The following is a 55,763-nucleotide window of genomic DNA, read 5'->3' as shown; positions in this document are numbered from 1 at the left end:
CTCCACAAGACCGAGATCGGTGGTGTCGTCCTCGGCATCCGCACACAGGAGCAGCTCGACGCGGCTCTCGATCAGGTCGAGAAGGCCGGCGCCCGCTCGTACCTCGTGGAAGAGATGGCGGGGCCGGGCGTCGAGCTCATCGTCGGCGCGCGCAACGACCCGGCCTTCGGCCCTACCGTCGTCCTCGGCCTCGGCGGCACCACCGCGGAGGTGCTGGCCGACGTGACGATCCGCTCGGCTCCACTCAGCGCGAGCACCGCCGAGGCGATGCTCGACGACCTGGCCGGAGCCGCTCTGCTCCGCGGGCATCGCGGCGGCCCGAGCATCGACTCCGCCGGACTCGGACGCCTCCTCGTCGCCCTCGGCGGCATCATCGCCGCGGGACACGTGGACGAGATCGAGATCAACCCGCTCCGCCTCACCTCTGCTGGACTCGTCGCGCTCGACGCGGTGGTCCGCCCCCTCTCCCCTGCCGCTCACGACGAAGTGAGGTCCACACGATGACAACCGACCACGAGACCCCGGACGGCACGGTGCCCTGGCCCGACGACGTCGCGGCCCGGTACCGCGCAACAGGATGCTGGGAGGACAGACCGCTCGGCGAGTACGTCCTCGCCTCCGCCGACCTGCGACCGGACAAGGTCGCTCTCGTCAGCGGCGGACTCCGGATGACCTACGCGGAGCTGGTCGATCGGATGGACGCCGCCGCGGAGCGGCTGCTCGATCTCGGGCTGATGCCCGGAGAGCGGATCCTCGTGCAGCTGCCCAACGACTGGCCCTTCGTCGTGCTGACCCTCGCCTGCTTCCGCGCGGGGATCGCACCCGTCATGGCGCTGCCGGCGCACCGCCGGCACGAGCTCTCCTACCTCGCCTCCCACTCGGACTCCGCGGCGATCGTCGTCGCCGACGAGATCAAGGGCTTCGACCACGAGGCTCTGGCGCACGAGATCGCCGGCAGCGCACCCGCGGTCCGGCACGTCCTCGTCGCGGGCGAAGCAGGAGGATCCTCGATCGACCTGCTCGCTCTCCTCGCTCCTGGCGCGGCACCCGGAGCACGAGCCCGCCTGAACGATCGAGCACCCCACCCGGATGCTCCGGCCTGCTTCCTCCTCTCCGGCGGCACGACCGGCCTGCCAAAGCTGATCACGAGGACGCACAACGACTACGCCTGCAACATCCGCTCCTGCATCAGCGTCTCCGAGCTCGAGGAGGACTCCGTCTACCTGGGCACCCTTCCCGCGAGCCACAACTTCCCGCTGGCCTGCCCCGGAGTGCTCGGAACGCTGTTCGTCGGCGGCAGAGCGGTCATGCTGCCGAGCCCGGAGCCGGTCCGGGGGTTCGCGACCATCCGCGAGGAGGGCGTCACCATCGCCTCGGCCGTCCCCGCCGTCGCTCAGCGCTGGATCGACCACCGCAACGAGGTCGGCGGCGACGACCTGGCGACGCTCCGCGTGCTGCAGGTCGGCGGCTCGAGAATGCCCGACGAGTTCGCAGCACGCGTCGCTCCCGAGCTCGGAGCCACTCTCCAGCAGGTCTTCGGCATGGCCGAGGGGCTCATCAACATGACCAGGCTCGACGATCCGCTCGACGTGATCGTCTCCACCCAGGGACGACCCGTGTCCGAGTTCGACGAGATCCGCATCGTCGACCCCGACGGCCGCGACCTCCCCGACGGGATCCCCGGGCTCATCCTGACCCGCGGCCCCTACACGCCCCGCGGCTACTTCCGCGCCCCGGCGCACAACGCGACCGCTTTCGTCGACGGCTGGTACGGCTCCGGGGACATCGTCTCCCGACGCGCGGACGGCAACCTCGTCGTGCACGGCCGCGACAAAGACCTCATCAACCGCGGTGGCGAGAAGATCTCGGCCGAGGACGTCGAGAACGTCGTCTACCGCATGCTCGTCGTCGAACTGGTCGCGGCGGTCAGCATGCCCGACCCGATCCTCGGCGAACGGCTCTGCCTCTACGCCACGCTGCACGACGGGGCGGACCTGACTCTCGAACGAGTGCGCGAGTTCATGACCGAGCAGGGGATGGCCGCCTACAAGCTGCCGGAACGGCTCGAGATCCGCGACTCCCTCCCGCTGACCAAGGTGGGGAAGATCGACAAGAAGGCGCTCCGCGAGGACATCGCAGCCCGTTCCGAGGCGGTGCGATGAGTCGTCTACCATGACAACTCGACAGGAGGCGCGGATCAGCATGATGCAGCCGAGGAAGCCCCGGTCCCTCATCCTCGACCTGTTCGGCGACTACCTGCGCTACGTCGGCTGCGAGGTCCGCGCAGGAGACCTCGTCGCTCTTCTCGGAGTCCTCGGAGTGGAACCGGCCACCGCCCGCGTCACTCTCTCGAGACTGCGGCAGGAGGGGTGGTTCACGACCCGGAGGACGGGACGGGAGACCATCTACCGGCTCAGCGACGAGATGCTCGACGTCCTCGACCAGGGCCGCGAGAGGATCTTCGCCCCCTACGAGTCGACCTGGGACGGGTGGTGGACGCAGGTGATCGTGCAGTCCCCGGAGTCGGACCGCTCGACCCGCGATCAACTGCGCAAACGACTGAGCTGGATGGGCTTCGGCGCCCTCTCCCCCTCCACCTGGCTGTCGCCGCGCGATCTCCGCAGGGCCGTGCCGGCGCTCCAGGCCGAGTTCCCCGCCGCGAGCATCGACCTCATGGTCGCGCGCACCGACGATCCGGTCGAGGACGGGCGCCTGGCGCACCGATGCTGGGACCTGGAGACGCTCAACGCCGACTACTCGGTCTTCGTCGCCGAGCACTCCGCCCTCCGGAGCGAGACCGCGACCCTGGAAGGCGCCGAAGCCCTCGTGGTTCGCACGGAACTGGTGTCCACCTACCGCCACTTCCCCTTCCGCGACCCGTCGCTTCCCACGGCTCTCCGCCCCGCCGGATGGTTCGGCGCGCAGGCGCACGAGCTGTTCCTCGAACTGCACGACGCGCTCGCCCCTGCGGCGATGGAGTACGTGGCAGCCGTGATCGACATCGACACCATCGCCTTCCAGGACGCACCCGCTCTCGCACGAAACGTGTAACAGACAAACGCAAGGCTGCGTGTTAGCGTTACACCGCCGAGTCGCACTGCAGCGACAGGTTTCTGAGTCAATGACGACGGGAGATCCGATGCACAGCCAATTGATCATCGACAACGAGGGCCGCGACGCACGAGAGGGACGTACCTTCGAGCGTCGCAACCCGATCTCGGGAGACCTGGTCACCGAGGGTGCAGCAGCGAGCGTCGACGACGCAATCGACGCCGTCGAATCCGCCGCGAAGGCCTTCGACTCCTGGTCCACCACAGGCCCGAGCGAGCGCCGGGGCGTCATGCTGAAGGCCGCGGAGATCATCGAGCGCCGCACGCCCGAGTTCATCGAGACCATGACGTCCGAGGTCGGCGCCGCCCAGCTCTGGGCGGGCTTCAACGCGTTCCTCACCGCGCAGCTGTTCCGCGAGGCCGCGGCTCTCGCCACTCAGATCCAGGGCGAGACGCTGCCCACGGACAAGCCCGGAACCCTCTCCATGACCGTCCGCCAGGCCGCCGGCGTGGTGCTCAGCATGGCGCCGTGGAACGGAGCAGGCGTCCTCGCCGCCCGGGCCATCGCCTACCCCATCGTCTGTGGCAACACCGTCGTGTTCCGCGCCTCCGAGACCAGCCCGCGGACGCACCAGATCATCGCCGAGGTCATGCACGAGGCGGGCCTCCCCGCCGGCGTCCTCAACTTCCTCACCAGCACCCCCGAGGACTCCGACCGCGTCGTCGAAGCGATCATCGCCCACCCGGCCGTCCGCCGCGTCAACTTCACCGGCTCGACCGCCGTCGGCCGCATCATCGCCGAGAAGTCCGCGAAGCACCTCAAGCCCGCGCTGCTGGAGCTCGGGGGCAAGGCGCCCTTCGTCGTCCTCGACGACGCCGACATCGACGGCGCCGTCAACGCCGCCGTCTTCGGATCCTTCCTCTTCCAAGGGCAGATCTGCATGTCCACCGAGCGCTTCGTGGTCGACGAGTCCGTCGCCGACGAGTTCGTGAAGAAGTTCGCCGCCCGCGCCGCGACCCTCACCGCCGGAGATCCCGCGACGGACCCCGCCTGCGTCGTCGGCCCGATGGTGCGCGCCGAGTCCGGCACGCGCATCAACGGCCTGATCGACGACGCCGTCGAGAAGGGCGCCGAGCTCGTCGTCGGCGGCCAGGCCGACGGCGCCAGCATGCCGGCGACGATCCTCGACCGCGTGCGCCCGCACATGGCGATCTACGACCAGGAGACCTTCGGGCCGATCACGACCGTCGTCCGGGTCTCCGGCCTGGAGGAGGCCGTGCAGGTCGCCAACGACACCGAGTACGGACTCGCGGCGGCCGTGTTCGGCGCCGACAGCAGTCGCGCTCTCCAGGTGGCGATGCGCATCCAGGCAGGCCACGTCCACGTCAACGGCGCCACCGTGCAGAACGAGGCACAGGCCCCCTACGGCGGGGTCAAGGCCAGCGGCTACGGCCGATTCGACGGACGAGCGGTCATCAACGAGTTCACCGATCTGAAGTGGATCACCATCGAGCCCTCCGACCAGCAGTACCCGTTCTGAGCAGGAACCAGGAGCACTCGCACATCATGCAGATCACAGCAGCCGTCGCCCGCGAACCGCAGGCGCCACTCACCATCGAGACCCTCGAGCTCGACGAGCTCCACGCCGGCGAGGTGCTGGTGCGGATGGTCGCCACCGGCGTCTGCCACACCGACGCCATCGTCCGCGACCAGGTCTACCCGACTCCGCTTCCCGCCGTGCTCGGTCACGAGGGTGCGGGCGTCGTGGAACGGGTCGGCGCCGACGTCACCACAGTGAAGGCCGGCGATCACGTCCTGCTCGCCGCGGCTTACTGCGGGCACTGCGACCGATGCCGGGCCGGGCAGATGGCCTACTGCGACAACCTGTTCGCCGCGGACTTCGGCGGCCGCCGGACCGACGGCAGCACGTCGCTCAGCAAGGACGGCGAGACGATCTCGTCACACTTCTTCGGCCAGTCCTCGTTCGCCACCTACGCCAACGTCGTAGAGGAGAGCGTCGTCCGCATCGACGACGACATTCCCCTCGAGATCGTCGCGCCTCTGGGCTGCGGTATCCAGACCGGCGCCGGCACCATCCTCAACGAGCTGAAGCCCGGGCTGAACTCCACGCTGGTCGTCACCGGGACCGGCGCCGTCGGCTTCGGCGCCATCATGGCCGGCCGGGTCGCCGGCTGCTCGAAGGTGATCGCGGTCGACATCGTCCCCTCCCGCCTCGATCTCGCGCTGGAGATCGGTGCCACGCATGTCATCAACACGAAGGACAACGACCTGACGGAGGAGATCCTCCGCCTGACCGACGGCAAGGGGGCGGATTACGTCGTCGACACGACGGCGCGCCCCGAGGTGCTGCGCAAGTCGGCCGACGCCCTGGGCAACCGCGGCACGCTGGTGCTCGTCGGGGCGGCGAAGCCGGGCACCGAGGTCAGCTTCGAGGTCGGCCTGTCTCTGGTGAAGGGTTGGACCTTCAAGACGGTCGTCCAGGGCAGTTCGGTCCCGCAGGTCTTCATCCCGAAGCTGATCGAGCTGTGGCGTGAGGGCCGCTTCCCGATCGACCGCCTGATGCGCAACTACGCCCTCGACGACATCAACGCCGGGTTCGAGGACTCGCGCACGGGAGCAGTGATCAAGCCGGTCGTCGTCTTCTGAGTCGAGCCGGTACAAGAGGGGCCCTCCACCGGAGCGGCCCCTCTTGTGCGCTGGTCAGGAGCGCAGTGCCGCCACGACGCTCGCCGTGTCGGTGACGGTGGCGATGTTGGTGAGAGCGAAGTTCAGGGCCGCGTCCTGCCACTCCGGGCTGAGGCTGGACGTCGCGTCCGAGACGATCGTCACGTCGTAGCCGTGGTCCGCGGCGTCCCGCACCGTGTGCTCGACAGCCATGTTCGTCCACGCCCCCACGACGATCAGGTGGGTGATGCCGAGGTTGCGCAGCATCACGTCCAGCGGGGTGCCGTGGAACGCGCTCATGCGGATGCGGTCGAGGACGATCTCCTGCCCGACCGGTGCGAGCTCGTCGACGATGGCCGCTCCCCAGGAGCCGACCGCGAAGGACTCGGGACCGAGCATGCGGAAGATCGGTGCGTTCTCGCCGCCGACCGCCGCCGGGTACACCACGATCCGGTTGTGGAGCACGACGGTCCCCGCAGTGCGGGCGGCGGCGAGGATCTCGGCGACGTGGGCGACGACGTCCTGAGAGGCGGCGTGCGCGGCGGCGCCCGACGAGGCGAACGCTCCCTCCGCGTGGACGGTGTCGTTCTGCATGTCGACGACGACGACGGCCGTCGTGCTCGGGAAGGTCGGGGGGTTCTGCACGGGTTCGTCTCCTGGGTCGTCGGGGCGGCTCGTGGCCGCTCCGAGCATGAGTGTTGTGTAAGAAGATTACACGTCATAGACCCGGCACGGCGGGGGCCGGTACCGCCCGCCGCCCGCCGCCCCCCCGCCGCGCGGCCGCTCCGCCGCGTCCTACCCGCTCAGGTGACCGAGCTCTCCAGCACCTCGGCTTCGGGCTGCGCGGCCCGCGCCAGGCCGAACGCTCCGAGCAGCCGGGCGGTGTCGGCCATCTGCTCGTTCCAGACCGCTCGGACGATGTCGATGCGGTCGTCTGCCTCCTGGAGCTCCGCCAGGTACTCCTCGAGACCGGCACCCCGGGGGCCGGCCTGCTCGTGCAGCTCGATCATGCGCAGCGCGAGCTTCGTCTGCTCCCCGTACACCGGGATCTGCGGGCCGCGCGGAGCGGCGAGGCCGATGTAGTAGAGCTTCTCGAGTCCGACGGGGACGACGCCGCCGCCGTAGCGCAGCGGTGTTCCTCCACGGCGAGCGATGAGGCTCTCGTCGAGGAACGGCAGGCTCGCGTGGAACCCGGTCGCCCAGAGGATCGTGTCGTACTCGCGGGAGGTGCCGTCGCTGAAGTGCACGGTGCTGCCGTCGAAGCGGGTGATGCCCGGGACGACTCGGACCCTGCCGTGCTGGAGCCAGTAGAGGAGCAGGCTGTTCACCACGGTCCGGCCCTCGGCGAGGGTCTTGGCCTTCGGCTGGGGCAGGCCGGGGTAGGCGTCCCACTCCCCCAGGCTGACGCGGGCGAGCAGTCTCGAGATCAGGTCCTGCTCCTCGGGCGCGAAGCCCGCCATCCAGGCGACCTCCTGGCGGGGGACGCCGAAGTAGCTCTTGGGCTGGAAGTAGGTGCCCTGACGGATGACGATGTCGACGTCGTAGCGGTGCTGGGCCGCGTCGACGGCGAGGTCGCAGCCGGAGTTGCCGGCGCCGACCACGAGCACGCGGTCGCCGGAGATGTCGCCCGTGTTGCGGTACGACCCGGAGTGGATCTGGGTGCCGGTGAAGACGCCGGGCACGGCCGGGATCTTCTGATCCCACAGGTGGCCGTTCGCGACCAGGACCCCGTCGTACGAGTGCACCTCGCCGTTCTCGAGGGTCACGGTCCAGCCCGCGGAACCGAGCGGCCCCTCCGTCTCGATCGGCCGGACGGACGCGACCGGGGTCTCGAAGCGGATGACGTCGCCGAGGCCGTGGGCTTCGGCGTACGACTCGAGGTAGGCGCGGACCTGGTCGCGGCGGGGGAAGTGCGGGTAGTCGGCCGGCATCGGGAAGTCCTCGAAGTGCGTCATGTCGCGGGAGGTGATCAGATGCAGGGCGTCGTAGTCGGTGTTCCAGTGACCGCCGACGCGGTCGGTCTTCTCGTAGCAGTCGACGTCGTAGCCGGCGGCGCGGAGCTTCTGGAGGGCCGAGAGGCCGGCGGCGCCGGCGCCGATCACGCAGTAGCGGGACATGGAGGAGTTCCTTTCGAAGGAGGGTCGGAGGAGCGGATCAGGCGTGGCCGCGAGCGAGCTGGCGCTCGACGAGCATCGACAGCCAGGTCGCCGGAACGGCGATCGCCACGTAGATCAGGCCGGTGAGGGCGTAGGTGCCGAGGTACTCGAAGGTGGTGTTCGACACCTGGTAGGACTGGCTCATCAGCTCGTTCACCGAGATCGAGTACGCGAGGGACGTGCCCTGGAAGGACTGGATCGCCAGCCCCATCAGCGCCGGCACGGCGGAGCGCATGCCCTGCGGCAGCACCACGCGGGTGAAGGTGGTCATCGCGCTCAGCCCGAGCGCGGCGGACGCCTCCCGCTGCGAGAGGGGGACGGACTGCAGGCCCGCCCGGATGGTCTCGGACGAGTACGCGGCGACGGTGAAGGTGAGTGCGCAGGCGGCCGCGGTGAAGCTCTCGAGCAGGACGCCGATCGAGGGCAGCCCGTAGTAGGCGATGTAGAGGACGACCAGGGCGGGGATGCCCCTGCCGATCTCGATCAGGACGATCGTGGGCCAGCGCAGCCACGGCCGCAGCGAGGCCGCGCCGAGGGCGAAGAGGAGTCCGACGAGGTACCCGCCGACGACGGAGAGCGCGGTCAGCTGCAGGCTGACGACGAGGCCGTCGAGCAGCCTCGGGAGGTGGACGGCGAGATCCATCAGTACGACCTCCTGAGGCGCGTGTCGAGTCGGCGGGCGAGGATCGCGAGCGGGATGCTGACGGCGAGGTAGACGGCGGCAGCGAGGAAGAACGGGGTGAGTCCCGCGGTGTCGGGGTTCTGGCGGGCGACGGTCGTCGCGGCGAAGACGACCTCGGCGACCCCGATCGTGGAGGCGATCGAGGAGTCCTTCACCAGCGCGAGCAGATAGGAGGTGAGGGACGGGAGGGCCGTGCGGATCGCCTGCGGAGCGAGCACGCGCACGAAGGTCGTGCCGCGTCCGAGGCCGAGCGCTTGCGCGGCCTCCCCCTGACCTCTGGGCAGGGTCTGGAACGCGCCGCGATAGATCTCGGCCAGGTAGGCGGCCGAGATGATCCCGAGTCCGACGATCGCGGCGCTGAGCGAGTCGAAGCGCAGCGTGCCGAGCGAGACGCCGAAGTAGAGCAGGAAGAGCCAGACGATGGTCGGCACGCCCCGGATCAGGTCGACCAGCAGCCGGGTCGCGAGCCGCAGGGGCGCAATCCGCGACCGCAGGCCGAGCATGATCGGCACGCCCAGGAGGAGGCCGATCGCGAACGCCGCGGCGGTGACCAGGAGCGTCAGCGGCAGCCCGGCCAGCACGGCGAGGAGCAGCTCCATCAGCGGTCCAGCACGGCGCTGAGGAAGCGGCGAGTGCGCTCCTCCCGCGGGTCCGCCATCACGGCCTCCGGAGCGCCCTTCTCGATGATGCGGCCCTCGGCCATCACGACGAGGTGGTCGCCCACGTCGCGCGCGAACTGCATCTCGTGGGTGACGACGATCATCGTCATGCCGGTGTCGGCGAGCTCGCGCATCACCGCCAGCACCTCGACGCCGACCTCCGGGTCGAGTGCGCTGGTCGGCTCGTCGAAGAGCATCGCCTTCGGATCGAGCGCGAGCGCGCGCACGATCGCGATCCGCTGCTGCTGCCCTCCGGAGCACTTGCCGGGGTGCTGGTGCGCCTTGTCCTTCAGCCCCACACGCTCGAGGAGGGTCAGCGCGCGCGCCTCCGCCTCCTCGCGGCTGCGGCCGAGGATCTTCTCCTGCGGGAAGGCGATGTTGCGCAGCACGGTGAAGTGCGGGAAGAGGTTGAACGACTGGAACACCATGCCGACCTGGCGGCGTAGCGCGAGCAGGTCGCGCTCGGAGACCTTGCCGCCCGCCTCGACCGACTTGGAGCCGACCGCGATCGTGCCGGCGTCGGGGATCTCGAGCAGGTTGACGCAGCGCAGCAGCGTGCTCTTGCCCGAGCCCGAGGGCCCGATCAGCGCGGTCACGCTGCCGGGCGCGACGGTCATCGAGATGTCGTCGAGCACGAGGTGCTGGCCGAAGCTCTTCGAGATGCCGGTGAGCCGGACACCGGCGAGCGGCAGGTCGTTCGGCCTGGTGAGCAGGGGGACGTCCATGGGGACTCCTCGGGTCGGTTGGGAGTGGGTGGGGGCGCTGGGACGATCCAGCGCCCCGAGGGGTCTAGCGGAGGGAGGTCGCGGCGACGTCCGCCGGGATGAGGAGGGACTCGTCGAGGTCGTAGTCCGCCAGGAAGCCGGCGAGCGTGCCGTCCTCGCGGTACTGGTCGATCAGCGCGCTGAACGCGTCGGAGAGCGCGGTGTTCTCCTTGGCGATCGGGAACGCCGCGACGGGCGCGCTGGTGGTGATCGCGACCCGGTCGTCGGGCTGGGCCACCTCGACCTGGAAGTCGGTGTCCTTGTAGGCGTACTTCGCGACGCCGTAGCCGTCGAGGGCGGCCTGGATCCGTCCGCTCTGCAGGTCCTGCTTCATCTCGACGGTGCCGGGGTAGTTGGAGAAGCTGCTGCCGAGGATCGCGCTCATGTCCGCCTCCCAGGAGAACCCCGCGCCGCTGCCGACAGCACCGATCCCCTCCAGGCCCTCGACGGTGTCGATGCCGTCCTTCGAGATGATCGCCATGGAGTCGTAGTAGGTCGGGCTGGTGAAGCCGACCTGCTCGGCGCGGGCCTCGGTGACGTACCAGCCGCCGGTGATCATGTCGGTCTTCTTCTGCTCGCTGATCATCGGGATGCCGTTGGCGTACGTGATCGGGACGTAGGCGAGGTCGAGGCACTCGGCCGCGGCGAGCTTCTCGACGATCTCGATCTCGAGGCCGGAGGCGCTGCTGCCGGAGGTCTGGGTGTACGGCGGGTTCTCCGGGACGCCGACGGTGAGGGTCCCGGGCGTGTAGGTGGTGAGTCCGGAGTCGGCGGGAGTGCAGTCGTCGGCGACGGTGGTGGCGGCGGTGGACGCGGAGCAGCCCACCAGGGCGAGAGCGGCCGCACCGGCGAGCGCGGTGGTGGCGGCGATGCGGCGGGTCAGATTCGAGCGGAGCATGGTCGGGTCCGTTTCTTGGTGCTGTCGGGTGCGGTGGGGTGGACGTGCAGGCGGAGGTCGCGGGAAGGGCAGTGCGGTCGTCAGACCGCGGTGAGTCCGCCGTCGATGGGCCAGACGGCGCCCGTGACGAAGGACGCCGCGTCGGAGAGGAGGAAGGCGATGAGCGGTGAGATCTCGTCGGCGTGCGCGCGACGGCCGAGCGGGGCGGAGCTGCTGCTGCCGCCGGCCGGCTCGTCGTCGTTCATCGGTGTGGAGACCCCGCCCGGGCAGATCGCGTTGACCCGGACGAGCGGCGCGTACTCGGCCGCCGCGACGCGGGTGAGCCCGAGGAGGGCGGCCTTCGAGGAGCTGTACGCGCCGTAGCCGACCGAACCCGCGAGAGCGGCGGTGGACGAGACGGTGACGATCGATCCGCCGGCGCCCATCAGCGGCGCGAGGTGCTTGATGCCGAGGAACGGGCCGGTCGTGTTGATCCGGTGGTGGAGCTCCCAGCTCGCGAGGGTGGTCGCGCCGAGAGCGGAGTGGCGGAGGACCCCCGCGTTGTTCACCAGTCCGGCGACCGGGCCCAGCTCGGCCGCCAGGGCTGCCCAGGCGCTCTCGTCCGACACATCGAGGTGACGGTAGATCGCGTCACCGCCCTGATCCCGGATCGAGCCGGCGATGGCATCACCCGCCTCATCAAGGACGTCCGTCAGGACGACGCTGCGGCCGAGCCCGGCGAGGTGGCGGGCATGCGCCGCGCCCTGCCCGCGGGCGGCGCCGGTGATCACGATCGTCATCAGCGCATCACGTCTCCGCCGGAGAGCACGAGCGTCTCCCCCGTCAGGAACGCCGCGTGATCGCCCTGCGAGAGCAGCCACACCCACTCCGCGATCTCCTCCGGCTGGGCGACACGACCGAGCGGGATCGAGGAGGCGGCCGCCTCCATCCGACCGGTGGCCGCGTTGCCCGGGGTGGCGACCCAGCCCGGAGCGATCCCATTGACGCGGATGCCGGAGGGAGCGAGTTCGAGGGCGAGCTCCTTGGTCAGCATGACCACGGCCGCCTTCGACGCCCCATAGAGCAGCTGCCCCGGCGACACGGCGAAGGCGTCGACGGAGGCGAAGTTCACGACCGACGCGTTCGCGGCCATCCGGGGAACCGACTCAGCGATCACGTTGAGGACGCCGAGGACGTTGATGTCGAAGATGCGCCGGTAGGTCTCCTCCGAGAAGTCGGCGAGCGTGGACGGCGGGTAGATCCCGGCGATGTTCGCGACGGCGTCGATCCGCTCACCGCCCGGGAGCGCCTCCTGCAGGGCCGCTCGGACGGCGTCGCGCGAGCGGACGTCGGCGACGGCGGAGATCAGCCGGCCCGGGCCGTCGACGTCCTCGTCGATCGGCGCGACGTCGAGGGCGACGACCGTCCAGCCCTCGCGGAGGAAGACGTCGGCGGTGCTGCGGCCCATACCGCTCCCCGCGCCCGTGACGACGGCGATGCGATCTCTGCTGGTGCTCATTCTCGGCGGGCTCCTCGTCCTCGTGCGGCCGGTCTGGACGACCCGTCGCGGTGCAGGACCAGCAGACCAGCGGCACCGACCTAGGGCAATGCTGAATACGATGGGTCCACTCAAGGAGAAAACTAGAGAAAGGCCGTCCCGCGATGCCCTCCATGCCGACGCTGCGACAGCTCGACTACTTCGTCTGCGCCGCGCGCCTGGGCACCTTCGCCGCCGCAGCGAACGCTCGTCACATCGCCCAGCCGAGTCTCTCCGAGCAGATCGCCACCCTCGAGCGCACGCTCGACGTCGTCCTTTTCACCCGCACCTCGCGGAAGCTGCTCCTGACCGACTCGGGGAAGCAGCTGCTGCCTCTCGCCGAGCGCGTGCTGGCCGAGGCCGAGCGTTTCGTGGAGTCCGGCCGCGGCGTCCAGGCCCTGGAGGAGGGCACGGTCTCCTTCGGCACCTTCAACAGCGCTCACCTCTACCTGCTGACGGATCTGATCCGCGAGTTCCACGAGCTGCACCCGTCCGTGCGCATCCGCGTCGTCGGCCTGAACTCGGCCGAGGTCGCCGACGCCGTCCGCTCGGGCGAGCTCGAGGCCGGGATCGTGCAGCTGCCGGTCGACGACCGTGAACTCGACCTCACGCCGCCGGTCTTCACCGACTCCGTCGTCTACGTCTCCGTCGATCCCGGACGCACCAGCAGACCGGTCGGCATCCACGAGCTCGCCGACCGGCCGCTGATCCTCTCGGAGGCGCGCTGGTCGAAGGACGACCCCCTGCGCGTCTCCCTTCTCGCGCACGCGCAGCAGGCCGGAGTGACCCTCGATCCGATGATCGAGGTCGAGTTCCAGACGCACGCGCTCGAGCTCGCTGCCCAGGGAGTCGGGGACTCGCTCGTCTCCTATTTCGTCGGCCGGTCGCTCATCCAGTCGCGCGGACTGCACTGGGCCCTGCTGGAGCCGCCGATCGTCGAGCACTACGCCTTCGTCACCCGCCGGAACGCCTCCATCTCCCCGGCCACCCGCGAGTTCATGCGGCTGGCTCTGAAGGTCATCCAGCAGGTGTCCGCATGCCAGGACGGACCGATGGCCCGCGCAGACCGTCGAGATCGGAGAGGTGGGCGCCGAGCAGATTCCTGACACGGACAGCATCAAGGCGATCTCGGTCGCCGAGGGCTCAGGCTTGCAAATCTGACGGGAACATTCCTGCTGGCGGTGCGGTGTAAGGAAGTATTTCGCCAGCCCGGTTCTCGTCTGTCGACGTCGCGAACGGGCCGCTAGGCGAGAGTAGGACTCGCATGTGGGGGTCGAGGTGGTTGATCCAGTACGCGCTCAGAGACCCGGCACTGGTCCGGATCTCTTCCCACATCCGCCAGAGGGCTTCGATGCGGGTCAGCGCCTCGACGCTGCTCCACCACTCGGCCGCCCACCGGTCGCCGGCGCTCTGGCCCTTGGCCGTGACGCGGCGCCGGTAGGAGGGCAGGAGGAACTTCCGGACCCACTCGTCGGCTGAACCGAAGTACGTCTGCGGCACCTCCTCCTCGTCTGGTTCCTCTGCTTCTGCGGTGCGCAGTCTGACGGGTGGGGCGGCCGGCGAGAAAGGATCTGCGTAGACGTCGACGTCGAACACGTCCTCGTCGCTCATCACTCGCCCCGGAGCGCCGCATCGACATCCGTCGACCGCTGCGCCTCTCGCGGCGGCATCACCGTCACGACGGGCGATACCGGCGCGGAGTTCGCGGGTCCGCTGCTGGCGTCGTGGGCGGCGATGGAGGCGTTGATCGCGGCGACCTGCTCCTTGGGGCCGCTGTACCAGGGCACGGTGTCGACGAGGGCGGCGCGGGCGCCGGAGGAGAGCATGATCGCGCGTCCGCGGCCCATGCTGGTGAGGTCGGCGACTTCGAGGATCTTCTCTCGGCGCAGCGCCGAGGTGGTCGACCGGACGCCCTTGTTGTAGCTGGCGGAGGTGGTCTCCTTGTCGTAGGTACCGATCAGCTCGGAGAGGGTGCGCAGGAACTCGTCCTCTGCGACTCCGCCGGCGTACAGCTTCACGTTCGCGGCGGACCAGAGCTTGAGCATGCCTTCCTTCCCGAAGACGCCGACGCCCTGGGACCAGGACTGGAACACGGCCATGATCGGGATCCCGCGCGAGCCGTAGTGCGAGTACAGGTCGGGGAGGTCCTTCCACCGGCACACGTTCGCGGCCTCATCGAGGACGGCGACGAGGGGCGTTGCGAGGCGCCCTCCGCGGGAGCGCGCGGCATGCTCCTCCGCGGCCTCGATGGTCGCGGCGGTCAGGGCGGTGACGAGGGGGCCGGCGGTGCCGGCGCCCTCCTTCGACAGCGAGTACAGCGTCTGGGTCGACGTGACGAATGTCTCGGGGACGAACTGCTGGCGGGTGTCGTTCGGGCGGGCGTTCACCCAGTCGGCGGTCGCGGCGCTCTTCAGGCACACGGCCATGCCCTGCGCGGTCGAGTAGATCCCGTCGCGGGCCTTGTCGGCGGTGTTCATGATGCCGCGGACCGCTCGCGCGTTGGCGGGGTAGCCGTTGTCGTGCAGGAGCTCGACGGGGGTTTCGTCCTCGACGGAGGTCAGCCAGAGCAGCACGTCGCTGATCGGCCGGTTCCCGGCCGCGGCCGCGAGCAGTAGGTCGGACAGCAACTCTTGGCCTTTGCCGTCGAAGTAGGCGTCGGTTTTCGCGTTCATCGCTCGGGTGCCGGAGGCGAAGTGCGTCGCGAGCTTGGCGGCCTTGGTGTCGTCGGTGACGTAAGAGAGGGGGTTCCACCACCAGGTCGCGTCCTCGAACGCGACGCGCTGCGGGTCGAAGACCCACACGTGGCCTTTGGCGGCGCGCACGTCGCGGGTTGCGTCGAGCACGTCGCGCTTGTTCGACGTCGTGACCACGGCGCCGGGGGCGGCCATGATCGCGGGGATGACGAGGGAGGTCGACTTGCCCACGCGGGGGCCGGCGATCAGCAGCATCATGTCCTCGAACGAGGCGTAGAGCATCTGCTTCCCCAGGTGCAGCCGGCCCACCGGGACGCCGGGGTTCTCAGCGACGCCGAGGCGGGCGGACTTCTTCAACGCCTGCTTGCGCATCATCGGCGCCAGGTCGCGCGGGGTCGCCATGTATCGGGCGGCGTGGTCGACGCTCGAGCGGTTCTTCCGTCCGAGCGAGCGCATCCACACGAGCCAGAGGGCGACGAGGACGATGACCGCGACGGCGGCCGCGGCGATCATCGTTGCGGACGTCGACCACACCACTCGGCCGCGGAACAGGCCCGAGATGATTTCGAACGGATCGGAGGGTAGGCCCTCGTTCACTCCGTCGAGCTGCGACCCGACCGCGACGGCCACCCAGACGATCGCGATCGCGGCGATCGCGGTGAGGGCGGCGCCGAGCATGAGAGCGTCGTTGCCCGACTTGCCGGGTTCGCGGCGGCGGTTGTTGGCGGTGGCGCTCATGCGTGCTCCTCCGTGTAGATCGGGCCGGTCCACTGCGGGGTGCAGTCGTCGGCGGGTGCTTGGTGCGAGGTTCCCCAGGAGAGGACCGCGAGGCCCCGCTCCGCGAAGGAGACGGGGAGGTCGGTCGTGTGGAAGCCGTGCTCTCCCGGCGCCGCTCGTTGGCAGGTCCAGCGGTAGCCCTCGAACGCGAGCATCGACGGGCAGCTCACGCGATCACCCGGTCCCACTGGTTCCAGGCGACGAAGCTCGCCAGGAGCCCGACGCCGGTCCAGCAGAGGGTGAGCAGGAACCGGTCGCGGTCCGCGGTCCGCTGGCGGGCGCGGAGCGCGCTGATGATCGCCGCGCTGGCGGCTCCGGCCGCGACGCAGCTCGCGCCGAGAGCGACGAGGACGCTCACGGCAGGATTTCGACGTTCACGGGATCGGTGGGCAGTGGCTCTGCTGCGCGGCCGGCGCGGGAGGTCGCGTGCCAGAGCTTGTTGGTGTCGTTGACCTCCTTCTCTGCTGCGGTCAGCTCGACGCGCACTGGGATACCGGGACGTCCGCCGACCTTGATCAGGAAGCGGCCGCGGCCGGGAGGCTCGGACTCGTGCCCGGACACGGGGTCCCAGGCGGGCGGATCCTGCCAGGAGGTGAGCATCCCCTGTTCCGCGATCGACATCGGCACGGCCGAGGTCAGCAGCGGCATTTCCGCGCCGGGGAGGCCGCCGCAGATGACCATGCCGGAGCGTTCCACGAAGCCCTTCGCCTTCATCTGATCCTCCGAAGAGGCCAGTGCGAGGAGGTCGGACATGGTGTGGCTGATCATCGCCAGGCCCACGCCGCGCGCACGGTTGAGGCGGGTGAGCGCGTCGACGCGATCGACCATGCCCTTGCCCGCGCGCAGCGCGCGCCACAGCTCGTCCAGGATGACGAAGTAGTGCCGCTGCGGTTCGAGCTCCGCGTCCGCGAGGGCGGCCGCGACGTTGACGGTCCCGAAGCCCGCGGACCAGCAGGCGAGGAGGATCGCGGCCTGGAGGTCGCCTTCGGAGTCATCGATCGACGACACGTCGTAGACGACGGGCCGGTCCCGACGCATCGGCGTGGTCGTCTGCTTCGAGAACACCTCGCCCAGACGTCCACCGGTGGTGAGGCCGATGAGGGAGGCTTCGAGGTTCTCGGTGACGTCCTTGTACTTCTCGATGTTCCCTCGGTCCAACGCGACCTGACGAACCTCGTCCGGCGCTTCCTGGATGACGCGCAGCAGATCCGCGAGGACCGGCACGCCCTGGTGGTGCTCGTCCAGGTACTTCAGCGCCCGGTCGATGATCGTCTCTTCACGGTCACTCGGCGGCTGGGAGCGGAGGATCGTCAGCAGCGCTGCGACCATCGTGTGCCGGCGGCCGTGGGCGTCCGCGAGGACCTGGTGCGCGAGGCGCTGCACCTTCGCGGCGTGCTTGCGCAGCCGGCCGACCTCCGCGATCATCGCCGCGGTGTCGTCGGAGACGCCGAGCGCGTCGACCTGGTGCGCGAGCTCGTCGGCCCGCTCGAGCGAGCGGTCGGCCTCATCGCGCAGGCGCTGTGCCGCCTCCGACGCCTCGCCGGGATCGAGGATGTTCAGGTACCCGCGGCCACGGCCAAGAGGGATCACCTGCCCGTCGAGCGCTTCGATCAGATCCACGTAATCCGGCTTCAAGTCGCCCAGCACGAGCGGGATCGTGCCGTACCCGGCGAGGCCGGCGGCCATGCGGCGGGTCAGCGAGGACTTCCCCAGGCCGGGCTTGCCGAGCACGAACATCGACGGGTTGCTGATGAGGTTCGCGCGCTGGAACCAGCTGATCGGGTCGCAGCAGACGGAGGCGCCGGTGGAGAGGTTCTTCCCCAGCGGCACCCCGATCATCGGCGTACCCGTCCCGACCGAGAACGGGTAGAGCCCGCACACCTGCACGGTCGTCCCGCGGAACTCATCCGCGGCCGTGACGTTGACGGCTTCACCACCGCCGCGACCGAGCCACCCGCGAATGCTCGGGCGCAGAGGACGGCGCAGCGCCGTCCCCTGGCTCTTCTTCTTCCCGCCGTGCGGGATCTCGATCTTCTTCCCTTCCCGACGCCGGGTGCGCGGGGTGGTGCGCTCTCTGGTGAGCGTCGGGCGCTGAGCGACCGCCGCTCCCGGGGCCGGAGCTTCGCCCTGCCCGCGCGCAGCCCGCCGCGAGGGTGCCGTCGTATCGGTGCCAGGCTCTGCCGAGGACGACACGGCGCCGGTGGGCATGCCGTCGCCGGTCAGCTCCTCCCCCGCCGTATCGCCGTGGGCGGCGGTGACCGCTCCGTCCGGCAGGGCGTCCTCGCCGGGTTCGAGCTCGTTGTTGCTGTTCGAGGAGAACAGGCAGGTGATCAGGCTCACAGGGACTCCCTCACTTCGGTGGGCAGGCGCAGGTGACGCGGGAGCACGAGCCCCAGCGGCAGACCTGCAGCGAAGACGGTGTCCTGCGACCCGAACGCCGGCCGCACCCGAAGACGCGCGGCGGCGGTCAGCGAGTCGATCGCCGCGCGCGCGTCCGCCTCGTGCACAGCGTCAGTGGTCGTCGCGGTGACGATCAGGCCGAAGTTGAGCAGGCCCGCGCCGGACGCCTCTTCCGCCGCGGTCGCCTGGGCGGAGCGGGTGGAGAGGGTCGAGCGGGCGGTGGGCTTGGTCGACGCGGAGCTGTTGAATTGCGCCGCGTTCAGGTCCGCCTCCACGATCGCCGCGGCGCGGGCCGGGTCGATGGGGCGGTAGAGCAGGGTGACGCGCTTGCGGGCGACGTCGCGGTGCGGCGCGAGCAGGCGCGCGAGGATCCCGGACTGCACGACGCCGCGCGGCGGGGAGGTCATCGTCCACGACGTGGACACGGCGCCGTCGTGCCGGTACGACTCCCACCGGGACTCAGCGGCCGCGGGACCGACGTCCGTCCAAGACAGCTCGGGCACGTCACCCGAGGCGCGGGCCTCATCGATCAGGACGGCGGCGGCGGGGTCGTAGGCGATCCGGATCACCTCGCACAGCTCCTGAGCACCGAGCGGCCGCGCAGCGCCGGCCCCTGTCGCGGCAAGGCTCGTCGTCAGGCCGGGCAGGCGGGCGGCGAGGTCGGCGGCGACTTCCTTCGCGTTGCGGCGCTTCCCGCCGATGCGGGAGAGGGAGGAGAAGGTGATCGCGACGTAGGCGCGGATCGTGGCCGACCCGACCGGGTAGCTGCTGACGACCTCCGAGAGCATCGCTCGAGCGAACTCTGGCGCATCGGGGTCCATCGACCCCTCGACTTCCGAGCGCAGGCGCGTGCCGGTGTCGGGGGCCGTCTCGACGGTGATGGAGGCGGCCTCGATGCCGGGCTCGTCTCCGAGGTTGGAGAGCCAGATGCCGTACTCCGCGACCTGGTTGTTGACCTGCTCCTGATCTACCAGCGCGGCGCCGTCCGGCTCGGTGGCGATCACGACGGTGTAGTGCTTGGTCGTGGGGACGTGCACGAGCGCGAATCGGCGCCCGTGGGAGTCCTCGTGCTCGGAGAGCTGCGACGCCGCGGCGAGTCCGGGGAGCTGGAACGTGCCCCACTTCGCTCGACCCGTAGGACCGGAACGGTAGATGTTCGCTCCCTTGGCCTTCGTGCGCATCCAGTTCACGCGATTCACCGTCCTTCCGAGGGCGCTCTGCCCGTGCTTGTCTTTCACTGAAACCGTCAGCAAGATCCCGCCGAAGATCGCGGCGACGACGAGTGCGGCTCCGAGGCCGGAGAACATCGACGCGATGATCGAGGAGAGGATGCCGACGAACAGCACGCCTGTGGCGAGCTGTCCGAGGCCGCCGAGTCCCGCGGTCTGCGGGCGGCGCCAGTTGCCGTACGTGCGCGGCGCCTCAGCGCTGCGCGTAGGAGTTGCCGTGCTCATCAGTTCCCGCTTCCGTTGCCGCCAGTGGCGTCGTCCGTGGCGGCCTTGACCGCTCCTGCTGCGTGCTTCGCGCCCTCGGCGGCCTTCCCGGCCACCGCAAGGCCGACACCGATCGGGCCGCCAGCCGCGGCCGCGGCACCACCGCCTGCCGCCGCACCGCCCGCAGCTGCGCCACCGCCGGCCGCAGCTCCGCCAGCTGCTCCGCCGCCTGCTGCGCCGCCGCCTGCCGGGATCGCAGCGGGTGACCCCTTGCTGCCTGCGGAGGCGCTGCTGCCGGACGGTGCGGAGCCGAAGCCACCGCCGCCGGGCGTTCCTCCTCCCCCGCCGCTGTCGCCTCCGCTGCGCGAGCGGATCGCTCCGTTGGCAATCTCCGCCGCTCCACCGGCCGCGGCCGCAGCGAGCAGGAGGCCGGCCCCGCCCCCGCCGCCGCCTACCGAGGCGACGGCGGGGACGAGGAAGCGCATCAGGGCGGGCAGTGCGACGAGTGCGATGAGCATCAGCGCGAGGCCGGTGACGATCTGGAACAGCCCGGTGCCGTCCGATTTGAACAGGTCGGTGCCGGTCATTCGGAAGGCGATCGCGTAGACGATCGCCGCGGCCGGCTTGTAGAGGATGAACGCGAGAGTCCAGGCAAGGGTTTTCTTGAACCACTGCTGCCCGATCTCGGTGTTGGTCGCGGCCGCGGCGATCGGGAAGATGCCGGCGAGGACGACGAGCATCGCGCCGCGGAACACCATGAGCGCGACCTGGACGTACGTCATCAGCACGGCGAGGATCCCGAGGAGGAAGAGGCCGATCAGGCCGATGGGAGCGGTTGCGGTGAGAGAGATCATCGCGAAGACGTTGGTGCCGAAGCAGTTGCTCTCACTGTTGGTGACGTCGCAGTCGGTGGAGTTGTTGAGGATCCAGACCGAGAACGCGTCCCCGGCTTGCGTGGCGAGGCGGATTACGACGAGTCCCGCTCCGGAGACGGCGATCAGCGTCAGCACCGACCGGGCGAGGGTGCGCAGCTCGCCTGCACGCTGCGTCCACACCATGCGGCCGGCGGCGACGAGGATCGAGAGGATCGCGAGCCCGCCGGCGTACCACTCGAGCTGCCCCTGCACCCAGCCGACGGTGCTCGAGGACTCATTCAGGTGTAGCGCCAAGGGCAGGAACCCTGTCACGAGGGCGGAGGCGGAGGAGAGCAGGAAGACGGCGAAGATGATGACGCCGATACGTCCCATGTGCGCTTCGCCGTCGCCGTGGCGGCGACGGGTGCTCATCATGACGCCCGCGATGATCAGCGACATGACCGCGAGGCCCGCGGCGACCCACGTCACGTAGCCGAGGATCGTCTCGAACGACTCCGGCAGGGGCGGGGTGCCGCCGCCGTTAACGCCGCCTCCCCGGTCGACGACGGTCACCGGGGAGGGAACGTTCACCCAGAGGGTGCCGAGCGAGACGACCGCTTTGCCGAAGCCCTCCAGGATGTTGTTGACGAACTGCTGCAGAGCGTCGTTCGACGCCTGCGAGACGACGTTGCCGATGCCTTCTCCGGTCCAGCAGAGAACGTCGACGACGGAGCACGGCTCTTTGTCGGGGACTGGGGTCATGTGGTGCCGCTCCAAGGGAGGTAGCCGCCGAGGCTCTGCAGAGCGACCGGGCGGAAGGTGGGGAGTCCGTCGTCGGTGAGCACGAACTTCCAGTCGCCCTCGGACCAGCTGAGGGCGTAGGGGAAGCTGATGAGACGTCCGTCGGAGATCTGGAAGGCGATGTCGATGGTGGCGTTCTGGCCGTCGTAGGCGAGGACTTTCACGCCGGCGATCTGGGAGCTCAGGCCGGTGTTGCTTTGAGTGGTCTCGCGGGCCAGCGCGGCGTCTCGACCGGGGCCGGGGACGGTGAGGCGTTCGGTGACGAGGTCGCTCAGACGGCCGTCCGTTCCCATCGCCCAGAGATTCGCCACGGCGAACGCTGCGCCTTCCACGGTGTGCGCGTAGCAGCTGCGGACTCCGTCGGCGTCGACGACGCCAGGCCCTGCATCGTCCGAGGAGGGCGCTGCCATGGTCCCGACGATGGTCCACTCCGCGTCGGGTGCGGCAGCGAGGCTGCCGCTCTCGTCGAGTCCAGGGAGGCCGCAGATGCTCGCAGCATCGGCGTCGAGCTCTGAGGCCTGGGAGGTGGGCGTTGCAGTGGTGGCGGGCACGGCGGTGCCCTGCCCGCCACCACTGTCCAGGGACGTGACGGCGAGCAGGATCGCGGCCAGGACGAGAATTCCGAAGACGATCGCTCCGAAGATGAATCCTCGACTGGTGAACGGGTTGCGGGACTGCGTGTCGCTCATGACGTCGTGCCTCTCGTTGGTGATGCCGGTCGGTGTCCTCGTGCGCTAGCTGCCCATGAGGAAGCCGACGATCGTGAACGCGGCGGACACGATGATCACGCCGACGAGGAGTCGGCCGAGCCAGCCGCCGATCTCTCCGCCTTCGCCGCGGCGGGCGGAGACGGTCATGGTGACGCCGAGGATGATCAGGCCGACGACGGCGACGCCGAGGCCGACCCACTTGGCCCAGCCCATGACGGTGGTGAAGGCCTCGAATCCGGGCGGCATGCCCCCGGGGCCCGGGTCGGGGACGACGGCCCCGAAGCTGCCGGCGGCTGTGATCAGGTCGGAGGTGAGGGCGAGTACAGACATGGTGTTCTCCGTTTCGTGTGGTGGTGGTGCGGGGTGTTCGGCACCGCCGGTTAGGGCGCCGAAAAGGTCCGGCTATCCGGTGGTAAGGGGGCCGTCGGCGTAGGCGACGTCGAAGTGCAGGTGGTTTGGGGTGTCTGTGAACTGGGTGATGTGCTGGTAGCTGGTCGAGCGGCACTGGATCTGCCCGGCACGCGAGCCCGCCGGAACCTGTGGGTCTAGGACGGTGAGGAGCGTGAGCGCGTTCGCGTCGCAGCCGGTCGTGGCCGTGCCGTCGAAGGAGAAGAAGTCGACGGCGTTGCCGCCGCCGTTCATCCAGTGAGAGGAGCCGGTGCCGGCGCCCAGGAGGGATCCGGTGCACTGGCGGTTGAGGTCGGAGACGCCGACCTTTCCGAACGTGTTCAGCGCGATGGTGATGATCTGGAGGATGCGAACGTCGATGCCGCAGTTCTCCTTGGCGGTACCGGCGGCCATGTCGCGGATCTGCTGCGCGTAGCGGTCCTCGAGCAGGCGTAGCCTGCCCTCCTCCATCGCCGTGACGAGTCCGGCCGCGAGGGCTTGCGCGTCGCCCGAGACGGCGACACATCCACCAACCGGCGCAGGAGTCGCGGGTGCGGTGCCGGTCGGCGTCGACGGGATGCTGACCGGGGCGGTCGTCGCCGTAGGTGCGGTCGTGCTGCTGCCGAGGCTGCCCAGGTAGGTCATGATCGCCACGGCGTCGGCGCGGTACTTCGTGTAGTGGTTCGGGTCGGCGTTGCGCTGGACCTTGTTGATCGCGATGGACGGCTCCATCGCCTGCCAGCCCTCGACGGCCACGAGGCGGTCGTAGAAGAAGCCCGCCGAGGTCGTCGGGTCCATGCGCTGCTCGACGGTGCCCCAGCTCGACTGCTGCTGGAACAGGCCGATCGAGTCAGCGACCGACCCATCCGGGTTGATCGCCCCGTCCCCGTAGGTGATGTTCACCAGGGAGGACTCTCCGATCGCCGTCTGCACGCCCAGCGTCTGCCCGTCCGCGCCGAGCCCCTTCGCTGCCCCCGCGTTCACGATCAGTGCCGCGTTCACGAGCTGGTCGTGTCCATAGGTGCCGACCTTCGCGTCCGCGGGGATGGCGGAGACGTTGACGGGCCCCCCGCCCGGCAGGCATGCCGCGGCAGCGGAGCCGCCGAAGAACAGCACCCACAACAGCATCGCGACCGCCACGACGGGCACCATGACCGCCGCCAGCACCCCCAGTCCCCCCTTCTCCATCCGGCTACTCCGAGGCCAGAGGGGTGATCTGCTCGACGGCCCAGGGAGTGCTTTCGCTGGTGCGGTGGACGTACACGGAGTACTCCCCCGCGTCGGTGGGGACGAGGACGTGCATCGTGAACGCGCCGTCACCGTCGCGGACGGTCGCAGCGCCCGTGAGGCTCGTGCAGGGCACGTTTGCCGGGTCGACCGTCCGGTAGGCCACTGCTGCCCGCTGGCTCAAGAACGGGTAGAGCTCGCTGATCCAGGTGTCGTAACCGAGTGTTGGACGGCAGAACGCCACCACCGCTTCCGTCGCGATCGCGACGGTTCTGCTCACCGGAGAGGGCTCTGGGGACGGCTCCGCATCGACCGGCTGTACGCCCTCGGGAGTCGGCGTCTGCGATGAGAGCTGGGTGCTGGGGGAAGGTGAGGCGGTCTTCGGGGACTCATTCTCATGAGACGCCTCACTCGTCGAAGCCGACGAGCAGCCGCTCACGAGGAGGGAGGCGACGAGGGCGAGCAAGACGGTTGAGTACCGAGACGAAGAAGCGGGCACACGACAAAGCTACCGATTTAGGTAGCGATTGCAACCCGGCTCGGTTACCGAAATGGGCTTATATCATCTTTGGTACATTCCATGGGTGGCTAGACGACCGGCGCCGGGACCGACGGACTTTTCGCGACGCGTGGTCCGCGCAGTCGAGACGCTCCGCGATCGTGCGCGGCTGACCAACACCGAACTCATCCGTGCTGCAGGCATCTCGGCGAACTACTTCTACATCCGTCTGCGCGGCGAAGCGCCGTTCACCACCAACGACATCGAGAAGCTCGCTGGAGCCTTCGGGGTTGAACCGTACGAAGTGCTGCAGCTCGCGTCTTCTCCGAACCCGGACGACGGTGGCGGAGAGCTTACTGCTGAGCGCATCGACGGCAGGGAGTTCGCTCGAAGACTCCGATTCCTCGCCGAAGGGCCGACGAGTGCGGATACTCAGACTTTCACCCCCGACACCCTCGTTCAGTCCATCCGCGGTCGTGACATCAGCTTCGAGCCGAAGGACTGGGATGAGCTGCTTGAGCTGCAGGGCTCCACGCGGCTCCCGGTCGATCTGCTCGTCGGCCTCAGCGAGTTCTTCGGCGTCAGCTACGAGTACCTGACCGCAAGGCGTGAAGACGAAGCCAGCGAGCTCATCGAAGCGGAGATCCGTTTCCACCGGGCGCTACTAGCTACCGGAGCCACCTCAATCAGTGCTCGAGCGCTGGGTGGCATGAACGCGAAGCAGCTCGCCGCCGTGACCAAGGCGATTCTGTCGATCGAGCGAACTCCGAAGGAGGGCACAACCGAATGAGCACCACCCAGAGCAACGAAGCCCTGTGGTTCGAACACGCCGACGTCGCCGCACGCACGACGCAGACGTTCGAGGAGAACCGGTTCCAGGACGATCAGACCCTGGATGCCCTCCTCACGCATGTCTCTGACCTGCACGGCAAACCGATCCACGTCGATGCCATCGACGACGATGACTGGCAGACGCTCACAGCTCTCTGGGTCGATTTTCCCGACGAGGCCCAGATTCTCTACCGCTCGACCGATACCCGGCTCTACCAGATGCACTGCATCCTGCACGAACTAGCTCATATCGCCCTCCGCCACCCCGGCTGCAACGTCCTAGGGGACGACTCTTCCGTCGCCTCTTATCGGGGGACGAACGGAGTCGTCCGCGGCCGACTGCTAGAAGCAGGCCGCTCGGAGGACCTCCAGAACGTTGATGGGGACCGGCGCATCCTCGAAGGCGAAGCAGAGCACCTCGCCCATCTTCTTTCCCGCTCACTCCTGCGTCCTCGTTTCCGGGAGGACGAGGAGGTCTTCGGGTAGATGCAGGCGCTAGCCCTAATCGCTCTCGTGGTCCTCGCCGTCGTCTTCGTCGCCCGGATCCCCGCTGCTGTCTCCCAGCCCTCGAGCCGGTTGTCCTGGCTCGCGAGCGGAGTCGGCTCCCTCGCGCTCCTCACCCGAGTCCATCCCGGATTGGACCGGTTCCTCGGAGGCGAGAACTACATCAACCTCGCCCAGAACGTCCTGGCGACCACCGCGTTCTGGTTGGTCATGAGAGCAGCCCTCCTTCAGTCCCGCAGCACCCCGCAATTCTGGACGAGGAAGCTCATCCTCGCCGCCATGCTCATGTCCTTCGTCGTGCCGTTCCTGTTCATCACCGACAAGGAACCCACCTCGAAAACCTTCATCACCGAGCACATCTCCCAGACAGGTACCTGGCTTTACGCCAGCATCTACATGACGGCGATCCTCGCCATCTCGACGATGCTCCTGCTCGGTCTCCGTCGCAGAAAAGCGCGCTCCTACGGCTTCTTCGTCGCAGGCAGCAGCCTCGTCATCCTCGCCTGCATCGACGAGATCATCGTCCTGTCCCTCGACCACATCGAGGTCACCGATCTCGGTTTCCGCGTCCTCCTGCGGAACGCGTTCGACTTCCTGTTTTACTGCGGCGTGATCCTCATCGTCACCGGAATCGCCTCATTCACTCTGTCGAAGGCCATGCGTGAGGCACGACTCAGCCGGCATGCACGGAGACTTCGCCGCCTCGCCGGCAGACTCGCGGTGATGCCGGCTACCAACGGGGCAAGTAGCGCTCGAGACGAATCATCGATCGCGGTGGTGTACGACCTGGTAATCGCGCTCCGCGACTTCGAGAACGCTCACCGCGGCCGTCTGACGCCAGCCGACGCTCGTCACGTCGCAGCGGCGGAGGCCATCGTGATGGAACAGCTCGCCTCTCCCGCGACCACAAGAGCTTGGACTCGATGAGTGCCCCGCACGTCAGCGTGAGAGCTGTCTTAGGAGTAGCGGGAGCCGCTGTGACTGCCCTCTCCCTGCTGGCAGGCGTCGGTGTCGTCCTAGGGCGGCGGGTCGTAATGCCGGGGCGCAAGAGGACCGTGCAGGTCCTCTCGGCGACCCCGGACAGCGTCACCCTCCCCGCCACGCCCGAAACCCTTCACGACGGCGAGTACGGCTTCTGGTTCGACTCCGATCGGGGCCACGCGCTCGTCGGCCGGATCCTTCATCACGACACAATTGAGCGAACCGTTCGCCGCGAGGTTCTTCGAGTCACCGGCGGCGATCTCGCCGCCGCTGACGAAGGCCGATGGACCGGACACGTCTTCGCGCGTCCTGAGGACATCGACCCGCGCGTGCGCGAGATCCACGTCGACTCGCCAACAGGCCCATGTCCAGCGTGGCTCTTCCCGTCAACCGGCGGCGAGGGCGGAACAACCTGGGCGATCCACGTGCACGGCATCCGCACCACCCGCATCACCGCGCTGCGTTCAGTCCCGGCGGCACGCAAGCTCGGCTACACGTCGCTCGTTCCTTCGTTCCGAGGTGACGGAGATGGGCCATCAACGAAGAACGGGGTGTCGACTCTCGGCCAAACTGAATCGGATGACGTCGATGCTGCGATCAACTACGCCGTGGAGCACGGCGCGCACAGCATCGTTCTGTTCGGCTGGTCCCTCGGCGGCGGCATTGCTCTTCAGCTCTCTGAGCGGTCTCCACACCGCCATCTCATCGCAGCCCTCGTTCTCATCGCACCCGCCACTGACTGGCGGCAGGTCATTCAGGCTGGAGCGCGCCGAGCTCATCTGCCATCGGTCGTGGGTGCGCTTGGGACGTTCGCGCTCTCCACTCGCTCTCTCAGCGCCCTCGTCGGACTTCCGAGACCCATCGACTTCGATGCCCTGGACTGGACCCGAGGACCGAGACTCACCGTTCCGACCCTCCTCATCCACTCAGACGGAGATCGGGAGGTGCCTGCCTCGTTGTCACGGGCCTTCGTGAGCGTGAACGCTGAGCGGAGCGAGCTAGCCCTGCTCCCGCCGGCTGCGCATGCCTGGGAGTACAACGTCGCACCAGACGAGTTCGACGCCTCGATCTGCGAGTGGATCGGACGGCGGCGCGCGCTGAGCTGACAGCGTGTACCTAAGTCGGTAACACTGCCGGACCGTATTTGGTACAGTTCCGGCATGGCTGTTGGACGAAGACCGTACCGGCCGCGGGCTGGAGGCCTTCACGGCCTTCGTCGATCCGTCGCGACCGCGTCACTGCGGCGATCATGCTTAATCCCGGGATTGATCCCGCCAGCGACCGGCGTGGCGCACGCAATGCCGGGGTTAAGTCACCACTCTGGACGCATGGCTCCGATCAAGCAGAAGCGACGCGCGCGCAATGGCGCCGTCACCGTGCCCGTCGAGGTTCAGATGCCGCCCGTATTGAAGGACGACGTCGACGGCGCAGCGAAGGCCTCGGGCGTCTCGCGCTCGTTGTACTTCGAACTCCTGCTTCAGCAGCTCCGCGACTCCACCGGGCACCTGCCCGTGCTGGCACCGACGTTCGACATCGACCAGGAGGCGCACATCTCCGCCGCTTAATAGAAAGCGGCCCGCCGCTGACGCGGCGGGCCGATCTAAGTTACGTAGTTCGAACCCTCACAGTTTGCCGACCTAGAGGTTCGTCCCATCCAAAGTCACCAGCCCTCACGGGAGGCTTCTCCATGTCTGGCATCATACCCACGCCCTCGCAGCGAACTACGACGAGCTTCACTCGTCGGCGTGTCGCAACGCGATCAGCTGACGTTGCTCGAGCGATCGTTGAGTCGCCGTTCGTCGCTACCGCGTTCGACGGGACGTTCGTAGACACGCCGAGCGACATCCCCAAAATGCATGCATTCGCTCAGAAGACTGCTCGTATGAGCGCAATCAAGGGTCGTGCAAAGCGAGCAGACAATGCTCCCACCGTGCTGCTTCAGGCACGCGTCACTCCGGACGTCCGTGAGGAAGTGAAGGCGGCCGCGGCGGCCAGCGGCGTCTCCTTGGCCTACTACCTCGATACCTTCCTGCGCGAGCTCGTTCAGACGAACGGTGCGCTCCCGCTCGTCGCTGCACCGCGACCCCAAGCAGAGGAGCTGCCGATCCCAGCCGCTTAAACGAAGGAGGCCCGCCGAAGCGGGCCTCACCAAGTTTCGTAGCTCAGAACCCACTGCCGACCAAAGCCCGGGTTCAGAGCTAATCAAGTCACCACCCTCGCGGGAGGCTTCTCTATGCCCGAAAGATTACACGACGGGCTGAGAGATTCAAGGATGAATCTTTCAGCGAGCCGTCACGGCTCGTCGACGCTCGGCGGCGACGCATGGTCACTGACCCGGCGACTCAGCCCGCGCGACACCGTCCGGACGATGCGTCGCGACGCCTACGGGCGCCTGGACGAGAACGCGTACCCCACGGCGTTCCTGGTCTCCGCCGTTGCCCCGAGTACCCCCTGGGCGATCTACCTCGCGGACTCCGCCGGCGTCTTCCGACTGCTCTGCTTCGACTTCGACGGCAAGGACTCACACGGGGTCGACCCCGACCTGATGGAACAGGCCGTCGATGACTGCGACGCACTCTCGGCTGTCCTCGATGAGCATCAGGTTTCTCACGTCGTGTGCGAGTCCTCCGGCACCGGGGGCCGCCACCTGTGGATCGCCGTCCGTGGCGGTGCTGCCGCAGCCGATGTCGACCGGTTGGCGACCGCTGCGAAGGCGAACTTCCGCACGCTGGATCACGGCATGCTGCACAACCCGCGCACGGGTGCTGCCCGCCCTCCCCTGTCTCCTCATCGCGACGGCAGCCTGTCGACGCTGCTGCGAGGCCGCGTCGAGGATCTGCTGGAGCCGGTCGTACTGCCTGCTTCGCTGCTCGCGGTTGCGGCCGTCCTCGAAGCGACGCCTTCGGGGCGCCGCTACTTCGCGCCGACTCAGGACGCGGTCGTCCTGCAGCACCGCGCTCACCGTGCGCTGAGCGCTGCGGGTGCGGCCCATATGACTACCGCCGGTGGTGGCGCGAACCCGTCGTGGACCGCGTTCATGTGCCTGCTCTCGGCCGCGCACGCCGGCTGGACACTGACCGACGTCCAGCACGCAGCCCAGACCGCGCCCGGAATGGAGCACTACCGCACGAAGAACACCGGTCGAGGTGGCCGCCGCCCTCGAGCGCGTGACGAGGCCGCCGAGCGACTCGGTCGCCAGTGGGAAAAGGCGCTCGAGTTCGCGGCCCTGCACGCCGTCTTGCCCTCTCAGCGGGAGCCTCGCGATCTGACGGAGCTCGAGGGCATCATCGCGGCCGTCGGCGACCTCCTCGAGCGGTTCCGCGTGAACCCGGGCCGATGGGGTCGCACCGAGCGCGCCACCTCCGAGCGGACAATCCTCACCGCCCTCGCATACCTCTCGCTCCACACAGGCAAGCGCACCGTCGCCGCCTCCGTCCGCGATCTCGCCCTGCTCTCCGGCCTCGGCCGCACTACCGCGGCCAGCGCACTACGGACGCTCCGCGAGGACGGCTACGTCCAACTCATCGCCCGCGCCGACGGCAGCAACGCGAGCGAATGGCGCTTGACCGGCCCACTCTCCACAGGTCCCAGCACGGTTCGGACACAACCACCTAATAACCCCCGCCCCCCGGGCCAGGTTTTTTCGGAGCGAGCGGTGATCCTCGACCGGGTCGAGAACGAACTCACCGACGCTCGCCACGATCTCTTCACCCGCCCAGGCCTCGGACACCTCGCTGGGAAGATCTACGCGCTGCTGCGCCGCGAAGCGTCCGTGACCGTCGACAGCACTGCGCGGATGCTCGGAGTGACGGCCCGAACTGCCGCCACAAACCTGTCCCGACTTCGCAGCCACCGCCTCATCGTCAAGCACACCGATGGATGGAGACGATCCCTTCGCGACTTACGCGTCACTGCAGCACGAGCTCTCGGCGTCGACGGGCTTCTCGAGGATCGCGCCCACCGTTACAGCATCGAACGCGAAGTCTGGGCCTGGTGGCAGGCCGAGCTCGCGCATCGCTCGTCCGCACCAAGAGCACGCCCTCGACGACCGCACATCACCAGTCGCCCCCTGTTCGACGACTCCTCCGCCGGAGAACGGGTCTGGCCGCTATACCCTCGTGACGCCGCCGGCCGAGGCGATCACCGAGAAGCCCTCCACTGGGGACGCACCGGCATGCTCGCCCCCGGTTCCCTCTGGTGGTCCTCCACTGCCGCTTAGCTTTCGGCTGCTGTCCGACCGTCGACACCTGTGCACCTCGATCGGTGTCGACGCGCGGAACCACTCCCCCACTGTCCTTGGTCTTCGATCGAGCTTTCAGATCCTCCGAGCGGCAATCAGCCGTCTTGAGCAAATGTTCGGAGCGCGCTGAGACGGTCAAATAAGGGTGACGACTAAGGGTGACGACCGTTGAACGGATCTCGATCTCGGCGAAGGACGCCGTGAGACTCTGGTTCCTCGTATCCGCGGACGTCGTCGTATCCGAATACCTCTCCCCCGGCGGCGTGATCCTGCGTGCCGAGAACTCGGAGTATCAGCCGGTCCTCGTTCCCGAGCTGACCGACTTCCAGTTCTTGGACGTCGTCGCCGTCGGCGTGCACCGGTTGCACCGTGTGCTGTGAGCGGCGCATCGGTGGGGTCGACGTGAACAGCTTCCCCGTGAGCTGCGGCGGTTCTTCGACCCCAGGCTCGCCGGATGGCCATCGTCGTGCTCTCGAACAAGGACGAGTGCGTGTTGGCGCGCGCGGATCAGGGGAAAAAGGTCCGGACGGAAAACGGGCATGCCGTGGTCCACGATCGAGCCGCTGATCCGCTCGGGCCGCCTCACGAAGGGGGCGCGGGGTCGAGTATCGACGAGCTGTACGCGGAACTCACCGGCCGGGTGATCGAACTGCTGGGCCGCTACTCGGACTGGCAGCAGGTGCGCTTGGTCGACGGGTCCTTGTTCGGCGTCGACGGCGATGTCGCCGAGCGGCGAGGACCAGCTGAGCGGTGCGCGCCGCGGTCGCCAGGAACGTCGGGCGGCGCGTGTAAGCCGGCGGACTTGTGCGACTCAGGCCCTGCGCTGATCAGGAGGGAGCAGGTGCTGTCCGTCTGAGCGCAGCGCGCCTCCCACCGGCGGCCGGCGCACGGGTCGGTGACAAGGAGCGTGTTCGCTTCGTTGTCGCCGTTCGCGGGCGCACCGCAAGATTTCGGCGGTGGGCTCGCCGGCTTCCCGGTCCCCACTGACTACCCGGTGGTGATCGTCCCGTGTTGCGACCAGGACGCTGCGCGCTCGTCTGCGCGAGGGGGTCGTATCGTCGGGTCGGCGTCATCCTCACCGACCTCTCCCCCAAGAACTCCCACGTGTTTCTCGGCGTGGTCGACACAGCCTTCGACACCAAAGGTTTTGGGCCGCCATCGACTCGGTTCCTAAACGCCATGGTCGGAGGGCAGATGGTCTCGGGCTCGCCGGGACCTACAGAGGACCCGTTTGCGCGATGAGCCGCCGCTCGCTCTCTCTATATGCCAGAACACGCTGGGCGAACCGCGCTCCGCGCGGCACACTGGCGACGCCGTACGTTCGCTAGCTCTAGCTTGGCCTCGTTTGTTGCAGGCAACACCTGGTGACGAATTCCGAACTCTGTAACTACCAAATGCACAGACTTACAACGCATCGGACTGCTGGTCCGAACCCTTTCGTGCTGTGAAGTCTCGAACTCTGTAACTACGGCAGACGCGGTCTTCCGGACTATTGACCTGGCTCAAGTTCCGAACTCTGCAACCTCCGAATCTACGAAGTCTGTACTGATGTCACGTCGGTGGGGCGTTGGATGGCTGGTCGAGCAGATATCGGCCGTGGGCAGACCACTGATTCGGCTGTTGTACGGAAGAAACAAAGTCACGAACTCTGCAATCCGCATTTCCGGCCCGGCAAGATTCCATTCTCAGCAGAGCGCATAGGGGTCTCTACAGAGGTCCAGACTCTGTAAGTCTGTTAGTGGCCGAATCTCGCTGGTGGGTTGCAGCCAGAGCAAGAGCGCGCGATTTCGTGGTGGCTTCGACGGGGACGAGCCTTGCGCCAAAGGTACAAACATGCGGAGTCTGTAAGTCTGTCAATGTGATACGAGCTCGCAAGCGTCTGATCCGCCGCATCGTCGAAGGGCAGGAATCGATCACTCGTCAGTTACAGAGTTCCGGAATCCGTGTGATCCGAAGGTCCGTAGTCTGTAACTACGGAAGTCGAAGGACCTGTGATGAGCATCGTGCGGAGCAGCATGCCCAGCGGTGGACATGTGCGCGGTACGGCGTAGATGGTTCTCGACGACTTGACGGAGAACCCGAGCCGACCGGGTTTGGCGCCGAAGGTACAAAGACACAAAGTCTGTAGATTCGTTAAAGGGCCCAAGCTGGCTCGCATCGCGATCGGCCGCATCGACGAAGGGGCGAGAGCTGTTGACTCACAAGTTACAGAGTTCCAGGGTCGCCGGCCGCGCCGGAGTTTGGTAGTCTGTAACTACGGAAGTGGGAGGACCATTTATGCGCATCGTGTCCCTGGCTAATCAGAAGGGCGGGGTCGGGAAGACAACAAGCCTGATGAACCTGGCGGCCGTCGCTGCCAAGAACGCACGAGTGCTGGTGGTCGATGTCGACCCTCAGCAGTCGACCACCATGTGGGCGGCTCGGGCGGGGGAGAAGCTGCCCTTCGATTTCGCGGAGAACACTGACCCGAACACGCTCACGCGTCTGCGGGAACTGCCGTACGACGTCGTCTTCGTCGATACGCCAGGCAATCTGACTGACACGGCGATCCTCGGTGCCGTTCTCGACGTCTCCGACTTCGCGATCGTGCCGATGGTTCCAGAAGCGCTTGCTGTCGATCCGACGCGCAACACGATCAGCCAGCTCATCGAGCCACGGGGCGTTCCGTACCGGGTCTTGCTCGGCAAGGTGGACATGCGTGTCCCGAACCTCCTTGAAGACTGGGTCAAGCTGGTGGATGTCAGTCTTGGGCTCCCTCGCTTCAAGCAGCACATACGGCAGTACAAATCAATCAGTGACTCACCTCTCACCGGGGACGTGGTGACGCAATACCCCGACACCAGACAGACCGCCAACGCGATCTACGACTACAACGCAGTCGCCCTGGAGCTCACCTCCATCTGGGCGCACTCGACCCCGAGGAGCGCCTGATGGCCCGCCAAGATCTCAGCGCGATGCTTTCCACGCCCCGCCAGGGGGAATCGTCGCCCACTCCACCTGTGGCAGCAACGGAGCCGGCGGAGTCCGCCGAGCCGTCGAGGTCCGCACGGGTGGAAGAGGCTCCTGCATCTCGTCAGGCGCCGGCGGGGGAAGCCGGCTACCGGTCCTTCGCCAGGAAGGAGACGAGGGTACGAGACGATCAGTACACCGCACTGACCGCACATGCACGTCGGCTAACTCGAACCAGGCCTGCTGGAACGGAACGAATCACGGAGAACACCCTCATCCGGGTGGCGATCGACCTTCTTCTCAGGGAGAGCGACCGGATCGCGGGCGCGTCGGAGGCGGAAATCCGAAAGTCCGTTGGTCTGTAAGTAACAGACTTTGTAGAAAGTGTCGCGCCGGTGGTCAGGCGGTGGCACTGCCTTGCACCCGGGCGCTGGTGTCGAGCGTCGCGACGGCTCTCTCACGAGGACGAGGGAAATCCGGCCACCTTCCTTCGACGTGAGCTTCACCGAGGGTCGCGGATCTGGTCGATGCGTCCGCCAGCGAACGGGGTCGACATTGCGTGCGTTCTCGGAGGAGTGGTTGGTGAGAATCGAGACGAGCACGCCGGACCTGCCTAGTGCGTTTCACAGACCTGGGTGGGTAAGTGTTCACATCATGAGTCTGAATTCAGGATCACGATAATTTTGATTACCGCTACTAGGCCGGAGTGAGCGCTCGGCGATGATCGAGCCGATTTTGAGGGCGAGGAGGCGGGCGTGAGGCTCGAGGATCAGCTCGACGGGCCCTTCGAGGGCCTCCTGGCTGCACCGCTGGATCTCGAGGCGGTCGCGCTCGAAGTCCGCGAGGTGCGCACCGCGGAGTGGTTCGACGCCGAGCAGGCGCCGGCCTGGGGCGTCCTGCTGCGAGCCACGGCCTTGTTGCGCACTCCGGTGCCACAGCTCATCGACCGAGTCCGGCTGCTGGAGCAGGTCGCGGACGGTCGCGTGCCCCACCGCAATCACGGGACCTGCCCGCAGGGCGCCACCGACGCGGCTTCCCGCGACAGTGCATGCCGGGCCTGCCAGATCCTCGGCGCACCCCGAGCCTCCTGATGCGCGAGCTCGAGGGTCGCGCGCACGACGTAGTTACCCCACCGTCCGCGCTGGGAAAGGTGTCTGCCGCCGTCCTCCAGCTAGGGGAAGCTTCGATCGCGGGGAACACCCGGCGCGCCTACCAGGGGGACCTGCGCTCGTTCGTGGCGTGGTGCGCGGCAGCGGGGCGGCCGCATCTGCCGGCGTCGCCGGAGACGGTCGCTGAATACCTCGCCGATCGCGCCGGGCTGCTGAACATCGCGGGGGAGTGGCGGTACGCGCCGTCGACCCTCGCGCGCGCGCTGGCCGCGATCAACGCCGCCCACGCCGAACAGAACTTCCCCCTCCCCGGACACAGCGCCCTGGTCACCCGGACGCTGCAGGGCATCCGCCGCGACCGCCAACGCCCCACCCGCCAAGCGGACCCACTCATGCTCAGTGACATCCAAGCGGTCCTGGACCGCATCGACGTGACCACCTGGCCTGCCGGCGCGGCCGGCGTCCGAGATCGGCTGCTGCTCCTGCTCGGCTGGGCCGGAGCGTTCCGGCGCAGCGAACTCACCGACCTTCGCGTTGAAGACGTCGTCCGACATCGCGAGGACGGACTGCACGTCCGGGTGCGACGCTCCAAGACCGACCAGGTCGGGAAGGGCCTGATCAAGGCGGTCCCGTATGGGCGGGAACCGCTCACCTGCGGCCCCTGCGCATGGGTGCGCTGGCTGCGGATTCTGGCAGCAGGGGAGGGGGAACGTAGCGAGGTCATGCGAGTTCTGTTCACCGATGACCCGACAATGCACGTGTGTCGCAGTACCCTCCCGGCCCTGCCCGGGCAGGCGCCGCTGTTGCGCCGGATGCACAAGAGCGGCCTGCCCACCGAGAACGCGCTGGCCGCGCAGTCGGTGAACCTGATCGTCAAACGCCGCGTCAGCACCGTCGGCTTCGACCCCGCCCGCTACAGCGCGCACTCGCTGCGCGCCGGGTTCGTCACCGAAGCCCTGCGCCAAGGGGCAACCACGCACGCGGTGATGCGCCAGACCGGGCATCGCTCCGCAGCGACAGTGGAGATCTACGCCCGCGAACGCGACCCCCTCACCGGCAACGCCGTCACCAGCCTCGGCCTATGACCCCTGCGAGCCTCCTCGAGCAGCTCCCCGCCAGCAGCCGGCCCGCCTGGCAGCTGTACACCGACTGGTGCGCGGCGACCGGCGTTGCGGCGATGCCGGCGCCTCCGCAGCAGCTGCAGGCGTTCCTGCGCGACGTGCCCGCCGCGTTCAGCACCTCCGCGGCCCGCGTGAGGGTGATCAGGGCCGCGCACACCATCACCGGCATACCCTTTCCGGACGCCCCGACCCCGATCTCCCCGGCACTGCGCACCGGCGCAGAGTGGGCGAACGTAGAGACGGCGCTGCAGGCGCTGCCGCTGACCCGGTACCCGGCGGGCCTGGTCGGACGCCGCGACGCCCTCGTTCTCCTGCTCCTAGACCACCTCCACCTCACCCGTGAAAGTGCGCGCGCAGTCCGTATCGCCGACGTCGATCTGACCCGCTGGCGACTCGCCGGCACGCCGCTGCCCGCGACGGACTCCACCGTCGCGTGTTCGCGCTGCATCCTCACCCGTTGGCTGCGTGTTCTCGGACCCGCAGCCCTCGGCTTCCGCACGAGCGTGCGGGAACTCCTTGATCCAGCCGCCTTCACCGACGAGCACGACTGCACCGCCCCACTCGAGGACACGTGGTCGGTCGCCCCGAACCTGCTGCCCGCGATCGACCGCCACGGCTGGCTGACGAACACGACGATCAGTACCCGCACCATCTCCACCCTCACCGCCCGCCGTCAGGACCCCGCACTCCCGCCCGCGCATCACCGCCCGCGCCTGATCTCCCCGAGCAGCCGGCCATCCCTCACCCTTCAGGCCCTCGCCGACGCCTACGACGACCTCGACGAACGCCTCACCGCCCTCCTTCTACGCACCGACGTTCTCCTCGCCACTACCCCGCCAGCAGCACCGCTTCGCCAGGTCAGTGACCGACGAGCACCCTGACAGCCCGCTCATTCGGCGGGCATCACCGTGCGTCTGCTGCCCTTGCCGCAGCGGCGTGCGCTGCGGATCGTAGGCTCAGTACATGACCGAGCTGGCTCTTCCCGATGACTACGCCGGAGTGCTCATCGGGTTGAAGGAGCAGGTCCGCACAGCCCGGTTCCGGGTGCAGCGGCAGGCCAATACGGAGCTGATTCACCTCAACTGGCGAATCGGGCGAGTCCTCGTAGAGCAGACGGAACGCGCGGCGTGGGGCGACAAGGTCATCCAGCGGCTCTCGGTCGACCTCCGCGCCGAGTTCGTCGGCGTCACAGGGCTGTCGCCGCGGAACCTGAAATACATGCGCTCGTTCGCGCGAGCCTGGCCGTCGTTCGAGGAAATCGGGCAACACGCTGTTGCCCAATTGCCGTGGGGCCACATCACCGTGCTGCTCGACAAGCTCACCGACCAAGAGCACCGTGAATGGTACGCCGCACATGCGGTCACCAACGGCTGGACAAGAAGCACCCTCGAGCACCACATCAAGACGCACGCGCACCAGCGTTTCGGTGCAGCCTCTACGAACTTCGATCGTCTTCTCGAGCCGACAGCCTCCGATCTCGCCCAGCAGATGACGAAAGACCCGTACATCTTCGACTTCCTCGCCGTTGAGCCCGGATATGCGGAACGAGAGATCGAGCAAGCACTCATCGATCGCATCATCGACACTCTCGGAGAACTCGGACGCGGATTCAGCTTCGTCGGCCGGCAGGTGCCGTTCGACGTCGACGGTGACGAGTTCTTCGTCGACCTGCTCTTCTTCCACATCGAGCAGCTGCGCTACGTCGTCGTGGAGCTGAAGGTGGGGAAGTTCAAGCCGGAGTACGTCGGCCAGCTCGGGTTCTACGTCGAAGTGGTGGAGAACCATCTCCGCCGCGCCGCGCACGCGCCCACCGTCGGCCTGCTGCTTTGCACCGACAAGAACGATCGCGTCGTGCGATACGCGCTGGCGAGCAGCACGCATCCCATCGCGATCGCCAGCTACGACCTCCTCCCTCCCGAGGACCAGGCTGCCTTGCCATCCGAAGCCGACCTGGACCGCGCCATCAGCAAGCGCTAGAGAGCATCACCGTCGGCACATGTGAGCCCTGCCGGGCTGCAAAAGTGAGCGGCGATATAGCGCCGCCCATCCGAGGCCGCGACAGCGAACCATACCGCCTGCTCTCTTCACCTCTGTGCGGTTTGAACCTCTTTTGTTCAATCGCCTGCGTGCCACATTCGCGCAATGCAGGACTAGCGCGTCCGGGGCGGTGCGGTGCTCGCCCGGACGATCAGCGAGGTCGGCACCAGCTCGAGGACGGGGTCGTCGCTGACCCCGTTCGCCAGCTGCTCGAGCAGCAGCTCGACGCACTTCGCCCCGACCGCCCGGTAGTCCTGCCGGACCGTCGTCAGCGGCGGGGAGAAGTCCTGCGCCTCCGGGATGTCGTTGAAGCCCACCACGCTGACGTCCTCGGGGATCCGCAGCCCGTGCTCCGCGAACGCGCGGTAGACGCCCAGCGCGGCCTCGTCGCTGGAGACGAGCACCGCCGTGCAGTCCCCGCTCTCGGCCAGGGCGGCGCCGTGCAGGTACCCGCCGTCGGAGCGCCAGTTGCTGTAGCGGGCGGGCGGTACGGGCGCGCCGGCCTCGACGAGCGCCTCCCGCCAGGCCGCCTCGCGGCGCTCGGACGCGAAGGAGCGGCGGGGTCCGGCGATGTGGTGCACCGTGCGGTGCCCGAGCTCGAGCAGGTGCTGCACGGCGGCGCGCACGCCTCCCGCCTGATCGGCGTCGACGACGGGCCCGTGCGCTCCGGCGGCCGCGTTGACGAGCACACGCGGGATCTCGGGGAGGGTCAGCTGCGCCGTGTCGCGCAGGTAGGTCTCGACGACGACGATGAGGCCGTCCACCGCCAGCTCGCCGAACCGGGTGAAGGCGCCGTTCAGCCCGGTCTGGCTGGGAGCGGAGACCGGCACCAGCGTGATGGCGTAGCCCGCCTCGGCCGCCGCCGAAGCGATCGAGTCCACGGTCCGCATCATGCCGAAGGTGCCTAGACCAGAGAAGGCGATCCCCAGGGTGCGGAACGATCCGCTCTTCAACGCGCGAGCCGCGCTGTTGGGGCGGTAGCCGAGGGCGCGCATCGCGTCCAAGACGCTTTGCCGCGTTGCGGGGACGACATTGGTCTGCCCGCTGGCAACCCGCGATGCCGTGACGGGGGCCACACCGGCGAGACGCGCCACGTCCGCCAGTGAGGGGCGGCGGGAGGCTTCGGTCATGTCACCATCCTGGCTCTTGCTGCGCCTGAGCTTGCCAGGACGTCCTCGAGAAGCGGTTACTCACCCAGCGGGTACAACTCGAGGACCAGCGCGACTACTGATCAGACGTCCGTGAGGTGCAGGCGCCGACGTATCGGAGTGCTGCACCGCTGCCGAGGTTGAGGTCGCACGTGTCCCCGTAACCGAGAACGCTGCCGCGCCGACGGCCCCGGCGAGGCGAGCGGACGAGGGCCGGCCTGTGAGGGCCGACCCCGAGGCTTCCCGACACGGCAGAAGATGGCTGCTTCGCAAGACAGGTGCGTTTTGGGATAGAGAGCCCTCCACTTCGGGGCGCGAGCTGCGCTCGCGCAGCGGCGACGGAGCGCCGCCCAGAGGCCCGTCCTGCTACGCCGGCCGCTGCTGGTTCGCCTAACGGGCTCACGTCTTTTGCCGGGAAGCCTTCGGCGGCTCGTTCGCTTCGCTCCCTCGTAGCTACCTGCGGGCTCCGTTCAAGTGGCTGCGCCACCGGCTCCTCCAAGACTTCCGGCACGCGGTCGCTGCGCTCCCTCCCATCGCGCCGAAACTCTCTCCACCTGCCGCCCTGCAGGTTGCACTGCGCCCTCCGGCTGCTCAGGCGGAGAACCGCCTTCTTTACCGTTATTTCCGTGGATTCGGGGCAGTTGTAGGCTCCGGAACGCGCCAGGGGTCCCGGGTATGGCTGACCGCCTTCAGCCGTCTGATGGCATGCCGTGATTAGCCGCGCGGGACCCCGCAACGGCAGGACCGCTCATTGAGAAACGCGACCAGATCGCCTCGTAAGGACATGCCGGCATGGTCGTTCACGGCGCACCGCACCCCTCAACGGAAGGACCCTGCATGCCCCAACTTTGGGCCGGTATCGACGCCGGCAAGACCGAACACCACTGCGTCGTCATCGACGCCAACGGAACCAAGCTGCTCTCGCAACGGTTCAAGAACCGAGAAGCGGCGATCCTGACCCTGATGGGAGATGTCGCGTCCTTGCCGGGCGGCACAGACGTCGCCTGGGCGACGGACCTGAACCACGGCGGGACGGGGCTGTTGCAGTCGCTCCTCAGCTCGCATGCGCAGCCGCTGTTCTACATCTCGGGCCGGATAGTGCACCACGCCTCGGGCGCGTACCGGGGTGAGGCGAAGACGGACGCGAAGGACGCGGTCATCATCGCCGACCAGGCGCGGACCCGTCGAGATGTGACGCTGATGCGTCAGGCCGACGAGGTCACCGCGGAGCTGCGCCTGCTCTCGGCGCGCCGGGAGGATCTGGTGCACGATCGCACCCGGGCCGTGAACCGGCTGCGCGCCATCCTGGTCCACTACTTCCCGTCGCTTGCGGGGGCGTTCAACTACGCGACGACCAGGGGACCGTTGGTGCTGCTCACCCGGTACGCGACCCCCGGAGCGATCCGGCGGATGGGGGAGGCGCGGCTGGCGTCGTGGTTGAAGGGGCAGGGCTGCTGGAAGTCCGCGGCCGTGGCGAAGGCAGCGGTCGACGCTGCTCGCGAGCAGACGTCAGTCGTCGTGGGGGAGGGGGCAGCAGCGCGGCTGGTCAGCCGGTCCGCGCGTGATCTGCTCCGCATCCGCGACGAGGTCGCCGAGCTCGACGCGGAGATCGACGCCGCTTTGCAGGACAGCAGGGCCGCGGATCTGCTGGTGTCCATCCCGGGGTTCGGGCGCAGGCTCGCCGCGGATTTCCTCGCCGCGACCGGTACCGACCTCGCCGCGTTTGAGACGCCTGACAGGCTGGCCAGCTTCGCCGGTCTCGCCCCGGTGCCGCGCGATTCCGGGAAGATCTCCGGCAATCACCACCGGCCACGGCGTTACGACCGGCGGCTGTTGAACGCCTGCTTCCAGGCAGCGTTCATCGCGTCGAGAAACTGCCCGGTCTCGCGCTCGTTCTACGAACGGAAACGCCACGAGGGGAAGTCGCACAAGCAGGCGCTGATCGCTCTCGCGCGGCGCCGCATCAACGTCATCTGGGCGATCTTCCGTGACCAGACCACCTACAACCCCACCCCGACCCGGCCGAACGACCCCGTCACCCCACTTCCGCAGCACGGTCCAGATTCGCTATTGAGGAAGAGAACCGCTCCCGCTCTCGCGGCCGTTTGAAGCGTCCGGGCGAGCTCGGCCTGGATCCGGGCTGCGGGCACCCCTTGGAGCTCCCATCGGTCTTCGCGGAGGTCGCGCTCGTTCGGCGGGTGGACCCGTCAGTGGCGACGAGGAGGGATCGGGTGATGGTGTTCTGCATGAGGCCGGTGAGGGTGCATCGATGATGCTCATCGCGCGCCTCCGAGCCAGAGTCCTGTTGCTGCGGCGATGACGCTGAGGAGGAGCGTGCCGAGGGCGTTGGTGGCGGAGGCGAGGCGGCGTCTTTCGGCGAGGAGGCGGACGGTTTCGAGGCTGGCGGTGGAGAAGGTGGTGTAGCCGCCGAGGAAGCCGGTGCCGAGGACGAGTCGCCACGGCTCGGGGGCGAGGCCTGCGAGGGCGAGGCCGGTGATCAGGCCGAGGAGGAGTGATCCGGTGACGTTGATGACGGTGGTGCCCCAGGGGTAGGCGCCGCCGGTGCGGGCTTTGATGAGCCCGTCGAGGAGGAGCCGTGTTGCGGCTCCGATTCCGCCGGCGAGGGAGAGCGCGAGGAACAGTGCGGGTGTCATGCCGGCACCTTCCTCTGCGTGCGTCGCGGGTGGAGTGCTGCGGCGAGGGCGATTCCGGTCCAGGACGCGAGGGCACCGAGGAGGACGGTGCCGAGCGCGTAGAGGGCGGCGGGTGCGGGGTGTCCTGTGGTGAGCAGGTGGGCGGTGTCGGTGGCGAGGGTGCTGTAGGTGGTGAAGCCTCCGAGCGCTCCGGTACCGAGTAGCAGCCGTGCGGTGCGGCGTCGGCCTTCGTCGCTGCCGGCTCTGGCGAGGCTCTCCAGGAGTACGCCGAGCAGGAGCGCGCCGACGATGTTGATGGCGAAGATGACGGTGTCGAAGGCGGGATCGGCGGGGAAGGTGAGGGTCAGGCCCTCCCGCGCCCCGGTCCCGACTGTGCCGCCGGCGGCGACGAGGAGGAGGTACCGGAGGCGCAGGTGCACGGGTCGTGGCGTCCCGTCGGGGGCGTCGTCGCCGTCGAGGTCGCTGTCGACCGGCAGCTCGGGGTCGGGGTCCGGGGGGCGGTGACGGTGGCGGTCGTCAGTCACGGGGAGTGGGACCTTTCGGGAGGGGGCGGGTCAGTGGGTGAGGCCGTAGTGCAGCGTGGGGTCGAGGTGTTCGATGTCGACGAGGCGGTTGTACTTCGCGACCCTCTCGCCGCGCGCGGGGGCGCCGGATTTGATCTGCCCGACTCCGGTTCCCACCGAGAGGTCGGCGATGAAGGTGTCGAGGGTCTCGCCGGAGCGGTGGGAGACCATGCAGCGCATGCCGGCGTCGTGCGCGGCCGCGATCGCGTCGAGGGTGCCGGTGATGGTGCCGATCTGGTTGGGCTTGATGAGTGCGGCGTTGGAGTAGCCGTTGCGGGCTCCGTCGCGGATGCGGTCGGCGTCGGTGACGTAGAGGTCGTCTCCCACGAGCTGCACCCGGTCGCTGATGGTGTGGGCGAGGAGGGCCCAGCCCTCGTGGTCGTCCTCGGCGAAGCCGTCCTCGATGCTGCGGATCGGGTAGTCGGCGATCAGCTTCTCGTAGTAGCGGGCGAGTGCGTCGCGGTCGAGGTCGGTGCCGGCGACGGTGTAGTGGCCGTCGCCGTGGAAGAAGCCGTTCGCGGCGGGATCCATCGCGATCGCGATGTCACTGGTGCCGGGCTGGTATCCGGCGTCGGTGATCGCTGTGACGAGGAGGTCCAGGGCGTCTTCGGGCCGGTCGATGGGGGGCGCGAAGCCGCCCTCGTCGCCGAGCCCGGAGGTGCCGTAGGCGGTGCGGACGCGGGCGGCGAGGGCGTGATAGATCTCGGCGCCGATCTGCACGGCTTCCTCCTCGGTGCTGGCGGAGACGGGGGCGATCATGAACTCTTGGAAGTCGAGGCCGTTCGCGGCGTGCGCGCCGCCGTTGATGACGTTGAAGTGCGGGACGGGCAGGGAGGCGGTCGCCTCGGTGTGATCGGCGATCCACCGGTGCAGGGGCAGGCCGGTGCGCGCTGCGAGGGCGCGGGCGGCTGCGATGGAGACGGCGACGACGGAGTTCGCTCCGAGGCGGGCGAGGTTCGCGGTTCCATCCAGTGCTCGCAGCGCTTCGTCGATCTCGCGAAGCGAGGTCCAGGAGTGCTCGAGCAGGAGGGCGCGGATCTCGCCGTCGACGGCCGCGACAGCGGAGCGGACTCCGCGTCCGCCGAACGCGGGGCCGCCGTCGCGCAGCTCGACCGCTTCGAACGCGCCGGTCGAGGCGCCCGCGGGGGCGGAGGCGTCCAGGACGGTGTCGTCGTCCAGACGCAGGGTGACGGCGACGGTCGGGAAGCCGCGGGAGTCGAGGATCTGCCGTGCGGCGACGTCGGTGATGACCAGCGGGTGTCCGGCGGGGTGGGTGACGTACTCGCCCGATCCGTGGATGCTGGTGCGGGTGTGGCTGATGTAGGCGTTCATCAGGTTCCTCCTTCGTGGGCGAGCGTGATCGCCGCCCGGTCGGCTCTTGCGGGGTCGAGGTAGCGTCCGCTCCTCGAGATCGGTGTCCCGGACGGCCCGGTGTCGTACAGGTACGGCTGACCGGTCGGGATGTTCAGATCGCGGACCGCGGCATCGTCGAGGTCCTCGAGAAGGGCGCGCAGCGCGCGCAGGGAGTTGCCGTGCCCGACGATGAGCACCGTCTCGCCCTCCTCGAGGGCGGGCAGGATGCGCTCCTCGAGGAGCGGCTGCAGTCGGTGGACGACGTCGCGCAACGACTCCGTCTCCGTCATCGCCTCGGCCGGCTGCCCACGGAACGCCGCGGACCTGTGCAGCTGCGCGAAGGCGGCGGCGGACAGAGCAGGCGGGCAGACGTCCATCGACCGGCGCCACTCCAGGAAGGCGTCGGCCCCGTACTGGGCTCTGACGGCGCTTTTGGACAGGCCGGTGAGCGCTCCGTAGTTGCGCTCGTTCAGCCGCCACTGGGCCGCGACGATCCGCGGCCGCACTGGAAGGGCGCCGGCGATGATCCGGGCCGATTCGGTGGAGCGTTGCAGGGTCGACGTGAGGATCAGATCGGGGTCGATCGATGCGTCCCTCAGTAGCGTCGCGGCCTGTCGCGCTTCGTCACGTCCGAGGTCGGTGAGGGGAACGTCGAGGACGCCGCAGAAGAGACCGTCGGCGTTGCCGGTGCTCTCACCGTGGCGCACGAGGACGAGCGGGGGATGCGCGGGCATGGGTCACCTACCTGGTCTCTGATCGAGAAGGTAGGAACCATCAGCCTCGGCGGCAGTTCGAGCTCACGCTCGGGCGGGATCCATCGCCACTGCCGTCAGCCTACGCCCGCACCTCGGTCAGGACCAGGGCAGCGGCTCCGAATCATCGACCGGGGAGAGGGGGATCATGAGGACCGGCCGGTGCTGACGGTGAGCGAGACGGGCGCCGACGGCGCCGGAGAAGACCTCCTGCACGGTGCGACGCAGAGACGGCTCCTTCGTGCCGACAATGATCATGACCGCATCGACACGGTCCGCGAGCGTCGCCAGAGCGTGTGCAACGTCACCGGCCATCTGATGCGTCTGCCACGGGACACGGTCACCGACGATCCGGTCAAGCCGCTCGAGGATCGCAGGATCGAACGGATCCTCGCTGCTGTCAGCGGCATCCGAATCTAACGGCATCGACCGCTCGACCAGCGGATCCTCCCCGAACTGCCCGTCGATGACGTACCGGCCCGTGTCCACCTGCACGAACTCCAACCGCCCCCCGAAACGCACGGCGAAGCGCAGCGCTTCCTGAATCACCGCTTCCGGCTGATCCGCCTGCACCCCGACCACGATCGCGTCCTCAGCCATCACGCGCACCTTTCCGATCCTCGTGCGCTCGGACGGAGAACAGTGACGCCGTACGGATCACAGTTGCTCCTATCTCCGCGCACACCACTGACAGAGATAGGGACTGTTGTCGACGTCGTCGAGGTTGGGTCCGGCGAGCCCCACCGCCGGAACGCACTGCGTTGATCTCAGTGTGCACCCGCGCCGCCCCGCCCGCACCTGCAGTCAGGTCGCCGTCCGCTGGAGCCAGTGGAGTGTCGCAGATGCACTGCGGGCGACACCGGTACCTTCCTCCCGGGTCTGGTCCCCGCCAGCTGCCCGCGCGTACACGCGCGGACGCTGCGGCGTACCCGAATCGCCTGCTACTGACCAAGCGCGCCTCGGGAACGAACGGCGGGATCACGCTCGACCCGACGATCGGGGTGTCGTCGAGGATGGCACGCGGTCGAACCGATCACCACGGAGACCACCGCGCGCGAGACGGTAAGAAGCAGCTCAGGCGCAAGGGGTCTCGGATCGTCGTTGTCGCGGTTCACTCACTGCATGGATGGTCTGCCCTTCGTTGTTCTCGTCGTCATCTTTCTCGCCGCCGCCGCAGTGGTGTGGATCGCCGGCATCCAGTTATCGAAGGCCACGGACGTTCTGGACGCGCGTCTGCACCTGGGGAGTGCGCTGGGCGGTCTGATCGTTCTCGCCGTCGCGACGAACCTGCCGGAGATCGCGATCACCGTGTCCGCCGCGCTCTCCGGGAACCTGGACGTCGCGGTCGGCAACATTCTCGGCGGCATCGCACTGCAGACCGTGGTCCTCGTCGTCCTCGACCTGTTCGGCAAGCGTGGAAAGGGTGCGAAGCCGCTCACCTACCGTGCCGCGTCCCTCACACTCGTGCTCGAGGGGCTCGTGGTCGTCGCGGTGCTCGCCGTCGTCATCGCCGGCAGTCAGCTGCCCTCCGGACTGGAAGTGCTGCGACTGACCCCGGACGTCGTCCTCATCGCCGGCCTCTGGGTCGTGGGGCTGCTGCTCGTGCAACGCTCCGGCAAGCACCTCCCCTGGCACGAGGACGGGCGGGCCCCCGACGCGACAGCATCCCCCGCGAAGAAGAAGACGCACCCGATGAGCACACGCAAGGCGACCATCGTGTTCACGATCTCCGCCGCGGCGACCCTCCTCGCCGGTGTCGTGCTCGAGCGCGCCGGTGATGCAGCATCCTCGCAGCTCGGTTTCTCAGGGGTGCTGTTCGGAGCCACCGTGCTCGCTCTCGCCACCTCCCTCCCCGAGATCTCGACCGGGCTGCAAGCCATCAAGCAGGGCGACGACAACCTCGCCATCAGCGACATCTTCGGCGGCAACGCCTTCCTCCCCGTCCTGTTCCTCGTCGCCACCGTCCTCTCCGGCACCGCAGTCCTCCCGCAGGCGAACTCGTCCGACATCTACCTCACCGCTCTCGCCGCCCTGCTCACCCTCGTCTACATCGTCGGACTGATCTTCCGACCCACCCGCCGCATCGCCGGCATGGGAATCGACTCGTTGATCGTGCTCGCGCTCTACACCGTCGGCATCGGCGGGCTCTTCGCCATCACCGCGAAATGACGTCCGCCGTGTGCAGATCGACCAGATCGCTGCAGCTGGAGCAGACACGGCCGCTGGCGTGATCGGCGTTGCGACGAGCCGTGCACCGGTCAGCGCATCTCGTGCGCGATCTCCAGGAACGCCGCCGCGGACGACCCGATGCGATCGGACCAGATGGCGCGGAGAGGTCGCACGAGTGCTGGTCCGCGGAGGGGCACTCGTATCAGTGAGCGCGCGGCGAGATCTGCTTCGACGGTGAGGATGCTCATGACGGCGGGCGCGATGCCGGCGCGGGCGTTCGCTCGGATGATCGCCGTCGTCTCCAGGATCGCGGCGGGAGTCGTGGGTGCGAGCCCGGCGTCGTGGAGCCATGCTTCGAGGGTCGTCCGGGTGCCGGAGCCTTCCTCTCGTGTCAGCAGTGCGGTCCCGGCCAAGTCCTCGGCGCCGATACTCGCCGCGCGTGCCCAGGGGTGGTCCGGTGCGACGACGACAGCGAGTTCGTCCTCCGTGACCACGTGAGAGGAGAGCGTGGCCGTGGACGCCGGTGTCTCGACGAATCCGAGCTGCGCCGCACCGGATCGCACGAGCTCGGTGACCGTGGCTGAATTGCCGGCGATCAGCTGCACACTCACCTCGGGTGTGCGCTGTCGGAATTCGAGGAGCCAGCGTGGGAGCAGCAGTTCGGCGATCGTCTGCGACGCCGCGAGGACCAGTGAGCCGGTCGGCTGTCGCAGTGCTGCCGCGCCCGCCTCGAGGCGGCGGGACGCCTCGAGGACCGGGCCGGCCAGCTCGAGCACGAGCCGGCCCGCGTCGGTCATCAGGGACCCGGTCGGAGAGCGGCGCACGAGCGGCTGCCCGATGGCGCGCTCCGCGACCCGCAGACGCGCCGAGACGGCCTGCTGGGTGACGCCGAGGTCTTCGGCGGCACGGGAGAGCGAGCCCGCCTCGGCGATGCGTTCGAGCACCTCCAGCGTGTCGAGATCCAGGATCCGGTCCGTCAATCGCCGCGTCGTCACAAGCACTCATTGTGCCCCGCCAACACGATCGCTGTATCGGCTGGTGCCGGCGATGCTCAGGCTGGAGTCATGACAACCTCTTCCCTCACCCGCGCATCTTCCTCGATCGGGCATCCTCCGCGGTCGAGGCGCTTGTTCCGGGAGTTGGAGCATCCGGGACTGATCGTGTCGAACCTGACGCCGAACTGGTTCGCGTCGATCATGGGCACCGGCATCGTCGCGGTCGCCGCCGCGTCCCTGCCACTCCAGTTCCCCGGACTGCGGACCGGGGCCACCGTCGTCTGGGCGATCGCCGCGCTGCTGCTTGTCGCGCTGACGGTCGCGACCGGGCTGCACTGGGTCCGCTACCGCGCTACAGCGGTGAGGCACCACCTGAATCCGGTGCTTTCGCACTTCTACGGCGCGCCTCCCATGGCGTTTCTCACCGTCGGCGCGGGAACCCTCCTCCTCGGCAAGGACTGGATCGGCCTGCCGGCCGCTGTCACCATCGACTGGGTGCTCTGGGGTGCGGGGACTCTCGGCGGGCTGGTGACGGCGGTCCTGGTGCCCTACCTCGCGTTCACCCGGCATGAGAACAAGCCCGATTCGGCGTTCGGCGGCTGGCTGATGCCGATCGTTCCGCCGATGGTGTCCGCTTCCACCGGCGCATTGCTGCTGCCGTACGCGCCCGCCGGGCAAGCGCGGGAGACGCTCCTGTGGTCCTGCTACGGCTTCTTCGGCCTCAGCCTGATCGCGTCGCTGGTGGTGATCACCCTGATCTGGAACCGGCTCGCGCAGCACAAGGTCGGAGCGGCGGGGATGGTGCCGACACTGTGGATCGTCCTCGGTCCGGTCGGACAGTCGATCACCGCTGTGAATCTGCTCGCCTCGAACGCGCCCACCGTCGTGGACGCCGGCATGGCGCGTGCGCTGCTGGTCGTGGCTCTGGTGTACGGCTTCGCGATGCTCGGCTTCGCGCTGCTCTGGACCGTCATCGCCCTCGCGATCACCCTCCGCACCGCGAAGGAGCACCTGCCCTTCAGTCTGACGTGGTGGTCGTTCACGTTCCCCGTCGGCACCTGCGTCACCGGACTGAACGGCCTCGCCCTGCACTCCGGTCTCACGGTCGTCGCCGGTCTCGCCGTGCTCTACTACGTCGGCCTGGTCGCCGCGTGGATCATCGTCGCCGCCCGCACCTTCCACGGTTCCGTGATCCGCGGCACCCTGCTCGCACCACCGCGACCGGCCTGACCGGGATCGAGGACCATCGTGGACATCCGAACCCTGAACGCCCTCGCCGAGACCTGGCGGAGTACCGCGGACGCGACCGGACGCTTCGTTCCGGGCTTCGATCCCCGCTCCGGCGGCACCGCCAGTCGCGTCCTGGTGCTGATGCAGTCACCCGGCCCTCGGACGATCGCCGCGGGATCCGCTGCCGTCTGCAGTGAAGACAACCTCGGGCCCACCGCCGCCGCGTTCCGGGCGGCCCGCATCGAGTCCGGACTCTCCCGCGACCACTACCTCCGATGGAACCTCATCCCGTGGGAGATCCCTGGCCGCGTCCGCCCCGCGGACATCGAGCAGGGCCGGCTCGCGCTCGGTGAGCTGCTGGAGCTGCTGCCCGCGCTCGAAGCCGTCGTCACCTACGGGACCGTGGCGCTCGACGGGGTCATGCGCTACCTGACCCTGCACGATGATCCCCGCGTCGTCCCCGTCCTCGCGGCACCGCACCCCTCACCGGCCAACGGACGTCACCGCGCCGACCAGCACCTCCGCTCCGTGAACGCGCTCCGCCTCGCGAATCGTCTGGGATCCGGTCGGCGACTCGCAGACTGACGGCACTGAAGGCAGACGTCCGCGGCTCGGTCGGCACCGGTCCTCGTGACCGATGAGGCGCTGATCTCAGACGGTCCCCGTCCTCGGACCGCTGACGGGACCGGCCTGGTCGTCCACGATGTCGACGGTGTACGCCGCGCCGTGCTCGAGCGTGTGGCCGACGGTGCACTGACGGTCGACCGCCCGGCGGGTGCGCTCGGACAGTGAGGCGATCCGCTCGGGATCGAGCGCCGACAGGTCGGCGCGGATCACGGCGGTGATCGAGTCGTAGCGGTCCTCGCCCTCGGGCTTGGTCGCGGTGATGTCGGTGGTCGCTTCGAAGTCGGCTCCGAGACGGCTGGCGAGGAGGTGGTCCGAGGAGAGCATGCCGCAGGCGGCGAGGGCGAGGTGCAGCAGCTCGCCGGGCGAGAACACGCCGTCGGCCTCCGACCCGCCGATGCGGACCTCGGCTCCTCGCGCGTTGCGGCCGATGAAGCTTCTCGGGCCCTCGCGGGTGATGTGCAGCGGCGTGGTCTCGGTGCTCATGGTCTGCTCCTGTCCGGTGTCCGCGGCACCGCGGGCAGTGGCGGTGTCTCCTGAGGGTGGGCGGTGTCTCAGGTGTCGGTGCGGACGAGGGGGGTGTTCGTGCCGCGGACCCTGATGTCGACGCCGGTGATCTCCGATCGGGCGATGCCCGTGGACGCCGCCAGGTCGACGGCGCGCTGCCCGGCCGCCGTCCAGGTGGCGACGGTGATCGTGCTGCCGTCTGTGCGGGTGATCACGAGTTCGTACTCCGCGTCGGCGGGCGCATCACCACTGTAGGTGCAGCTCCACTCCAGCCGGGTGCCCCACGGCTTCCCCTCGACCTGGATGTCCGCAGCGAGAGCGGGATCCGCCGCGATCGGGTCCATCGGTTCCAGGGTCGCCTCGCTCGCCACGGGAGCGCCCGCGATGCCCGTGCCCAGTGCGACCCCGCCCAAGACGGAGGCGGTCACGGCGGCCGCGACGGCGAGGGACGTCACCAGCCGGCGCCGACGTCGGCGCGTCCGGACACGGTGAGCGATGGCGGGCAGCGTCACCACAGACGGCGGCGCCTCCTCGCCGTCGTCCGATGCGCTGATGGCGAGAGCGTCCTCGACCGAGAGGCGACCGACGATCCCGGGCAGTCCTGCCAGCTCTGCCACGGCCGCGCGGCAGGCCGCGCAGCCGCTGAGGTGCTGCTCGTACTCGAGTCGCTGATCCGCGGGGAGAGCGCCGAGGACGTAGGACGCGTCCCAGTCGCGGTACTCGTCCTCCATCGCAGAGCTTCCGTGGTGGTCGTTCATCGGGTGACGCCCCTTTCCTGCAGAGCCAGTCGCAGACCGCGCAGTCCGTAGTGCAATCGAGATTTCGCTGTTCCCTCGGGGATGGAGTGCCGGCGGGCGATCTCGGGGACGGTGTGTCCGAGGAAATACGCGTCCACCACGATCTGACGATGCTCCACCGACAGCGATGCGAGAGCGTCGGCGACGAGGATGCTGTCCAGGACCGCGTCGGTGCGATCGGGGACGGCGCCGCCGCCGTCCTCGTCCTTCGCCGGCACCTCGCGTCGGCTCCGAGCGGATCGGGCGTCGTCGATGACGAGGTTGCGGGCGACGGTGAACAGCCACGCGCGAGCGGCGTCGGCGTCACGTTCGAGGACCTGCGGGCGCTGCCAGGCCCGGACCATCGTCTCCTGCACGACGTCCTCCGTCAGCGCCGCGTTCCGAGTGAGGTTCTGCACGAAGCGCCGCAACGCCGGGCCGTGACTCTCGTACAGCGCCGCCAGGAGCTCATCGACGGGGCGGGGCACAGTGCTCACCGCCTCGAAGCGCCACAGCGCGCTCCCTCATCACGGTTGCTTCGATCACTGCCGGTCATCCCTTTCCGTCCTTGCCTGTCGAGAACCGGCGACCCGCCCGGGCGATGCGCTTCGCTGCCCGCGGGGACGGGTCGCCGTCGCATCAGGACGCCGGGGTGGCGGTGCTCATGGCCGCGGCTTCCTTGTTCATCGTGCCGTCAGGGAGGAGGACGTACCAGGCGTCCTTCACACCCTGCCCGTTGACCTGGCCCGGCGCGGTGTCCTTCGCGAACCGGTAGACCGGCCATCCGTCGACGGTCAGCTGGGTCGTCCCGTCGGTGCGCGTGATCGAGCCGACCTCTCCGGTGATCCCGTCCGCTGCGGTCGTGCTGGACGCCGACACGGCAGGCCAGGTCGTGGCGCACTCGTCGTAGCAGCTGCTGCTGCCCGAGTTCTGCGTGTCCTTCGTGAACGTGTAGACGGTGTAGCCGGCCTCGTCCGTGATGACCTCGCCCAGCGGCGAGGACGCCGTCGTGAGAGCCGCCGTCTCAGCGGAGGCGGTCGCGGTGGAGGAGGCCGTCGCGGTGGCGGAGGGGCTGTCGGCCGGCGCTTCCGACGAGGCGGCCGAGCCGGCGGCCGTCGAGCATCCGGCGAGAAGGACGGCGGCGAACGCCGCAGTCGTCACAGTGGTCGCGATTCGCTTGAGCATGATGCCTCCTGTAGTGCGGGGGCCGAGGTGGTCCCACCGAGGACACGACACAGCAGTCGCGGACGTTCAACGAGGCGAGAAGATCGCTGGGAGAGCATCCGCGCGGCGGGCGGCTTCAGCGAGAGCGATGATCCGTTGCGCGCTCCTTCGCGTGAAGGCCCGAGGCAGCGCTCTGCTCTCCATCCCCGCGCAGACCGAGGCGAACGAGCACGCAGACCGCCAGGGAACGGTGCCCGCGGCCTTACTGCTGAGGATCCGGGCCACCTCGTCAGGTGGGATCGGGCGTCGCTGTATCGCCACGAGGCGGACGCCACTCGGCGCGCTCCTGCTCAAGAGCAGACAGCCTCCCAGTAGAGGCTCGTCCTCTGGCCGATCGAACCCCCTCGGCGGAAGTCTCCGCGAGCAAGCGGACGCCGACCTCGGTCGGCGCTGTGGTGTGCGCTGCGCGCATTTCTGCCTGGAAGCCTTCGGCAGCGTACGGGCCTCCGGCGTCCACGCAAGCCGCTGCGCGGCCGGCTCCTCCGAGGTTCTCGCCACGCGGTCGCTGCGCTCCCTCACATCGCGCCGACAACCTCTCCTCCGCCGCCCTTCGGGTTGCGCTCCCGCCTCCGACCCTGCTCGGCACTACGTGCCTTCCAAGCAAAAAACGCTGGGAGAGAAGGAAGAACAGGCGAGCCAGACCACCCCCCTGGCTTGACAAACCTGATTGAGAATCACGGCAAAAAACGTGGGGGAGAGGCGAAGAGAGGACAGATCATGAACACCACCACCACTCCCACGATGCAGCCGCTGACCCTTCCTGAGGCGCTGGCCGAGTTCGTGTCCGTGTTCTCGCACGGGGAGCTAGCCGATGACCTGGCCCCGCGGCTGACCTGCGGTGAGGTCGACGCGCTGGCTGGACTCCTGCGAGCATTTGGACGAGACGAGGCCGCGGACCTGTGGATCACGGAGCACTCGACCGACGACGACGAGTGCGATGCCCACCACCCGGAAGGAGAGTGAGACTCGTGGCGCTGGTTGTCTACTCGAAGCCGTCGTGCGTGCAGTGCACCATGACCTACCAGGTGCTCGAGAAGAAGGGCGTCGAATACACCGTCGTGGACATCACCACAAACCCCGCAGCTCTCGCGTACGTCACGGAGGAGCTGGGATACTCCGCCGCCCCCGTGGTCGTCGCGAGCGACCAGGACCACTGGTCGGGCTTCCGCCCCGACCTCATCGAGAAGCACGCAGCATGACCGGCCCGGACGCCTCGAGTGACGAGTACCGGGCCGGGTATCTCGCTGGGCGGGCCGATCGGCAGGGAGAGATCGACGCGCTCGACTTTCTGGCCGATCGGCTCTACCGCGCCGCTTACGGCGACGAGCGACGCCTTCCGGCCTACGCTTCGACGCGCGCTGAGCTCGAACAGCGCAGAGCGCTGTCCGAGCCGCCGGTCGAGGTCACCCGGCGCGACGCTCTGGCGTCCTGGGGCATCGAGCCGGCCCCCGTCGACACCCCTGCGGCTGCCGCCGCGGGGGAGATCCCGTCGACGTCGACGGGACGAACGAACCGCACGAGCAGGAGACGACAGATGAGCACGAGGACCATCACCGGCAATCTCGCCGCCGACCCCGAGGCGGTACAGGCGGGCCGCGTGCAGATCGTGAAGCTGCGCGTGATCGAGAACACCGGAGAGTTCCGCGGGGGAGAGTGGACCGCGCACGAGGCGCCGACGACGCACTTCGTGGAAGCGAAGTTCGAGCTGGGCGAGCACGTGCTCACCTCCCTCCACAAGGGCGACGCCGTGATCGTCGTCGGCTACGAGCGCACCGTCGCCTGGGGCGAGGGCGAGAACCGCCGCACCGGCCGTGTCCTCGAAGCCGACGCCATCGGCCCCAACCTCACCCGCGCGACCGCCGTTATCACCACGACCGCGAGCCGCCGCGCCGCGGCGACCGCGGCGGAGTAGGCCGCCCGCTCACTTCTCGACGCGGAGCACGTAGAGGATGACGTGATCCTCCGGGATCGCTGCGCGCACTTCCGCGATCGCCGCGGCGCTCGTCGCCGCGCTGCTGCGCACCACCGTTGATGCCGATTCCGCGCGCGTCCGGTGTGCCAGCTCCCACATGCCTCCATCGTCGCACTGGCCGAAATCCGCCGAACTCATCCACTCATTACTTCCAATGAGTAAATGACGCGATGAGTATTCGGTACGCGGTGCTCGCGCAGGGGAGTGGCAGGCGAGCCGGCGCCGCCGGCTCGTGAGGGGTGACCCCTCACACTCCCCGGCCTCCCGTTCCGGGGCGCGAGCTGCACTCGCGTAGCGGCGACGGAGCGCCGCGAGTCGGAGGCCGCTGCGCGGCCCATTCCACCCGTTTTCTTCACCTCTCCGCGGTCTCAACCTATTTCGCTCCATCGGCTCCGTGCCACCGCGATCGGACGCGCCCTGCGGGCTTTTTTCGCCCGATCGCGGCGTCACTGCGCCGCCTCCACTCAAACGGTTCTTCCCGCCGGAGAGGCAAAGAAAAACGATCAGCCAGAGGGAGACACACCATGAGCCAGCAGCGCGGCACCCGTACCGAGGTCATCAAGAGCGAGCACCACGGACCCGGGGCGGAGGGCATCAGCCGGACCGCCCGTCAGGTGGTCATCGTCGGCGCCGGTGGTCGCGACCCGGTGACCGAGCAGACCCCCGCCGTGCACCTGGTCACCCGCGAGGGCCGCGCGGGGCTTCCCGGGGTGACGCTGCAGCACTTCGAGCCCGTGGAGGCGCTGCCCGCGGATCGCGTCGGCTACATGGCCTCCGGCGCCTACGTCGTCGTGCCGGTCGACGTCGCGCGAGCGCTCGACCTGTTCCCGGCCGCGTACGCGCTGCACGACCGCAGCGAGACGCCCGCCGACTACCGCGCCAACGACTGACCCCCCCGAGACGAGAAGGAGACAGAGCATGCTCACCATCACCCACACCCCCGAAGCCGGAACGATCATCGAGGGCACCAGCCGCGGCGACGGCACCGCCGAGATCCTGAAGGCGTCCGGCTGGCGCTGGAGCCGCTCCATCAGCGCCTGGTACGTCCCGCAGTCCCGCGACCGCCTCCCGAAGTGGTCGACCATCAACCGCGCCGCGACCGCCCTGCGCGACGCCGGACACGAGGTCACCATCGAGGCCGACGAGACATTCCGTTCCACCGCGGAGGCGGAGGCGGCGACCATCGAGCGCCAGGCCGCCCGGGTCGACGCGCTCGACGCGAAGGCCGACCGCCGCACCGCGGACGCCGACACCGCCGACGCGGCCGCGCGACGCGCGTTCGACCGGCTCCCCGAGGGTGGCGAGCCGATCAAGATCGGCCACCACTCCGAGACGCGGCACCGCAACGCGATCGAGAAGGCCCACAACGCGATGGGCCGCAGCGTCGAGGCCGACCGCGAGGCCACCCGCGACCGCGCCCGCGCCGACGTCGCCGCCGGGACCACCGAATCCCGCTACGCGCCCGCGATGGTCGCTCGCCGGATCGACCGGCTCGACACAGACATTCGCGGCTACACGCGGAAGATCGAGGGCAGCTCGCACAACTTCGGCGGCGGCTACATCGAGACGACCACCCCCGCGACCGGCGCTGACCGGGAGCGGCTGCTCACCCAGCGGGCGCAGCTCGAGGACCAGCGCGACTACTGGTCGGACGTCCGCGAGGCGCAGGCCGCCGCGGGACAGGTCACGATCCACAGCCGCGGCACGATCGCCAAGGGCGACGCGATCAAGCACAAGTTCGGGTGGAGCCTCGTCACCCGCGTGAACCCCAAGACCGTGACCGTCGCCCTGGACTGGAACGCCGGAACGCGCGCCTACTCCGTCGCCTACGC

At 68.7% G+C, this 55,763-nt stretch carries 60 protein-coding genes, 1 pseudogene and 1 riboswitch (1 of these 62 running past the window's edge); of the genes and pseudogenes, 29 read left to right on the top strand and 32 right to left on the bottom strand.

Annotation, left to right across the window (positions count from 1 at the left end; all coding sequences use genetic code 11):
• The 5 genes from MT355_RS19590 to MT355_RS19570 all read left to right on the top strand — a co-directional run.
• Positions 1-504, top strand: partial view of an acetate--CoA ligase family protein gene (locus MT355_RS19590; protein WP_243600811.1) — the 3' portion only. 1,551 nt of this gene lie to the left of the window's left edge; the window shows 504 of its 2,055 coding nt (coding positions 1,552-2,055); its start codon lies off the left edge, out of view; it ends in the stop codon at positions 502-504.
• Positions 501-2,162, top strand: a complete 1,662-nt coding sequence (locus tag MT355_RS19585) for a (2,3-dihydroxybenzoyl)adenylate synthase (RefSeq protein WP_243600810.1) — start codon at positions 501-503, stop codon at positions 2,160-2,162. The genes MT355_RS19590 and MT355_RS19585 overlap by 4 nt, the downstream gene beginning before the upstream one ends.
• A gap of 10 nt (positions 2,163-2,172) precedes the next feature.
• Positions 2,173-3,051 (top strand): PaaX family transcriptional regulator C-terminal domain-containing protein, encoded by an 879-nt coding sequence (locus MT355_RS19580; protein WP_243592711.1) that lies wholly within the window; start codon positions 2,173-2,175, stop codon positions 3,049-3,051.
• Between the two features lie 70 nt (positions 3,052-3,121).
• Complete coding sequence (locus MT355_RS19575) at positions 3,122-4,591, top strand: aldehyde dehydrogenase (protein WP_243600809.1); 1,470 nt, start codon at positions 3,122-3,124, stop codon at positions 4,589-4,591.
• A 26-nt stretch (positions 4,592-4,617) separates the two neighbouring features.
• Entirely contained in the window at positions 4,618-5,718 is a 1,101-nt protein-coding gene (locus MT355_RS19570; RefSeq protein WP_243600808.1) for an NAD(P)-dependent alcohol dehydrogenase, read from the top strand.
• A 54-nt stretch (positions 5,719-5,772) separates the two neighbouring features.
• Here MT355_RS19570 and MT355_RS19565 read toward each other — a convergent pair whose 3' ends face one another.
• The 8 genes from MT355_RS19565 to MT355_RS19530 form a co-directional block, all read right to left on the bottom strand.
• Positions 5,773-6,381, bottom strand: coding sequence for a cysteine hydrolase family protein (locus MT355_RS19565; RefSeq protein WP_207901865.1), 609 nt, complete (start codon positions 6,379-6,381; stop codon positions 5,773-5,775).
• Positions 6,382-6,539: 158 nt separating this feature from the next.
• Positions 6,540-7,853 (bottom strand): NAD(P)/FAD-dependent oxidoreductase, encoded by a 1,314-nt coding sequence (locus tag MT355_RS19560; RefSeq protein ID WP_243600807.1) that lies wholly within the window; start codon positions 7,851-7,853, stop codon positions 6,540-6,542.
• A 37-nt stretch (positions 7,854-7,890) separates the two neighbouring features.
• Positions 7,891-8,535 (bottom strand): amino acid ABC transporter permease, encoded by a 645-nt coding sequence (locus MT355_RS19555; RefSeq protein ID WP_243600806.1) that lies wholly within the window; start codon positions 8,533-8,535, stop codon positions 7,891-7,893.
• Positions 8,535-9,173, bottom strand: a complete 639-nt coding sequence (locus MT355_RS19550) for an amino acid ABC transporter permease (protein ID WP_243600805.1) — start codon at positions 9,171-9,173, stop codon at positions 8,535-8,537. Before MT355_RS19550 ends, MT355_RS19555 begins: the two co-directional genes overlap by 1 nt.
• Complete coding sequence (locus MT355_RS19545; protein WP_243600804.1) at positions 9,173-9,958, bottom strand: amino acid ABC transporter ATP-binding protein; 786 nt, start codon at positions 9,956-9,958, stop codon at positions 9,173-9,175. The genes MT355_RS19550 and MT355_RS19545 overlap by 1 nt, the downstream gene beginning before the upstream one ends.
• A 64-nt stretch (positions 9,959-10,022) precedes the next feature.
• Positions 10,023-10,895, bottom strand: a complete 873-nt coding sequence (locus tag MT355_RS19540) for an ABC transporter substrate-binding protein (RefSeq protein WP_243600803.1) — start codon at positions 10,893-10,895, stop codon at positions 10,023-10,025.
• 80 nt (positions 10,896-10,975) lie between these two features.
• Positions 10,976-11,674, bottom strand: coding sequence for an SDR family NAD(P)-dependent oxidoreductase (locus MT355_RS19535; RefSeq protein WP_243600802.1), 699 nt, complete (start codon positions 11,672-11,674; stop codon positions 10,976-10,978).
• Entirely contained in the window at positions 11,674-12,393 is a 720-nt protein-coding gene (locus MT355_RS19530; protein ID WP_243600801.1) for an SDR family NAD(P)-dependent oxidoreductase, read from the bottom strand. The genes MT355_RS19535 and MT355_RS19530 overlap by 1 nt, the downstream gene beginning before the upstream one ends.
• 143 nt (positions 12,394-12,536) lie before the next feature.
• Between MT355_RS19530 and MT355_RS19525 the strand changes: the two genes are divergently transcribed.
• Positions 12,537-13,517 (top strand): LysR family transcriptional regulator, encoded by a 981-nt coding sequence (locus MT355_RS19525; protein ID WP_243600800.1) that lies wholly within the window; start codon positions 12,537-12,539, stop codon positions 13,515-13,517.
• A gap of 37 nt (positions 13,518-13,554) precedes the next feature.
• On the opposite strand, the gene MT355_RS19520 is transcribed toward MT355_RS19525, so the two are convergent.
• The 11 genes from MT355_RS19520 to MT355_RS19470 all read right to left on the bottom strand — a co-directional run bounded on the left by MT355_RS19520 (position 13,555) and on the right by MT355_RS19470 (position 23,973).
• Complete coding sequence (locus MT355_RS19520) at positions 13,555-14,022, bottom strand: DUF4913 domain-containing protein (RefSeq protein ID WP_243600799.1); 468 nt, start codon at positions 14,020-14,022, stop codon at positions 13,555-13,557.
• Positions 14,022-15,842, bottom strand: coding sequence for a type IV secretory system conjugative DNA transfer family protein (locus MT355_RS19515; RefSeq protein WP_243600798.1), 1,821 nt, complete (start codon positions 15,840-15,842; stop codon positions 14,022-14,024). Before MT355_RS19515 ends, MT355_RS19520 begins: the two co-directional genes overlap by 1 nt.
• A complete protein-coding gene (locus MT355_RS19510) occupies positions 15,839-16,036 on the bottom strand; it encodes a hypothetical protein (RefSeq protein WP_243600797.1) in 198 nt (65 codons plus the stop codon). The genes MT355_RS19515 and MT355_RS19510 overlap by 4 nt, the downstream gene beginning before the upstream one ends.
• Before the next feature lie 11 nt (positions 16,037-16,047).
• Positions 16,048-16,239, bottom strand: a complete 192-nt coding sequence (locus MT355_RS19505) for a hypothetical protein (RefSeq protein ID WP_243600796.1) — start codon at positions 16,237-16,239, stop codon at positions 16,048-16,050.
• Complete coding sequence (locus MT355_RS19500) at positions 16,236-18,221, bottom strand: ATP/GTP-binding protein (RefSeq protein WP_308197441.1); 1,986 nt, start codon at positions 18,219-18,221, stop codon at positions 16,236-16,238. The genes MT355_RS19505 and MT355_RS19500 overlap by 4 nt, the downstream gene beginning before the upstream one ends.
• Entirely contained in the window at positions 18,218-19,735 is a 1,518-nt protein-coding gene (locus MT355_RS19495; protein ID WP_243600795.1) for an SCO6880 family protein, read from the bottom strand. The genes MT355_RS19500 and MT355_RS19495 overlap by 4 nt, the downstream gene beginning before the upstream one ends.
• Entirely contained in the window at positions 19,735-21,330 is a 1,596-nt protein-coding gene (locus MT355_RS19490) for a hypothetical protein (protein WP_243600794.1), read from the bottom strand. The genes MT355_RS19495 and MT355_RS19490 overlap by 1 nt, the downstream gene beginning before the upstream one ends.
• Positions 21,327-22,058: a hypothetical protein gene (locus tag MT355_RS19485; RefSeq protein ID WP_243600793.1), complete on the bottom strand. Its 732-nt coding sequence runs from the start codon at positions 22,056-22,058 to the stop codon at positions 21,327-21,329. The genes MT355_RS19490 and MT355_RS19485 overlap by 4 nt, the downstream gene beginning before the upstream one ends.
• A gap of 45 nt (positions 22,059-22,103) precedes the next feature.
• A complete protein-coding gene (locus MT355_RS19480; protein WP_056045694.1) occupies positions 22,104-22,409 on the bottom strand; it encodes a hypothetical protein in 306 nt (101 codons plus the stop codon).
• A 72-nt stretch (positions 22,410-22,481) separates the two neighbouring features.
• Positions 22,482-23,654 carry a hypothetical protein gene (locus MT355_RS19475; protein WP_243600792.1) on the bottom strand — a complete coding sequence of 391 codons (1,173 nt, stop codon included), beginning with the start codon at positions 23,652-23,654 and terminating at the stop codon, positions 22,482-22,484.
• Between the two features lie 4 nt (positions 23,655-23,658).
• Positions 23,659-23,973 carry a hypothetical protein gene (locus MT355_RS19470; protein WP_243600791.1) on the bottom strand — a complete coding sequence of 105 codons (315 nt, stop codon included), beginning with the start codon at positions 23,971-23,973 and terminating at the stop codon, positions 23,659-23,661.
• Positions 23,974-24,277: 304 nt separating this feature from the next.
• Here MT355_RS19470 and MT355_RS19465 point away from each other — a divergent pair, with 304 nt between their 5' ends.
• From MT355_RS19465 to MT355_RS19400, 14 genes are all read left to right on the top strand, one after another.
• Positions 24,278-24,982, top strand: a complete 705-nt coding sequence (locus MT355_RS19465; RefSeq protein WP_243600790.1) for a helix-turn-helix transcriptional regulator — start codon at positions 24,278-24,280, stop codon at positions 24,980-24,982.
• Positions 24,979-25,509 carry a hypothetical protein gene (locus MT355_RS19460; protein WP_159987116.1) on the top strand — a complete coding sequence of 177 codons (531 nt, stop codon included), beginning with the start codon at positions 24,979-24,981 and terminating at the stop codon, positions 25,507-25,509. Before MT355_RS19465 ends, MT355_RS19460 begins: the two co-directional genes overlap by 4 nt.
• A gap of 27 nt (positions 25,510-25,536) precedes the next feature.
• Complete coding sequence (locus MT355_RS19455) at positions 25,537-26,454, top strand: hypothetical protein (RefSeq protein ID WP_243600789.1); 918 nt, start codon at positions 25,537-25,539, stop codon at positions 26,452-26,454.
• Positions 26,455-26,504: 50 nt separating this feature from the next.
• Complete coding sequence (locus MT355_RS19450; protein WP_243600788.1) at positions 26,505-27,614, top strand: S9 family peptidase; 1,110 nt, start codon at positions 26,505-26,507, stop codon at positions 27,612-27,614.
• A 222-nt stretch (positions 27,615-27,836) separates the two neighbouring features.
• A complete protein-coding gene (locus MT355_RS19445) occupies positions 27,837-28,073 on the top strand; it encodes a hypothetical protein (protein ID WP_159987119.1) in 237 nt (78 codons plus the stop codon).
• A 317-nt stretch (positions 28,074-28,390) separates the two neighbouring features.
• Positions 28,391-28,627 (top strand): hypothetical protein, encoded by a 237-nt coding sequence (locus MT355_RS19440; RefSeq protein ID WP_159987120.1) that lies wholly within the window; start codon positions 28,391-28,393, stop codon positions 28,625-28,627.
• 153 nt (positions 28,628-28,780) lie between these two features.
• A complete protein-coding gene (locus tag MT355_RS19435; RefSeq protein WP_243600787.1) occupies positions 28,781-30,727 on the top strand; it encodes a hypothetical protein in 1,947 nt (648 codons plus the stop codon).
• Between the two features lie 179 nt (positions 30,728-30,906).
• Positions 30,907-31,128 (top strand): hypothetical protein, encoded by a 222-nt coding sequence (locus tag MT355_RS19430; RefSeq protein WP_243600786.1) that lies wholly within the window; start codon positions 30,907-30,909, stop codon positions 31,126-31,128.
• Between the two features lie 74 nt (positions 31,129-31,202).
• The gene (locus tag MT355_RS19425) at positions 31,203-31,604 is read left to right on the top strand and encodes a hypothetical protein (RefSeq protein ID WP_243600785.1); all 402 of its coding nucleotides are present in this window, start codon (positions 31,203-31,205) and stop codon (positions 31,602-31,604) included.
• Positions 31,605-33,025: 1,421 nt separating this feature from the next.
• Positions 33,026-33,679 (top strand): ParA family protein, encoded by a 654-nt coding sequence (locus MT355_RS19420; RefSeq protein ID WP_243600784.1) that lies wholly within the window; start codon positions 33,026-33,028, stop codon positions 33,677-33,679.
• 773 nt (positions 33,680-34,452) lie between these two features.
• A complete protein-coding gene (locus tag MT355_RS19415; protein WP_243600783.1) occupies positions 34,453-34,788 on the top strand; it encodes a hypothetical protein in 336 nt (111 codons plus the stop codon).
• On the top strand, positions 34,788-35,891 hold the full coding sequence (locus MT355_RS19410) for a site-specific integrase (protein WP_243600782.1): 1,104 nt from the start codon (positions 34,788-34,790) through the stop codon (positions 35,889-35,891). Before MT355_RS19415 ends, MT355_RS19410 begins: the two co-directional genes overlap by 1 nt.
• A complete protein-coding gene (locus MT355_RS19405) occupies positions 35,888-36,808 on the top strand; it encodes a hypothetical protein (RefSeq protein WP_243600781.1) in 921 nt (306 codons plus the stop codon). Before MT355_RS19410 ends, MT355_RS19405 begins: the two co-directional genes overlap by 4 nt.
• A gap of 82 nt (positions 36,809-36,890) precedes the next feature.
• On the top strand, positions 36,891-37,904 hold the full coding sequence (locus tag MT355_RS19400; RefSeq protein ID WP_243600780.1) for a YhcG family protein: 1,014 nt from the start codon (positions 36,891-36,893) through the stop codon (positions 37,902-37,904).
• A 173-nt stretch (positions 37,905-38,077) separates the two neighbouring features.
• On the opposite strand, the gene MT355_RS19395 is transcribed toward MT355_RS19400, so the two are convergent.
• Positions 38,078-38,845, bottom strand: a complete 768-nt coding sequence (locus MT355_RS19395; RefSeq protein WP_243600848.1) for a substrate-binding domain-containing protein — start codon at positions 38,843-38,845, stop codon at positions 38,078-38,080.
• 99 nt (positions 38,846-38,944) lie between these two features.
• Positions 38,945-39,094, bottom strand: a pseudogene (locus tag MT355_RS21720) (LacI family DNA-binding transcriptional regulator); the annotation flags it as partial.
• A gap of 855 nt (positions 39,095-39,949) precedes the next feature.
• Here MT355_RS21720 and MT355_RS19385 point away from each other — a divergent pair.
• Positions 39,950-41,221, top strand: coding sequence for an IS110 family transposase (locus tag MT355_RS19385; protein ID WP_243600779.1), 1,272 nt, complete (start codon positions 39,950-39,952; stop codon positions 41,219-41,221).
• A gap of 167 nt (positions 41,222-41,388) precedes the next feature.
• On the opposite strand, the gene crcB is transcribed toward MT355_RS19385, so the two are convergent.
• The 5 genes from crcB to MT355_RS19360 form a co-directional block, all read right to left on the bottom strand.
• Positions 41,389-41,766: a fluoride efflux transporter CrcB gene (crcB, locus tag MT355_RS19380; RefSeq protein ID WP_159983145.1), complete on the bottom strand. Its 378-nt coding sequence runs from the start codon at positions 41,764-41,766 to the stop codon at positions 41,389-41,391.
• On the bottom strand, positions 41,763-42,290 hold the full coding sequence (locus MT355_RS19375; protein ID WP_243600778.1) for a CrcB family protein: 528 nt from the start codon (positions 42,288-42,290) through the stop codon (positions 41,763-41,765). Before MT355_RS19375 ends, crcB begins: the two co-directional genes overlap by 4 nt.
• Before the next feature lie 30 nt (positions 42,291-42,320).
• Positions 42,321-43,661, bottom strand: a complete 1,341-nt coding sequence (gene eno, locus MT355_RS19370; RefSeq protein ID WP_159983146.1) for a phosphopyruvate hydratase — start codon at positions 43,659-43,661, stop codon at positions 42,321-42,323.
• Positions 43,661-44,416 (bottom strand): 2,3-diphosphoglycerate-dependent phosphoglycerate mutase, encoded by a 756-nt coding sequence (locus MT355_RS19365; RefSeq protein WP_159983147.1) that lies wholly within the window; start codon positions 44,414-44,416, stop codon positions 43,661-43,663. The genes eno and MT355_RS19365 overlap by 1 nt, the downstream gene beginning before the upstream one ends.
• A 24-nt stretch (positions 44,417-44,440) precedes the next feature.
• A riboswitch (Fluoride riboswitch) is annotated at positions 44,441-44,513 on the bottom strand.
• 20 nt (positions 44,514-44,533) lie between these two features.
• On the bottom strand, positions 44,534-45,034 hold the full coding sequence (locus MT355_RS19360) for a universal stress protein (RefSeq protein WP_243600777.1): 501 nt from the start codon (positions 45,032-45,034) through the stop codon (positions 44,534-44,536).
• Between the two features lie 522 nt (positions 45,035-45,556).
• On the opposite strand from MT355_RS19360, the gene MT355_RS19355 reads away from it, so the two are divergent.
• Complete coding sequence (locus MT355_RS19355; RefSeq protein WP_159983149.1) at positions 45,557-46,603, top strand: sodium:calcium antiporter; 1,047 nt, start codon at positions 45,557-45,559, stop codon at positions 46,601-46,603.
• Between the two features lie 89 nt (positions 46,604-46,692).
• On the opposite strand, the gene MT355_RS19350 is transcribed toward MT355_RS19355, so the two are convergent.
• Entirely contained in the window at positions 46,693-47,583 is an 891-nt protein-coding gene (locus MT355_RS19350; protein WP_243588141.1) for a LysR family transcriptional regulator, read from the bottom strand.
• A 180-nt stretch (positions 47,584-47,763) separates the two neighbouring features.
• On the opposite strand from MT355_RS19350, the gene MT355_RS19345 reads away from it, so the two are divergent.
• Both MT355_RS19345 and MT355_RS19340 read left to right on the top strand, forming a co-directional pair.
• The gene (locus tag MT355_RS19345; protein ID WP_243588142.1) at positions 47,764-48,828 is read left to right on the top strand and encodes a TDT family transporter; all 1,065 of its coding nucleotides are present in this window, start codon (positions 47,764-47,766) and stop codon (positions 48,826-48,828) included.
• 18 nt (positions 48,829-48,846) lie between these two features.
• Entirely contained in the window at positions 48,847-49,413 is a 567-nt protein-coding gene (locus tag MT355_RS19340) for a uracil-DNA glycosylase family protein (protein ID WP_243588143.1), read from the top strand.
• Between the two features lie 66 nt (positions 49,414-49,479).
• On the opposite strand, the gene MT355_RS19335 is transcribed toward MT355_RS19340, so the two are convergent.
• The 4 genes from MT355_RS19335 to MT355_RS19320 all read right to left on the bottom strand — a co-directional run bounded on the left by MT355_RS19335 (position 49,480) and on the right by MT355_RS19320 (position 51,920).
• Positions 49,480-49,938 carry an OsmC family protein gene (locus MT355_RS19335; RefSeq protein ID WP_133961397.1) on the bottom strand — a complete coding sequence of 153 codons (459 nt, stop codon included), beginning with the start codon at positions 49,936-49,938 and terminating at the stop codon, positions 49,480-49,482.
• A 68-nt stretch (positions 49,939-50,006) separates the two neighbouring features.
• Positions 50,007-50,717 carry an anti-sigma factor gene (locus tag MT355_RS19330; protein WP_159983152.1) on the bottom strand — a complete coding sequence of 237 codons (711 nt, stop codon included), beginning with the start codon at positions 50,715-50,717 and terminating at the stop codon, positions 50,007-50,009.
• A complete protein-coding gene (locus tag MT355_RS19325) occupies positions 50,714-51,223 on the bottom strand; it encodes a sigma-70 family RNA polymerase sigma factor (RefSeq protein ID WP_056865923.1) in 510 nt (169 codons plus the stop codon). The genes MT355_RS19330 and MT355_RS19325 overlap by 4 nt, the downstream gene beginning before the upstream one ends.
• A 151-nt stretch (positions 51,224-51,374) precedes the next feature.
• Entirely contained in the window at positions 51,375-51,920 is a 546-nt protein-coding gene (locus MT355_RS19320; RefSeq protein WP_056865924.1) for a hypothetical protein, read from the bottom strand.
• Between the two features lie 756 nt (positions 51,921-52,676).
• Here MT355_RS19320 and MT355_RS19315 point away from each other — a divergent pair.
• The 3 genes from MT355_RS19315 (at position 52,677) to MT355_RS19305 (ending at position 53,871) form a co-directional block, all read left to right on the top strand.
• Positions 52,677-52,922, top strand: coding sequence for a hypothetical protein (locus tag MT355_RS19315; protein ID WP_243600776.1), 246 nt, complete (start codon positions 52,677-52,679; stop codon positions 52,920-52,922).
• A gap of 5 nt (positions 52,923-52,927) precedes the next feature.
• A complete protein-coding gene (nrdH, locus tag MT355_RS19310; protein ID WP_243600775.1) occupies positions 52,928-53,158 on the top strand; it encodes a glutaredoxin-like protein NrdH in 231 nt (76 codons plus the stop codon).
• A gap of 335 nt (positions 53,159-53,493) precedes the next feature.
• On the top strand, positions 53,494-53,871 hold the full coding sequence (locus MT355_RS19305) for a single-stranded DNA-binding protein (protein ID WP_243600774.1): 378 nt from the start codon (positions 53,494-53,496) through the stop codon (positions 53,869-53,871).
• Between the two features lie 9 nt (positions 53,872-53,880).
• Here the strand turns inward: MT355_RS19305 and MT355_RS19300 are convergent, their stop codons facing one another.
• On the bottom strand, positions 53,881-54,030 hold the full coding sequence (locus MT355_RS19300) for a hypothetical protein (protein ID WP_243600773.1): 150 nt from the start codon (positions 54,028-54,030) through the stop codon (positions 53,881-53,883).
• A gap of 425 nt (positions 54,031-54,455) precedes the next feature.
• Between MT355_RS19300 and MT355_RS19295 the strand changes: the two genes are divergently transcribed.
• Together MT355_RS19295 and MT355_RS19290 are read left to right on the top strand one after the other, a co-directional pair.
• Complete coding sequence (locus MT355_RS19295; protein ID WP_243600772.1) at positions 54,456-54,821, top strand: hypothetical protein; 366 nt, start codon at positions 54,456-54,458, stop codon at positions 54,819-54,821.
• A gap of 28 nt (positions 54,822-54,849) precedes the next feature.
• Positions 54,850-55,763 (top strand): DUF3560 domain-containing protein (locus MT355_RS19290; RefSeq protein ID WP_243600771.1); only part of this gene is annotated, 914 nt, incomplete at its 3' end.

It is taken from the genome of Rathayibacter sp. VKM Ac-2929, from assembly GCF_022815495.1.
Taxonomy (GTDB): domain Bacteria; phylum Actinomycetota; class Actinomycetes; order Actinomycetales; family Microbacteriaceae; genus Rathayibacter; species Rathayibacter festucae.
Note: the sequence above shows the minus strand (reverse complement) of the source record. Positions and strands in the feature narration are given on the sequence as shown.

Coding starts and splice junctions, on each gene's coding strand:
- MT355_RS19585 (WP_243600810.1), top strand. CDS start 501: ATGACAACCGACCACGAGACCCCGGACGGCACGGTGCCCTGGCCCGAC.
- MT355_RS19580 (WP_243592711.1), top strand. CDS start 2,173: ATGACAACTCGACAGGAGGCGCGGATCAGCATGATGCAGCCGAGGAAG.
- MT355_RS19575 (WP_243600809.1), top strand. CDS start 3,122: ATGACGACGGGAGATCCGATGCACAGCCAATTGATCATCGACAACGAG.
- MT355_RS19570 (WP_243600808.1), top strand. CDS start 4,618: ATGCAGATCACAGCAGCCGTCGCCCGCGAACCGCAGGCGCCACTCACC.
- MT355_RS19560 (WP_243600807.1), bottom strand. CDS start 7,853: ATGTCCCGCTACTGCGTGATCGGCGCCGGCGCCGCCGGCCTCTCGGCC.
- MT355_RS19555 (WP_243600806.1), bottom strand. CDS start 8,535: ATGGATCTCGCCGTCCACCTCCCGAGGCTGCTCGACGGCCTCGTCGTC.
- MT355_RS19550 (WP_243600805.1), bottom strand. CDS start 9,173: ATGGAGCTGCTCCTCGCCGTGCTGGCCGGGCTGCCGCTGACGCTCCTG.
- MT355_RS19545 (WP_243600804.1), bottom strand. CDS start 9,958: ATGGACGTCCCCCTGCTCACCAGGCCGAACGACCTGCCGCTCGCCGGT.
- MT355_RS19540 (WP_243600803.1), bottom strand. CDS start 10,895: ATGCTCCGCTCGAATCTGACCCGCCGCATCGCCGCCACCACCGCGCTC.
- MT355_RS19535 (WP_243600802.1), bottom strand. CDS start 11,674: ATGACGATCGTGATCACCGGCGCCGCCCGCGGGCAGGGCGCGGCGCAT.
- MT355_RS19530 (WP_243600801.1), bottom strand. CDS start 12,393: ATGAGCACCAGCAGAGATCGCATCGCCGTCGTCACGGGCGCGGGGAGC.
- MT355_RS19525 (WP_243600800.1), top strand. CDS start 12,537: ATGCCCTCCATGCCGACGCTGCGACAGCTCGACTACTTCGTCTGCGCC.
- MT355_RS19520 (WP_243600799.1), bottom strand. CDS start 14,022: ATGAGCGACGAGGACGTGTTCGACGTCGACGTCTACGCAGATCCTTTC.
- MT355_RS19515 (WP_243600798.1), bottom strand. CDS start 15,842: ATGAGCGCCACCGCCAACAACCGCCGCCGCGAACCCGGCAAGTCGGGC.
- MT355_RS19510 (WP_243600797.1), bottom strand. CDS start 16,036: ATGCTCGCGTTCGAGGGCTACCGCTGGACCTGCCAACGAGCGGCGCCG.
- MT355_RS19495 (WP_243600795.1), bottom strand. CDS start 19,735: ATGAGCACGGCAACTCCTACGCGCAGCGCTGAGGCGCCGCGCACGTAC.
- MT355_RS19490 (WP_243600794.1), bottom strand. CDS start 21,330: ATGACCCCAGTCCCCGACAAAGAGCCGTGCTCCGTCGTCGACGTTCTC.
- MT355_RS19485 (WP_243600793.1), bottom strand. CDS start 22,058: ATGAGCGACACGCAGTCCCGCAACCCGTTCACCAGTCGAGGATTCATC.
- MT355_RS19480 (WP_056045694.1), bottom strand. CDS start 22,409: ATGTCTGTACTCGCCCTCACCTCCGACCTGATCACAGCCGCCGGCAGC.
- MT355_RS19475 (WP_243600792.1), bottom strand. CDS start 23,654: ATGGAGAAGGGGGGACTGGGGGTGCTGGCGGCGGTCATGGTGCCCGTC.
- MT355_RS19460 (WP_159987116.1), top strand. CDS start 24,979: ATGAGCACCACCCAGAGCAACGAAGCCCTGTGGTTCGAACACGCCGAC.
- MT355_RS19445 (WP_159987119.1), top strand. CDS start 27,837: ATGGCTCCGATCAAGCAGAAGCGACGCGCGCGCAATGGCGCCGTCACC.
- MT355_RS19440 (WP_159987120.1), top strand. CDS start 28,391: ATGAGCGCAATCAAGGGTCGTGCAAAGCGAGCAGACAATGCTCCCACC.
- MT355_RS19435 (WP_243600787.1), top strand. CDS start 28,781: ATGAATCTTTCAGCGAGCCGTCACGGCTCGTCGACGCTCGGCGGCGAC.
- MT355_RS19425 (WP_243600785.1), top strand. CDS start 31,203: ATGGCCATCGTCGTGCTCTCGAACAAGGACGAGTGCGTGTTGGCGCGC.
- MT355_RS19420 (WP_243600784.1), top strand. CDS start 33,026: ATGCGCATCGTGTCCCTGGCTAATCAGAAGGGCGGGGTCGGGAAGACA.
- MT355_RS19410 (WP_243600782.1), top strand. CDS start 34,788: ATGCGCGAGCTCGAGGGTCGCGCGCACGACGTAGTTACCCCACCGTCC.
- MT355_RS19405 (WP_243600781.1), top strand. CDS start 35,888: ATGACCCCTGCGAGCCTCCTCGAGCAGCTCCCCGCCAGCAGCCGGCCC.
- MT355_RS19400 (WP_243600780.1), top strand. CDS start 36,891: ATGACCGAGCTGGCTCTTCCCGATGACTACGCCGGAGTGCTCATCGGG.
- MT355_RS19385 (WP_243600779.1), top strand. CDS start 39,950: ATGCCCCAACTTTGGGCCGGTATCGACGCCGGCAAGACCGAACACCAC.
- crcB (WP_159983145.1), bottom strand. CDS start 41,766: ATGACACCCGCACTGTTCCTCGCGCTCTCCCTCGCCGGCGGAATCGGA.
- eno (WP_159983146.1), bottom strand. CDS start 43,661: ATGAACGCCTACATCAGCCACACCCGCACCAGCATCCACGGATCGGGC.
- MT355_RS19365 (WP_159983147.1), bottom strand. CDS start 44,416: ATGCCCGCGCATCCCCCGCTCGTCCTCGTGCGCCACGGTGAGAGCACC.
- MT355_RS19360 (WP_243600777.1), bottom strand. CDS start 45,034: ATGGCTGAGGACGCGATCGTGGTCGGGGTGCAGGCGGATCAGCCGGAA.
- MT355_RS19355 (WP_159983149.1), top strand. CDS start 45,557: ATGGATGGTCTGCCCTTCGTTGTTCTCGTCGTCATCTTTCTCGCCGCC.
- MT355_RS19335 (WP_133961397.1), bottom strand. CDS start 49,938: ATGAGCACCGAGACCACGCCGCTGCACATCACCCGCGAGGGCCCGAGA.
- MT355_RS19330 (WP_159983152.1), bottom strand. CDS start 50,717: ATGAACGACCACCACGGAAGCTCTGCGATGGAGGACGAGTACCGCGAC.
- MT355_RS19320 (WP_056865924.1), bottom strand. CDS start 51,920: ATGCTCAAGCGAATCGCGACCACTGTGACGACTGCGGCGTTCGCCGCC.
- MT355_RS19315 (WP_243600776.1), top strand. CDS start 52,677: ATGAACACCACCACCACTCCCACGATGCAGCCGCTGACCCTTCCTGAG.
- MT355_RS19305 (WP_243600774.1), top strand. CDS start 53,494: ATGAGCACGAGGACCATCACCGGCAATCTCGCCGCCGACCCCGAGGCG.
- MT355_RS19300 (WP_243600773.1), bottom strand. CDS start 54,030: ATGTGGGAGCTGGCACACCGGACGCGCGCGGAATCGGCATCAACGGTG.
- MT355_RS19295 (WP_243600772.1), top strand. CDS start 54,456: ATGAGCCAGCAGCGCGGCACCCGTACCGAGGTCATCAAGAGCGAGCAC.